The following is a 56,478-nucleotide window of genomic DNA, read 5'->3' on the forward strand; positions in this document are numbered from 1 at the left end:
CCCGACCCTCCTGGCCGACACCGGCGTGCCGGCGCCCCGGCCGGGCGCCCCCGGCGGCACCGCGACCCCGGGGCCGCGGCCCGGCTCCGCGGGCGGCAACGGGCCGATCATCAGCCCCGCGCTCGTCGCGGAGATCCGGGCGAAGTCCAGGGTGCGCTCCATCATCCAGCTCAAGCCGGGAGAGAGCGTCGAAGCCGTCGCGAGGGACATCGAGCAGGCCTCCGGGAGCAGCCGGGTCCTGGAGGCCGCGTCGTCACCGCACTTCTTCGTCGCCGAGGTGGACAGCGCGACGCTCGCGAGGCTCGAGAAGGACGACCGGGTCCAGGCCGTCTATAAGGACGAGCTGAGCATGCCCGCCCTCGACACCAGCACCGCCGTCATCCACTCGGACCGGGCGAACCAGGCGGGCTGGACCGGCAAGGGCACGACGGTCGCCATTCTGGACACGGGGATCGACCGGGACCATCCATTCCTCACCGGCCGGATCGTGGACGAGGCGTGCTTCTCCTCCTCCGACGCCCGAGACGGCACCGTCTCGCTCTGCCCGAACAACGAGCCCGCTCAGACCGGCCCCGGCTCGGCCGACGCCGAGACGGCCCAGTGCATCGTCGAGGGGGTGAACGCCTGCTCCCACGGCACGCACGTGGCCGGCATCGCCGCCGGCCGGATGACCACGGGCGCGCCCGCCAACGGCGTCGCCCCCGAGGCGGGCATCCTGCCGATCCAGGTCTTCAGCCGCGTGAACAACCCGGCGACCTGCGTCGTCGGCCGCACTCCCCCACCGTGCTTCCTCAGCTACATGTCCGACCAGAAGCTGGCGCTCGAGTACGTCGCGCGGGTGGTCAGGGCCCACAACGTCGCCGCGGTGAACATGAGCCTCGGCGGCGGCGGCCCGTTCAGCCAGGCGTGTGACGCGGACGCGACCGGCGCCGCGGTCAAGCCCGAGTTCGACACGCTGGTGAGCCTGGGCGTGGCGCCCGTGGTGGCGGCGGGCAACAACGGCTTCACGAACGGCGTCGCCGCCCCCGCCTGTGTCTCCAGCGCCGTCGCGGTGGGCGCCACCGACGACCACGACCACCTGGCCGGCTTCACCAACCGGGGGCCGCTCCTGGACCTGTTCGCGCCGGGCGTGGGCATCACGTCCTCGGTGCCCGACGACACGTACCGGGAGCAGAGCGGCACGTCGATGGCCGCGCCGCACGTGGCGGGCATGTTCGCGCTGATGAAGCAGGCGTACCCGGACTTCACGGTGGCGCAGAGCCTGGAGCGGCTGAAGGGGACGGGCGCGGCGATCCAGTACTCCGCCGCGGGTACCTCCGTGACCACGGCCAGGATCGACGCGGAGCAAGCGACCGCGGCCGCCCACGCGTGATGCTCTGACATCAGTTGTCCTCTTAACTACACTTCTGCAACAAACGCCCCCGATCCCCCCGGAGGAACAGTTGAGACTCTCGTCTCTGCTGGCCGGCGCCATCGCGTTAGCCGCCACCTCGGCCGCGCTGGTCGCCACACCCGCCCTCGCCGACCCCGAATCCAAGATCGACCCCGCGATCACCGCCACTGGGGAGCACCGCGCCATCGTCCGCGTGCGGCAGTCGGCCCAGGTGCGGTCCGCGCAGGCCAGCGCGGAGGAGGTCAAGCGGGACAAGAGGAACGTCTACGCGGAGCCACCTGCCGAGGTGGCCGGCAAGCTGGACTTCTTCGTCTACCGGGGCAGCCGCGCGGAGCTCGAGAAGATCGCCGAGCAGTCGGACGTCGTCTCCATCCGCAAGGACAGGGTCAACGAGCCCTCGCTGGTGGAGAGCATCCCGCTGATCGGCGCGGACCGGGCCCACCGGCAGGGCTTCACGGGCAAGGGCACGGCCGTCGCGATCCTGGACTCCGGCATCGACAACGACCACCCGGCCTTCGGCGACCGCATAGTCGCCCAGGCCTGCTTCTCGGCCGCCGACCCGGAAGACAACTCCACGCCGCTGTGCCCGAACGGCAGCCAGTTCCAGATCGGCGACGGCGCGGCCAACGCCGAGACGGCCGCGTGCATGACGGGCGCCCCGCAGCCGCAGTACGGCCTGTGCTACCACGGCACGCACGTCGCGGGCATCACGGCCGGCCAGGCCACCGCCGACTTCCCGGCCAACGGCGTGGCGCCCAAGGCCAAGATCGTCCCGGTGCAGGTGTTCAGCCGCTTCGACAACTCCCCGTACTGCGCCGGCCGCCCGGTCTGCATCCTGGCGTACGACTCGTCCGTCCTGACCGGCATGGCGTACGCGGACCTGCTGGCCGACCAGTACGACATCGCCTCCGTGAACCTGAGCCTGGGCGGCGGCCAGTACACCGAGGCCTGCGACGAGGGCGACGGGGCCGACTTCAAGGCCGAGGTCGACAAGCTCCTCGCCAAGGGCACCGCCACGGTGGTCGCGTCGGGCAACAATGGCTGGGACGCGGCGGTGTCGTGGCCCGCGTGCGTCTCGAACACGGTCGCCGTGGGCGCCACGGACAAGCAGGACGCGGTGGCCGCGTTCTCGAACCGGGGGGCGCTGCTGGACGTGTTCGCGCCCGGGGTGACGATCAAGGCAGCGATCGCGGGGAACACGTACGCGACGCTGAACGGCACGTCGATGGCCACTCCGCACGTGACGGGCGCCCTGGCCCTGCTCCGCCAGAAGCAGCGCCACGCGGGGGTGGACCAGCTGGTCGACCTGTTGAAGCGCACGGGCAAGCCGATCACGTACACGAGCGCGGGTGCGGAGGTCACGACCCCGCGCATCAACGTGTACGCGGCCTTGCACAGCCGCTAGGTCCGAAACGGGGCAACGGGCAGGTGACCCGCCCGTTGCCCACTTTCCCTAGATCACTTCCCGGAGCACGTCGTCGACCGGAGTGGCGCTCACGCCGAGGATCTTCTCGGTCTCGGAGAAGTCGATGACGAACGGGTGACCGGGCTTGGCGAGTACTTCGTGCATTTCCGCCCAGAACGGCTCGGTGAACGCGAGCAGGGTCAGGTCGCGTTCCGTCATCTCCTCCATCCGCGGCTCCGGCGCCCCCGCGAGCCGCGCGAGCCGCCCGGCCAGTTCCCGGACCGACAGGGTCGAGGTGGGTGCGTGCCAGGCCCGGCCGTACGCCTGCTCGTTGCGGCTCGCGGCCACCAGCGTGCGTGCGGCGTCGCCGATCGCCGAGTAGCTGTGCGGCACGTCGAGCTCCTGAGGCACCAGGGCGAGCCTGCCTTCCAGCACGGGCCCCTGAACCATGAGGCTGAACACCGAGAAAGCGCCGGCGCCGTAGAACTGGGCGGCCCGCACCTCGGTGACCTTCACTCCTGAGGTGGCGGCCTCCTCCCATGCCAGCGCCCTGACTCGCCCCTTGCGCCCGGTCGCGGCCAGCGGGAAGCCGGGCGTGATCGGCCCGTCCACCGGCCCGTAGGCGTACAGGTTGCCGAGCATCACGTAGGCGACACCCGTCCGCTTCACCGCGGTGAGCAGCGACGTCGTCAGGATCGGGAACTGCTCGGGCCAGGTGTGGTACGGCGGCGCGGCGGTGGTGAACAGCGTGTCCGCGCCCTCAGTGAGCTCGGTGAGCCGATCGGCGTCGGTCGCGTCCGCGGCGACCTTCTCGACGAGCGGGTGGTCGGGCCCGCCACCGGTGCGGCTGATCATCCGTACCCGCTCGCCGTCCTCGGCCAGCAGCAGAGCGGTCTTCGACGCGGTGGCCCCGCGACCCACGATCACATTAAATTTCATGATTACAACGGTGCCGACCTGCGACCTCGTAGCATAGTGGCCAGAATGCCAACTATCCGGAGGATCTGGCCATGCACCGCGTCACCGCCGTCATCGTGCCCCCCGTGCTGAGCTTCGACGTCTCGATCCCGCTCATGGTGTTCAACAACGGCGCCCACTACGACGTCCGCGTCTGTACGGCACGGCCCGGCCCGGTGCCGACCGTTGGGGGCCCCGATGTGATGGTGACGGACGGCCTGGAGGCGGTGGAGGGCGCCGGCACGGTGATCGCTGTCGGCAGCGGCGGCGAGCAGGCTCCAGCGGAGGTCCTCGACGCCTTGAGGAAGGCCGCGGCCGGCGGGGCACGGATCGCCTCACTGTGTACGGGCGCGTTCGTGCTGGCCCAGGCCGGCCTGCTCGACGGGCGCCGCGCGACCACCCACTGGGGGCTGGCCGGCGACCTCGCCGCCCGCTTCCCGTCGATCGATGTGCGACCTGATGTCCTGTTCATCGAAGACAGCGGCATCTTCACCTCGGCGGGCGCCGCGGCCGCCATCGACCTGTGCCTGCATCTGATCAGGCTCGACTACGGGGCGGCGGTGGCCAACGCGGCGGCGCGGCTCGCGGTCGTCTCTCCCGTACGGCCGGGCGGCCAGGCCCAGTTCATCGAGACCCCGCTGCCTCCTGAGCGCGGCACCTCGCTCGCCCCCACCCGGGCCTGGGCGCTCGAGCGCCTCGACCGCCCGCTCACCCTGGCCGACCTGGCCGGTCACGCCAAGGTGAGCGTGCGGACGCTGACCAGGCGCTTCCACGCGGAGACCGGACTGAGCCCGCTCCAGTGGCTGCTGCACCGGCGCGTCGACCGGGCCAGGGAGCTGCTGGAGACCACCGAGCTGCCCATGGATCAGGTCGCCGCGAAGAGCGGTCTGGGCAGCGCTGACTCCCTACGCAAGCACCTGGCCGGTCGCGTCGGGCTCACTCCCACGGCCTACCGTGCGAGCTTCACCCGGGTGGGGTGATCAGCCGTTCAGAGCCCCCGCCACCTGCCGATCCGGCTTGCGGTGAGCGCGTGGTGAGCGGGCGGTGAGCCCTCCGGAGGAGGCTCTGCGTCATGAAGAACATCAACGTCCTGATCTCCGGCGCCTCCGTCGCAGGCCCCACGCTCGCCTACTGGCTCCGCCGCCACGGCTTCAACCCCACGGTCGTGGAGCGCGCCCCCGCACTCCGCGACGGCGGCTACGCCGTCGACTTCCGCGGCGAGGCGCACCTGTCGATCCTGCGCCGCATGGGCATCCTGCCCGACCTCGAGCGCGCCCGCACCGGCATGGGCTCCATGTCGTACGTCAACAGCGCGGGCAAGCCACAGTCCAAGATGCCCGCCGACCTCTTCGCCGGAGACATCGAGATCCTCCGGGGCGACCTGGGACGCATCCTGTACAACGCCACCAAGGACCACACCGAGTACATCTTCGGGGACTCCATCACCTCGCTCACCGAGGACGAGCACGGCGTGACCGTCACCTTCGAACGCACCCCGCCCCGCAGGTTCGACCTGGTGATCGGCGCCGACGGGCTGCACTCCAACACCCGCCGCCTGACGTTCGGGCCGGAGGAGCAGTTCGTCAAGCACCTCGGCCTCTACTGCGCGATCTTCACCACGCCCAACCACCTCGGGCTCGACCACACCGGGCACGCCTACCGCACCGCGAACAAGCTGGTCGCGTGGTACAGCTCCCGCCACAACACCGAGGCCAAGGCCGTCTTCTACTTCGCCTCGCCGGCGCTGGACCTCGACCGCCGCGACGTGGCCCGGCAGCAGGCCGTTCTCGCCGAGAGCTTCACCGGCAACGGCTGGCAGAGCGACCGCCTGCTGCACGAAATGCGGCACGCGCCCGACTTCTACTTCGATTCGGTCGGCCAGGTCCACATGGACGCCTGGACGCGAGGCCGGGTCGCCCTGATCGGCGACGCCGCCTACTGCCCCTCCTCCCTGTCGGGCATGGGCTCGGGGCTCGCCCTGGTCGGCGCGTACGTCCTGGCGGGAGAGCTGGCCGCGGCGCACGGCGACCACCGCGTCGCGTTCGCCCGCTACGAGGAGGAGATGCGTGCGTACGCGACCGGCTGCCAGAAGATGGGCGACGGCGTCGCCAGCCTCATGGTCCCGGGAAGCCGCTTCATGGCCGGGCTGCTCAACCAGTACTACAAGCTCATGCCTTACCTGCCCGGGAAGAACATGGCCTCCAAGATCGCCCGCAAGACCGCCGAGAACGTCACGCTACGCGACTACAGCGACCTCGCCAGGCGATAGCGGCCGCCGGCGCCGTACCCCTTCCACATGCGCGGCGCGGCTCCGAATTGTGTCGCTTAGGGTGGCTTCTATGGACGCAGGCAAGGCGATCTTCGAAACCGTCGACAAGCTTCGCCAGCGGCGCACGGCCCCGCTGGTGCTGGAGCTCGATCTCACAGAGGGCCTCACCGAGGGCCCGCCGACGGACCCGCTCGCCGCGGTGCTGTCCATGCGCAAGACGCGCCTGTCCGACGTCCTGTCCGGGCTCAAGCGGGCCAGGCAGGACTCCAGGGTCAAGGCGCTGGTGGTCAGGATCGGGAGCAACCCGCTGGGCCTGGCCATGGTGCAGGAGCTGCGCCAGGCTGTGATCCACTTCAGGGCCGCGGGCAAGCTGACCGTCGCGTTCGCCGAGACGTTCGGGGAGTTCGGCGGCGGCACGGTGCCGTACTACCTGGCCACCGCGTTCGAACGCGTCTACCTGCAGCCGAGCGGCGACGTCGGGCTGACCGGGGTGGCGCTGGAGCAGCGCTTCGTGAAGGGCGCGCTGACCAAGCTGGGAGTGGGGTACGAGGCCGGCCAGCGGCACGAGTACAAGACCGCCGTCAACACCTTCACCCAGGACCACATGACCGAACCCCACCGCGAGTCCATGAGCCGCATCGTGGAGTCGGTCACCGAGAGCCTCATCACGGGCATCGCCGACGGGCGCAGGCTCGACCCGGGCAAGGTCCGCGAGTTGATCGACCGCGGCCCGTTCACCGCCGCCGAGGCGGAGGAGGCCGGGCTGGTCGACCGGCTGGCGTACAGGGACGAGGTGTACGACGAGGTCAAGCAGGCGGCGGGTGATGAGGCACACCTCCTGTACGTGTCCCGCTACGCCAGGAGCGCGGCCGTGAAGAAGCTGCCGCACCCGATGTCGGACGGGATCGCGCTCATCCACGGCAGCGGCATGATCAGGACCGGCCGCAGCGGGCGCAGCCCGCTCGGCGGCGGCGGGGCGATGGGCTCCGACACGATCAGCGCCGCGTTCCGCGCGGCCAGGCGGGACGAGCACGTCAAGGCCGTCGTGTTCCGGGTGGACAGTCCCGGCGGCTCGTACGTGGCCTCCGACACGGTGTGGCGGGAGGTGATCCTGACCCGCAAGGTCAAGCCGGTGATCGTCTCCATGGGTGACCTGGCGGCGTCCGGCGGCTACTTCATCGCGATGGCCGCCGACGTGATCGTGGCTCAGCCCGGCACGCTGACGGGCTCGATCGGCGTGTACGGCGGCAAGCCGGTCGTTGCCGAAATGCTCGAAAAAATCGGGATAAATTCGGAAATGGTCGCTGCGGGGACCAACGCCGGCATGTTCTCCACCTCCCGCGGCTTCTCCCCCGATCAGTGGGAACGCGTGAACGCCTGGCTCGACCGGATCTACGACGACTTCGTGGGCAAGGTGGCCGCGAGCCGCGACCTCACCAAGGAGCGCGCGCACGAGCTGGCCCGCGGCCGCGTGTGGACCGGTGCCGACGCGCACGCCAGCGGGCTCGTGGACGAGCTGGGCGGCCTGGAGGACGCGCTGGCCCTGGCCAGGAAGCGTGCCGGCCTCGCCGACGACGCCCCCGTCCGCACCTACCCCCGGCTCAACCCGCTCGAGCGGCTGCGCGGGCCCGAGTCCAGCGAGGACAAGTCCGCCGCCCTGGCCCGGATCCGCCTCGACGCATGGGGACCGCTCGCCCGCCTCTCCGCCGAACTCGGCCTCCCGGCCGCGGGGCCCCTCCTCCTGCCTGACTGGTACGTGATCCGCTGAGCCCCGGCTGGGGAAGGACGCGCGACGTCAGGCGAAGAAGGTTTTCGCGCGTTCCAGCGCGTCGGTGTCCAGCAGGATGTCGTCTGGTCGGTTCGCGTAGCCGACCAGGGCGCCGCCCCACGTCCCGCCGAAATACTCGCCGGACCGCCGCAACGTCCCCACCAGCGGATCCGCCACCGACCGATCCTCTTCGCTGATCACGGTGACCGCCCACGTGGTCTTGTCCGCCATCCGGCGCCTGAAGTCGTATCCGGGCACCCGCAGCCACCCCGACCAGTAATCGAGGTAGAGCTTGGTGGTGGCGGACACGCTGTACCAGTAGAGCGGCGACACGATCACCAGGTCGGTGGCGGCCAGCGTGGCCTCGATGAGCAGCTTCTCCGCACCCGTAGGAGCCGGATAGACCCCGTCACCACCCGTATGGCGGATGTCCCGGAAGGGCGGGAGCGGGTGGTCGTCCAGGTGGATCCAGCGTTGCGTGACGCCCGGCGGGAGCTGGGCGGCCGCGTGGCGGGCCAGGGTCTCGGTGTTGCCGTCGCGCCGGGCGCTGCCCAGGACGAAGAGGAAACTACGCATCACGTTCCTGACGCACGGTAGCGGCCGCGGAGCCGTACCAGAGGTTGGAGGGAGGGGCTGACGTAGGGGACGGCGAGGACGGCGGCGATGAAGAGCGTGTGGTCCCCGGCCGGGACCACCTTGGTGGTCTCGGCCTCCAGGGCGGCCACCCCGCCCTCCACCACCAGCGCGTCCGTGTGCTCGCCCCGGTGGTGCGGGGTGCCGGCCAGCAGCAGGCGAGCACTGGGCCGGCCGGCTGTGGCGAAGCGGCTGGCGATGGCCGCCTGGCCGGACGAAAGGAGCGAGGCCGCCCAGCGGTCCTGGCGGAGCAGGACCTCGTTGAGGTAACCCTGGCTGGCCAGGCTCACCAGCACGAGCGGGGGCTCCAGCGAGACCGACATGAGAGCCGACACCGTGGTGCCCAGGTCGTCGCGCCCATCGCGTACGGTCACCACCGCCACCCCGGCCGCCAGCTGCGCCATCGCCTCCGTGAACTCACTCACGGAAACAGTCTGGGGGAAGTCACGACCAGAACCTCCGGGGACTCACAGCGCAACCGGAAAGTGAGGGCCCCCGGACGACGGGGACCCTCACCAGTGTCAGGCGAGGCCGTTGGAGGTCAGCCATTCCTTGGCCACCGTGGCGGGCTCGTCCTTGTTGACGGAGATCTTCTGCATCATGTCCAGCAGAGACTGCGTCGTCAGCTTCGCCGAGATGGCGTTCAGCGTGGTCTTGATCGTGTCGTTCGCGCCCGCCTTGTAGATCAGCGGCGTCACGTTCTGGGCGGGGAAGATGTTCTTGGGGTCCTGCAGCGGCACGAGGTTGTTCGCCGTCATCTTGGGGTCGGTGGTGAACACGTTGCCGATCTGGATCGTGCCGTCCTTGATCGCGTCAGCGGTGGTCGGGCCCGTGGGCTTCCACTCCTTGAACTCGACCCCGTAGACCTCCTTGAACCGCGCCTCCCACCGCTTCTTGAACTCGGGCGGGCCGCCGACGGTGAAGGTCTTGGAGACCTTGGCCAGGTCCTCCATGGTGTTCAGCGACTGCTTGGTCTGGGTGTCCTTGCTGATCGACAGGCTGTCCTTGTCCTCGGCCGGTGAGGAGTCGAGGATCTCCAGCTCGGCTGGCAGCTTCTCCTTCAGCGCGGCGTTGACCTCGTCGGTGGTCGCGGCCGTGTTCTTCAGGTCGACGAAGGCCAGCAGGTTGCCGTTGTACTCGGGCACGATCGTCAGGCCACCACTCTTGACCTGGTCGTACACGGCCTCGCGGCTGCCGATGCGCGGCTTCTCCTCCACCTGCACACCCTTGGCCTCGAGCGCCTGGGAGTAGATGGACCCGAGCAGCACGCTCTCGTCGAAGTCGAAGGACCCAATGACAGCCTTGCCCCCGCCCCCGCTCGAAGCCGAACCGCTGGGGGCCGCGCTCGAGGTGTCGAGCGGATTGCCTCCAGTGCTACCGCCGCCACCACTACAGGCGGCCAGCCCGAGCATCGCTGACATGAGCACCGCAGCGATGCCGTACTTGCGTCCCATTTCGATTTTCCCTTCTAAGCGGGAGGTAATAGGGGAGACTACCGAATCTTCAGACGTCGGCTCACCCCTGGGGATACCGTCACTCTCTGGGCGAGGGTGAAGAGTACCTGCACGACTAGGGCGAACAGCACAATCAGTACTGAACCCCCGACGACGCTCGCGTAATCCTTCGTCGCGAAACCGTCGATCACGAACCTTCCGAGGCCGCCGAGCCCGGTGTACGCGGCGACGGTGGTGGTGGCCACGACCTGGATCGCCGACAGCCGGCAGCCCAGCAGGATCAGTGGCAGCGCGACCGGCACGAGCACCCGTCCGAGCACCTGCCCGCCGCGCAGGCCCATCCCGTACGCGGCGTCACGCAGCTCGGGATCGACCCCCTTGATGCCCTCGAACGTGTTCACCAGGATCGGCGGCACCGACAGCAGCACCAGCGGGATGATCACCGGCCAGATCGAGGCCGTGCCCAGCAGCAGCACGAACATCACCAGCAGTCCGAGCGTGGGCAGCGCCCTGGCCAGGTTCGCGGTGACGACGACGATCACCTCGCCGCGGCCCGTGTGGCCGATCAGCAGCCCCAGCGGCACCGCGATCAGCACGGCCAGCGCCAGCGCCAGCGCCGAGAACTCCAGATGCTCCAGCAGGCGCATGGGGATGCCGGAAGGACCTGACCAGTTCTCGCCGCTCCCGAAGAAGTCGGCCAGCCAGCCGAAGAACGCTGTCAGCCAGCTCACGAACCCGTCCCCCTTCGTGCCCGTACCCATGGAGTGAGCAGCCGCTGCGCCAGCACCAGCAGCCCGTCGGCGATCAGCGCCAGCGCCACGATCAGCACGATCCCGACGATCACCGGCGGCATGAACGGGTTCTGGTACGCCCGCGTGAACAGCCCGCCGAGCCCTCCTTGCCCGATCAGCGCACCCACGCTGACCAGGCTGATGCTGGAGACCGCCACCACCCGCAGCCCCGCCAGCACCACCGGGACGGCGATCGGGAGCTCCACCGCGATCAGCCTGCGCAACGGCGTGAACCCCATCGCGACGGCCGACTGCCGCACATGATCGGGCACCGAGCCCAGCCCGTCCACGACGGCCGGGATCAGCACGGCCATGCCGTAGAAGGTCAGCGGGATGATCACGGTGGTCTGCGACAGCCCGGTCACCGAGATCAGCAGCATGAAGACGGGGAGCGAGGGAAGCGCGTAGACGACGTTCATGAAGCCGGAGATGGGCTGGTAGAGCCAGCGCCAGCGCACGCAGGCGAGCCCGAGCGGCAGCGCGATGACCAGCGCGACCAGGATCGGCACGAGAGACATGGTCAGGTGGTCGATGAGCAGGTTCTTGATGCTGTCGACCCGGCCGGTGTCCCAGTTGCGCCCGATCCACTCCCAGATGGAGGGGGGACCGTCAGCCATCTGCCGCCTCCGCGAGCGCCTCGTCGAGCGTCTCCCTCGTGGCCACCCCGACGACCTTGCCCTGCTCGTCCACGGCCACGGCGCAGCCGGACGGCGACAACAGCGCCGCGTCGAGCGCCGTTCGCATGGAGTCGCGCCCGCGCACGAACGTCCCGTACGGCTCCAGCTCGTCGGGCCGCGACGCGGACACCCACCCGGTCGGCCGGCCGTCCGGGTCCACGACCAGCCGCCACGGCTCGTCCGTGGCGGCGGTCAGATCGGTACGCAACCGCAACCCCTCGGTGGAGATGAACTGCAGCCGCCTGATCCCCCTGTCATGCCCGAGGAACTCCCGCACGAAGTCGTCGGCCGGGTCGGACAGCAGCGTCTTGGGGTCGGCGATCTGCGCCAGCCTGCCGCCCACCCGCAGCACCGCCACGCGGTCGCCCAGCTTGATGGCCTCGTCGATGTCGTGGGTGACGAACACGATGGTCTTGTTCAGCTCCGACTGCAGCCTGAGCAGCTCGTCCTGCAGGCTCGTGCGCACGATCGGGTCGACCGCGCTGAACGGCTCGTCCATGAGCAGCACGGGCGGGTCCGCGGCCAACGCCCTGGCCACGCCCACGCGCTGCTGCTGACCGCCCGAGAGCTGGAACGGGTAGCGCCCGGCGAACGCGGGGTCGAGGCCGACGCGTTCGAGCAGCTCCATGGCCCTGTCGCGGGCCTTCTTCTTGTCCCAGCCGAGCAGGTAGGGGACGGTGGCGATGTTGTCGACGATCTTCCGGTGCGGGAACAGTCCGGCCTGCTGGATGACGTACCCGATGCCGCGCCGCAGCGTCGGCGGGTCGATGCCCTGCACCGGCGTGCCGTCGAGGAGGATCTGACCCTCCGAGGCGTCGATCATACGATTGATCATCCGGAGGGAGGTCGTTTTCCCGCAGCCCGAGGGGCCCACGAGCACGGTGATCTCACCCGTGGGCGCCTCAAGGTCGAGGCGGTCCACGGCGACCGTTCCGTCCGGATAGCGTTTGGTGACAGCGTCGAATGTGATCACGCGCGAACTCTCGCTTCAGGCTTCTGGGGCAGGGGTCGCAGCCCCCTGCCACGACCGCCGCATGATCTCTTGAGAGCACAGACTACGGCCGTCTGAACCGCCCTGTCCTCCCCAGTACCTCCTGAAGCGTTTCAGTTGACCTGGATATTTACCCCAAATCCGTATCTGGTAGTGCGCCGGACCATGGTGTGTTGGCATGATTACCTCCACGAACTTCTGACGCATATCTCCACAAAGCCCTGACGCGCACCTCTCACCTCCCTCACCCTCAGCGTCCACAAAGCAAGAGGATCCGGCCCGTGTCTCAGCCGCTCACCGATCAGCGTCAACGCGCCGAGTTGATCGCAGAGCTCTACGACCGCCATGCCGCCGGGCTGTTCGCGTACTGCGCCGACCAGCTCGGCGACCTCGGCTCCGCGTCCGACGTCCTGGTATCCCTGTTCTCCAGCGTCGCCGCGTTCCCTTCCCCCGCGGAGCCGCCCCGCGCCGCTCTCTACGCGTTCGCCCGCCGCGAGATCCACCGGCGGGACATCGTCTACGCGCCGCCCGCCGTCGACCCGCTGATCGACCCTGCCACCGCGCTCGTCGAGCGCACCCTGCGCGAACTGCGCCCGCACCAGCGCGAGGTGCTGGTGCTGTGCGCGGTCGCCGGGCTGAGCAAGGCGGAGCTGGCGTGGGTGCTCGACGTCGCGCCGGACACCGCCGAGGAGCTGGCGGTGGGCGCCGGCCACCGCTTCAGGCAGGCCTTGGGGTCGGCGCTGGCCTCGACGGGGGTCCGCATCCCCAAGCCGGTGGCCGACGTGTACGGCGCGCTGGGGGTCGCCCCGCTCCGCGACGTCCTCGGCCGCCTCCCCTGGCCCCAGGCGCCGGGTGCGCTCCGCATCCACTTCGTCGGCTCCCGTACGGCCGCCCCCGGACCGCTGTTCGTGAAGCCCCGCTGGCCCAGCCCCCCGATCTGGCCCCAGCCCTTGGCCGACGCGGACCCGGCGACCAGCACGGTCATCTTCCCGGCGGAGCTGCTGACGCCCCCTTCGTCGTCACGCGTGCCCGACCACGACGCCACCACGGCCCCGATGCCCAAGCTCCGCGACCCGCTGGACTCGGCCCAGCCTCGCAGGGATCCGCTGGCCTCCACCGAGTACTTTCCCCTCAGGGATCCCCTGGCAGCCCTGGACGGCGCGCGACCCTTCGTAGGAAGGACCTCTGTGCCGTCCGACGAGCGCCCGTTCTTCCTGGCCCCCGAGCACACGGGCGGCCTGGAACCTTTCGCCACAGGCGACGTGATCTTACCCAGAGACACCCAGGAGCCCTTCGCGACCGGCGACGTGTTCCTCCCCCCGAAGCCGTCGGCGGCGGACGGCGACATCCTCGCCCCCAGAGACGTCCTGGTACACAAGGGCCCGGCTCGCCCCTTCCCGCAACCGTCGGCGGCTGACGAGCCGGCCCGCGAGGCGGCTCCGCTGTTCCGCCCCCGCTCGAAGTCCTCCAGACGCACCAAGCCCACCGCCTCGGCCGGACCCGCCGAGCCGACCGCCTTGACCAGGCCCGCCGAGCCGATCTACCGGCTCCCCGAGCCAGAGGAGGCCCCTTCGAGCGCCCCTGCCGCGCAGGAGGCCCCTCGATCAAGCACTCTCGCCCCGCCCAAGAAGGCGCCTTCGACGGCCCCCGCTCCTCCTGCTCCAGAACCCTCTCTCCTGGCTCCGCGCCCCGTACGCGCCCGGCCCGCATCCAAGAAGCGCCCGGAGTACCGGGCCCGGCCCGAGAAGGTACGGCGCCGCAAGGACCGGCATTTCGACTGGGCCTGGGAGGCCGTCGGGTTCCTGATCTGCGTGGCGATCGCGATGATCGTCTTCTTCTCGGTGCCTATGTTCGTACATCCGTGAGGGACGTCGTTCAGCCCGGTGGCGGGGGACTCGCCACCGGTTCCTCTGGCGGGGAGAGGCACGGCAGGCCGGCCGAGCGGTAGAGCACGACGATCAGTGCCGCGACGGCCGCGAACCAGGCAATGAGCACGACAGGGCCCAGATCGGCGTAGCCGTAGCCGACCAGCATGCCGAGCGTTTCCAGGATGACCACCGCCCAGCGCAACACGTCGAGAAGCGCGGCTCTGGAGACCTCTCCGCGGGGATGGATCTGTCTGATGACGGTGTCGACAGACACCCAGACGGTGATCAAGACGCCGACTGTGTTGACGATGCCGATCACCTGAGTAATGGAGGAGATCCCCTCCCCAGGGCTCGCTCCGGACGCGGCCGTGGCGACGAACGAGATGCCGACCATGGCGATGGCAAGGGATTTGGCTCTGCCCAAGGGGTCGTCGGCGGATCGCTGCAGCTGAAACAGCCCGGACGCGCACAATACCCATCCGACGGGGTCGAACAGCAGGTCGAAGCCGTTGAAACGGAGGGCGCCGAAGACGACGACGAAACCGGTGGCGATCTTCGTGACGGGCAGCATATGCCACTACCTTCCGGGCTTGTCATTGACCACGGATGAGCCGGCCGTCAGGGCCGGTCCGAGCTCACCGCTTCATTGCAGACCTTGCTGGCGAGAGCTCGCTGCCAGGCGACCTGGAGACTTCCTCCGGATCCTGTCATTCGCCATGAGTCCCACGTCACCTCCGCCGACCCTGAGCCCATCCAGGTTTCATAGGTGAAGCGGACTGGCTGGGGTTCGCGTGGCACTGCCGCGCAGTCGGTGATGACAATGCGCCTCGCCAGGGTCTCCTGGCCACCACTTTCCACAGTGACCGCGGCTTGTTCTTCCTGCGCCTCGTCAGCGGGTAGCAAGCGGAGGCCCGGAATTTCGGCGGAGATACCGGTGAGAGTGAAGGAGGCCATGCCTTCGTTTTCAACTTCGATATACACGCTGGTGGACAGGACACCATTCTCGTCAACGTCGGCGTGAGGTAAGAAACTATCAAGACTCCACCGGATATGCGGGGTCGTAGCTGACAACCACCACAAAGCCACTGCAATAGCAACAATCAACACCAAACCGGACATCGTCACACCGCGTAATCGCGCCCACTGTGCGCGCCATGTGACGACGCCGAATTGCTGCCATATGTCATCCGAATTCACGATATAGAACCATATAGGCTACCCCTTCGTGACAACACCTCCGATGATCTCCTGGGCAGCCGCCGCGCTCACCCTGCTGGTAGCAGCCGCGCCGGTCACTGGGGAGCGGCTCAACAGGTTTGCCGCACTGATGGGTCTTTCCGTCACAGCGGCCAACGCCCGGCAGATCATCGATTACTTCGCCGGCCTTCGCCGTTGGCGGCTCATCGCCCTCGTCCTCGCCGTTCCCTTGACTTGCTCACCAATGATCCGTTCTATTTGGCGCTGGGCTGGTGTGCCGCTTCCGCCTTCCGCGATGTACGACTGCCGGCCCGCATGCTTCACGTTCACGACGACGCGAAGATCTATCAGCGGGCATGGTTGCTCGGTTCGGCGGGCGCCATGGTGGCCAGCGGCTACCTGCTGACGAACCAGGGTGCCACGCCGGCGCGTCTGACCCATTCCGTCATCGTGATCGTCGTGGCGGCAGCCGTACCGCTTGCCGCCCGGAAACTGAGCGCCAGGCCGATGCCCGAGGCATCGGATGACATGACCCGGGCCGAACTGGCCATTGGCCGATGGTCAATGCGGAACCTTTATCTTGGCGGCACCGCAATCGTGTTGTCGGGCACGCTGCTCATCCCCGGACAACCGCCACGGCGCGAACTGCCCGAATACTCAACGCCCAAGTCATTTCCAGAGCAAACGGCCGAGTTCACGGAGGTGAACGAATACAAGGGGCCCACCTGTCCTTGGGTCGACGAGATGGACGACCCCTGCCGGTCGTGGCTCGTGAACGGGCAGCCATTCCCGCAGGCCGCGCCGTACGTCATCGGGAAAGGCGGAGCACCCCGGCCGGCGCCGTTTGTGCGCAGCCCCGACAAGAAAGCCGCCGTCTATCTGGACAGGCGCAGTCGCCGCATGGTGTATCAGGACGCCCAAGGCATCCACCCCCTCACCGAGAGCCTGGCTGACGCCGCGGTGCCCACGGCCACGTTCGAGGGCCAGAACAGGTACATCGCCCTGGCCAAGGACGACGCGCAGATCACCGACACCAAGACCTGGACCACTGTGCCGATCCCCGGCGCTCAACAGGTCCACGACCTGAACAGCAGCGGGATCGTGGTCACGACGGCATCTCAGGTACTCGTGCTCGACCATCGGGGAAAGAAGCGAATGAGCCTCCCCTTCAAGAGAGCCGCCAAGGATGCCCCAGAGGACACGTACAACCTCAGGACGGACGGAAGTCGCCTCGTGGTCATCAGGAGCCAGGAGACTGTCGAAACCTTCGACACAGGGACCGGGAAGCGTCTGGCAATCGTCGTTCCCACGTTTCCCGGCGACGACTTCCTCGACATCGGTCTCGGGTGGTCGAAGGAGGGCGCCTTTCTGGTCCGCAGCTACCTGAGCGACCGCGTCTACAACCTCGACCTGGCGACGGGCAAGCTCTGGAGACGCAAGAGGTGAATCGATGTCTAGGTGTCCAAGCTCGTCATCGATCCCGAAGCCGACGAACAGATCGCCGCGCAGTTCCCAAGCTGAACAGCGCGGGTTCGATTCCCGTCACCCGCTCTCAGAACGAGGAGCCAGGTCAGGGGTTGATTTCCTATCTGGCTTTGTTTGCGGCAAGGGACCGCCTTCGATCTTCCCCAGGCTGATCATCGTCCACATCGAGGGGCCACTCACTCACGGGCCGATGTCGCCGCCGGCCAGGCTCCCGATGGTACGGTGGCCGTGATCGGTGCGGTTCCCAAGCTGACAGCGCGGTCGATTCCCGTCACCGCTCGACACCTTCCAGTTAGCCGATCTTCGATGTCAGCCCCAAGTGAGGGAGACCGGCATGGCAACCCCTTCCTGGTACGAATCACTTCCCGAAGTCATGAGCGAAGCAGAGTATCGAGCGTTGCCAGAGGACGTCGCCGGGAGCATCGAGGTAGTCCACGGGCACGTGATCAAATGCGAGTCACCCGCTATGCAGCACAACCGCATAGCCCGTCGTCTCGCCGGCTCACTGGAAGCCGCTCGTCCGATCAGCGGGCCGTGTCTGAGCGTTGAGACCGACATCGACGTGGTGCTCTGGCGGGTTCCCAAGTTCACCTTCCGACGTCCGGATGTGGTGGTCTACAGGTGTTTGGACGACCCTGGCCAGAAGCCGGATGCGTCCCAGACCCTGGCCGTCGTCGAGGTCTCCTCCCCTGGGACCGTCCGCGAAGACCTCACCGATAAACGCACACAGTATGCCGCCGCCGGCATCCCGCTCTACCTGCTCATCCTGCTCGACGAGAAGTACGAGATCCTCGAGGTGAAGGAGTTCCACCTCGATGCCGTAGCCTCCGAATACAGGCTCCATCGGGTTCACCAGGCAGACCTCGAGCTGGAACTCCCTATCAGGGTGACTATCCCGTTTCTCGTACTGACCGCTCCCTGAGACTTTGCCCCGTGTGCCCATTTGCTCGGTGACCAGCGGGGGCTCATGGCCACTCGGCTCTTGATCACCTTGCAGAGGTCCTCGAACCGCAGGCTGGCAGGTCACGGCCGCCCGAACATTGCCATGCCCGCACCCGCGACATGAGGTCCTTGAGGCCCGCTTCAGACTCGGCAGCCGATGTCCAGGTTTCAACGGGCTAGGTGTTCTTCCTGAGTCTCCCTCGGGCCTGGGTCATTACATCGGGATGAGGATCCTCAGCGAGAACCTGCAGGACGGCTTCCGGTGTGGTGGGCCATGCGGCCAGCCACCACCGTACGTTGACCGAGCGATCACGGGTCAGGCGTTGCAGTTCGTCATGAGGGAGCTTCCCTGATTGCACTGCGGCCGTGCGCACGGCTGCTGACCTGTCGATTGCCAGAAGGCGGTGTCGATCTATCGTGGTGAGCGGGTTCTGAGTCGCGCCGGCGCGGACCTTGGGATCGGCGTCAGTTATCAGAGTGGCGAGGATGGCTGGGTCATCGGTGTGCGCTGCCAGGCCCGCGCGGACATTTGGGGAGCGGTCCCTGGCGAGTGCCGCGCTCGTCTCCTCATCCAGTCCTCGGCTCTCGGCGAGCAACCGGCGCAGATCCTCGTCCGTGGACCGGCAGATGGCACGGTGAACCTCGACATCGGCGGCGGGATGGTCCGGCAGGGACCATCGGACCGACCCGTAAGGATCTTCCACCAAGGCGACCAGAACATCGGGTGGACAGGCGGGATTCTCAACAAGGATCTGACGGGTCTTCAGATCCGGGTCCCCGGCGAGTGCGCGCAACAATCCGTCCGGCGCGTCGCTCCGAGCCGCCAGGGCACGCCTGACCGTGCGGGAGGAGTCTGCGGCCATGGCTTCGAGAATCTCTGGGGGCGTGGTGGGATCGCCAGCCACGGCCAGCCTTCCTCGAAGTGAGCAGCATCATCGCAGCCGTCACCGACAGCGAGAGCGCCAGAAGGTGGCAGGGGAAGAACGGCACAGCCCAGATCGGAAAGTTGTCAGCCCTTCCTGCGAAGATCGCCGCGAGTTCGTGTGCTTCCCGGCCCACCTGCCCGTTGGTTACTCGGCTGAGAGAATGAGGCCGCTCGTCGGTACGCCTGTTCCTGCCGTGACCAGGACGTTCCGCACGTCCGTGAGCTGGTTGGCCGCCGTTCCCCTGACCTGACGTACCGCCTCCGCTATGCCGTTCATGCCGTGAATGTAGGCCTCTCCCAGCTGGCCTCCATGCGGGTTGACCGGCAGCCTGCCGTCCAGCTCTATGCTCCCGCCCCTGAGGAACTCCGGGGCCTCCCCTCGGCCGCAGAAGCCCAGCTCCTCGAGTTGGGCCAGGACGAACGGGGTGAAGTGGTCATACAGGATGGCCGTTTGGATGTCTTTGGGGGATAGGCCGGACATATTCCATAGTTGGCGGCCCACGAGCGACATTTCGGGGAGGCCTGTCATGTCGTCTCGGTAGTAGCTGGTCATCATCATCTGGCCCATGCCCGAGCCCTGGGCGGCCGCCGTGATCAGGGCGGGTGATCTGCGGAGGTCGCGGGCTCGTTCTGCCGACGTGACGACCAGGGCCACCGCGCCGTCGCTCTCCTGGCAGCAGTCGAGCAGGTGCAGCGGCTCAACGATCCATCTGGACGCCTGGTGCTCCTCCAGCGTGATGGGGCGCTGGTAGAACCAGGCGGCCGGGTTGGTGGCCGCGTGCCGGCGCATGGCCACCGCCACCCGGCCGAAGTCCTCCGAGGTGGCGTGGTACGCATACATGTAGCGGCGCGCGAACATCGCCACCCACGCCGCCGGCGTCATCAGGCCGAACGGCACGTGCCAGCTCATCTCCAAGCCCTGGGAGGTGGGCTCGCCGGTCAGGCGGCTGTTGGGCTGGCCGAAGCGGCGGCCCGAACGTTCGTTGAAGGCGCGGTAGCACACGACCGTACGCGCCATTCCCGTGGCCACGGCCATGGCCGCGTGTGCCACGGTGCCGCAGGCCGCGCCGCCGCCGTACTCGACCCGCGAGAAGAACGTCAGGTCCCCGATCCCCGTCTCCCTCGCTACGGCGATCTCCTGGTTGGAGTCCTGGGTGTAGGTCACCATGCCGTCCACGTCGCCAGGTGACAGGCCCGCGTCGTCCAGGGCCGACAGCACGGCCTCCGCGGCGAGCCGCAGCTCGGAGCGGCCCGACTGCTTGCTGAACTCCGTGGCGCCGATGCCGGCTATGGCAGTACGGCCGCTCAGCAATTTCCCTCCTCGACCAGGGTGACGGTTCCCGTGGCGTGATCACCCAGGCTCACCTTGCCTCGCACCTCAACCGTGAGCCGGCCGTCCTCGCGTGACACGACCGTCCCGTTGAAGCACAGGCGGTCCCCCGCGTACGCCGGTACGCCCAGCTTGACCGCGATGCGCTCGATGACGGCCTCCGGGCCCGCCCAGTCGGTGACGTACCGCTCGACCAGGCCCATGGTGGTCAGGATGTTGAGGAAGATGTCCTTCGAGCCCTGGGCGCGGGCTACCTCGACGTCGTGGTGGACCGGCGTGAAGTCCATGGTGGCCAGGGCCGTGGAGACGACCACGGTGGGGGTGAGGTCGATGGCCAGCTCCGGCAGCGTCGCTCCGATCTCCATCACGCCTCCCCTGGCATCCACATCGGCAGGACGAGCTGCTCGTCCATCCGCCGGTACGTCACGCGCAACGGCATGCCGACCGAAACCTCCTCGATCGGGCAGTCCACGACGTTTCCGACGATCCGTACGCCTTCCGGCAGCTCCACCACGCCCACCACGAACGGCGTCTGCCTGCCCGGCACCGGGGGGTGATGGTGGACGACGTAGCTGTAGAGGGTTCCCTGGCCGCTCGCGACCGCATAGGCGAGGTTGGCCGAGCGGCAGTGTGGGCACAGAGGGCCGGGCGGGTGGCGGAGCTCGCCGCAGTCGGCGCAGGTCTGGATGCGGAGCTCGCCCTGCTTCACGCCTTCCCAGAAGAACGCGGTGTCCTGGTTGATCGCGGGTTGGAGCGGGTACGCGGCCGCCTGTTCCTTTTCCGGAGGGCGGCTCTCACCGGCGCGTGGGCGAAATTTCAGGACCCGGAAGAGCATTTCGGCGACCGGCTCGTCGTCCTCGCTGTACCAGGTGACCTTCCAGGTGGCGAAGAACCCCACGCCCAGAGCCGTTTTCTTGGGCCCGGCCAGTTCCGTGAACCGGGTGGCCGGGGTCAGCCGCTCGCCGATCCGCGCGTGCCGGTGATAGGTCTGCTCGCAGTTCGTCGCCACCACGCCCGTGTAACCGCTCGCGTCCAGCGTGGCCATCATGTCGTCCACCGGCGAACGGTCCTTGGCCGACCGCCGCACGCCCGGCATCGTCCACACCTGCGCCATCGCGGGCGGAGCGACCCCTTTCTCCAGGTACGCAGGGTTCTCGTCCCCCATGGCGTCCAGCCAGTGCCTGATCATGGGGGCGTTCACGGGGTCGCGCGCCGGGGTCCCGCGTACCTCCCCCAGCGCCGCCTGCTTGTCCGCCAGCTCGTGCAGCTCCTCATCGTTCATGGGAAGAGTCATCGCGGCGGCCTCGGCAGGCTCAGGCCGAGCATGGCGATCAGCTCCCGCTGCACCTCGTTCACCCCGCCGCCGAACGTCAGCACCACCGCCCCCTTCACCCCGTGGTCCATGCGTTCGAGCAGCTCGGCCGTCTCCGGGTCGGACGGGTCTCCATACCTGGACAGGATGTCGCCGACGAGCCTGCCGACCTCCTGCATGCGTTCCGAGCCGTAGATCTTGGTGGCCGAGGCGTCGGGGGCGCCCAGCCAGCCGAGGTCCATGTTCGCGGCGACCTGCCAGTTCAGCAGCTCGTTGGTGCGGAAGGCCGCCCACACCCTGGCCAGCGCCCGCCGTACGTCCGGGTTCGCCTCCTGCCCCGTGCGGCGGGCCCAGGCGAGGAAACGGTCATAGGTCTGGCCGAGGTTCCCGGCCGGGCCGAGGGTGACGCGTTCGTGGTTGAGCTGGTTGACGATCAGGTCCCAGCCCCGGTCCACCTCGCCGACCACCATGTTCACGGGGACGCGTACGTCGCTGTAGTAGGTGGCGTTCGTGTGGTGGCGGCCGTCCATGGTGACGATCGGCGTCCACGAGAAGCCGGGGTCGTCCGTGGAGGCGATCATCATGGTGATGCCCTTGTGCTTCTTGGCCTCGGGGTTCGTGCGGGCGGCCAGCCAGATGTACTGGGCGTAGTGCGCGCCGCTGGTGAAGACCTTCTGGCCGTTGACGACGTAGTGGTCGCCGTCGAGCACCGCCGAGGTGCGCAGGGAGGCCAGGTCGGTGCCGGCCTCGGGCTCGCTGTAGCCGATGGCGAAGTGGCACTCGCCCGCGAGGATGCGCGGCAGGAAGAGGTCCTTCTGCTCCTGCGTGCCGTACTGCATGAGCGTCGGCCCCACGGTCTGCACCGTGATGATCGGGTACGGGACGCCCGCCCGGGCTATCTCGTTGGCGAAGATCTGCTGCTCGAGGGGGCCGTAGCCGCCTCCCCCGTACTCCTTGGGCCAGCCGAGGCCCAGCTTGCCGTCGCGGCCGAGGCGGCGGCAGTGCTCCATGTACGCCTCGCCGAACGGGTCCTCCGCGATCTTCCTGCGGTCATCGGCGGTGAGGCACTCCTGGAAGTACTCGCGGAGCTCGTCTCGGAGGGCGCGCTGGGCGGGGGTCAGGTCGATCAGCATCAGACGAGCGCTCCGATCAGGTCGAGCTGGGCGTCGGCGCCGCCGAGCAGGTGGGACAGGTGCTTGGCCTGGGCGAAGTAGCGGTGCAGCGGATACGTCACGTCCAGTCCCAGGCCGCCGTGCAGGTGCTGGCAGGTGTAGAGGGCCTTGACCGCCTCGCCGACGTGGTACGCGGCCAGCGCCAGGTCCTGGTCGGCCGGCAGACCCTCCCCAAGGCGCCACACCGCCGACCACATGGCCACGTCGAGGGCTCGCGCCGCGATGTAGACGTCGGCGATCTGCATGGTCACGGCCTGGAACTCGGCCAGCGCCCGGCCGAACTGCTTCCTCGTCCTGATGTAGCCGGTGGTCAGCTCCAGGGCGCCGGCCAGCACACCACTGGCCTGCGCGGCCACGGCCGCCATGAACAGCCGCCTGGCTCCGGTGACCGCATCTGGGCCCGCGACCCGCTCGGCCGGGGTGCCGTCCAGCACGACCGTGGCGGCGGGCTCGCCGGTGGACGTGTACTCGGGGGTGGTCGGAGGCGCCTCGACCAGGAACAAGCCCTCGTCGGCGGCGACCAGCACCGGGGCCTCGGGATAGGGCACCGAGACCTTGCGGCCCGTCAGAGCCCAGCCGCCGTCAACGGGCCTGGCGGTCGTCAGGGGCGGGTCGGCCGGCGCCCTCCCGGGCTCGCGAAGCGCGACGGTGGCCCCGGCCTGGCTGCTCAAGCGGCGCTGCTGGACAAGGGTGCCGTAGTGGGCCAGGGTCAGCGTGCTCACCAGCGTGGGCAGCGCGGGCACCGGGGCCGCGCGCGCACCCACCTCCCGCAGCACCACGGCCATCTCAACCGGCCCGAGCCCGGCTCCGCCCGCCTCCTCCGGCACGCACACGCTCATGAGCCCGGCCTGCCATAACCGCTCGCCGTCCTCTTTGGCCAGCACCTCGGCCGCCAGCTTCCGCAGGTCCTGCTGGGTCTCGTCCAGGTTGAAGTCCATTCACGCCTCCAAGAGATGTTGCCTGCCGTGCCGTACGAACTCCTCCTCGATGCCCTTGACGTCCGCGTCGGTCAGCGGGCGGAGCCCGGAACCTGTGCGCCACCAGACCGGGTCAGCGGTGCGCCAGCCCTCGCGGGCGAGGACCCGTTTGAGGACCTTGTGCGAGGGCGTCTGGGGAAGATCATCAGAAAGGCGGATATATCGGGGTAAAGACTTGGCGCCCAGATCGCGGCGCGAAGCGAGGAACGCCGTGAACGCGTCCGGGTCGAAGCCGCCCTCCAGCACGAGCGCCGCCATGACCTGGTCGCCGGCCGCCGGATCGGGCACCGGGTAGACGGCCGCCTCGACCACCCCGGCGAACTCCCTCAGCGCCGCCTCGATGGGCGCCACTGCCAGGTTCTCGCCGTCCACGCGCAGGCGTTCGGTGCCGCGCCCGGCGAAGAACACGTAGCCGTCCCCGTCCGCATACGCCAGGTCACCCGACCAGAACGCGCCGTCCTTGATGCGCTCGGCGTCCGCCTCCGGGTCGTTGTAGTAGCCCTCGAACAACCCCAGCCCGGCGACGTTGACCAGCTCGCCGACGGCCTCCTCCGCGTTGAGCAGGCGGCCGTTCTCGACGCGGCCCGGCGGGCAGGGGCGCGCGGTCACGGGATTGAGGATCTTGACGCCCTCCGGCAGCCTCCCGAGGCATCCGGGCGGGCCGGACGGGTCGGGGCTGAGCGAGATGGCCGTCTCCGTGGACCCGAAGGCGTCGATCACCCGGCACCCGAACCGCTTCCCGAACCTCCTGGTCGCCAACGCGCTCCCCTCGTTCCCGAACGCGATCCGCAGCGGGTTGCCGGCGTCGTCCGCGCGTTCCGGGGTGGCCAGGACATAGGAGAGCGCTTTGCCCACATAGTGCAGGTACGTGCAGCCGTACCGCCTGATGTCCGGTAGCAGGCCGGACGCCGAGAACCGCCGCCGCAGCACCAGCGCCGCCCCTGACGCCACGGCCGGGGCGTAGGCGGCCATCAGCGCACCGGAGTGAAACAGCGGCATCGAGCAGTACACGACGTCGGAAGGCGTGAGCATCGCCGCCAGGCTCATCCCGGGCAGGGCGAGCTTGCGCTGTGTGATCCGCACGGCGCGGGGGCGGCCCGAGGTGCCGGAGGTGAAGATCAGCATCACGAGGTCCCCGGGCGCGTCCTGCGGTGTGGCAGGAGGCTCGAGCCCGACGGCGGACAGAGGCATCGCGTCCACCCCCAGCGCCGCGGACACCTGCCCGGCCGTCGTCACATAGGGGCTGTCGGCCAGGAGCAGGTCCACATCGGTGGCACGGGCGTCTCGGACCAGCTCGTCGACCGAGCGGGTCGGGTTCAGCGCGACGACCACGTGCCCGGACAGCGCCGCCCCGCCCACCAGGAACACCAGCTCCGGGACGTTCTCGCTGAGCACCCCGACATGCAACCGGGCGCCGCGCCCGGACAACCAGGCGCCGGAGGCACGGCAGGCGGCCACGTGCTCGCGCCACGACCACACCATGTCCTCGAACATCAGCCCAGGTCGATCGTCCCCGGCCCGTGCGAGGAGCAGGGCCGCCAGCGTGTCCGCGGTCATCTAGGGCCTCCACCAAGCGCTCGGTCAACCGAATCGCAAACTAGAACAGATTCTAATATCTGTCCAGTGTCCCGCTGTGTCGATAAGTCGGGACATATGCCTGTAACACCGTAGACATGGGGCTATACGGCCACTTTGTGACCCGCGAGTAACAAGCCGCGATATCAAGAAATCAGATAACGTGTTCTTATGCGTACCACGCACGCGTCAATCGCCGCGCCCTCCAGCGACACCGAGGGGACCATGGAGAGCCACCCCACGACGGGCGGGCACAGCGTCCGTACGCGCAGCCAGCACCAACGCCGCAAGCGCATCGTCCAGGCGGCGGCCGCCCTCGCCTCACGCGGCGGGGTCGAGGCCATGCAGATGCGCACCGTGGCCGAGCGCGCGGGCGTGGCGCTCGGCACGCTCTACCGCTACTTCCCGTCCAAGATGGACCTGGTGGTGGCGGTGGTGGGCGAGGAGATCGACCTCCTGGAAAGCAGCATCGAGCGCAGACCGCCCGGAGCCACCACCCCGGCGAGCCGCGCGGTGGACGTACTGATGAGAGCGACGCGCGGGCTGATGCGCGAGCCGGAGCTGGCCGACGCGCTCATCCGCTCGCTGATCATGGCGGAGGTGCAGACGCCGTTCGGCGAGCGCATGACGGGGCTGCTGCTGCGCGTCTCGGCCGACGGCCTGAGCCTCGAAGCCGCGAGCGAGGAGCAGCTCGACCTCGCGGGGTCGCTGGCCAGCGTGTGGGTGCAGGAGCTCCTCGAAATGCTCCGCGGCCGCCGCACCTACGATCAGATCCAGCGCCGCATCGAAACCGCCGCCGCCAGACTCTTCGCCGACATCTGACCATCATCTGTTACGGCTCCGCCCGGGCAGGCCACCCGCCGCACCTGGCTCGCGACCTTCCAGGAAACGGCCTCTGACCCTTCAGTGGCGTGCCGCCGTTACGGAGCGCACAGTGGGCCGCCTGGGTGGTGCCCGGTGAGCCGATCGCCTAGTTCGTCATGTGGAACGTGCGGCGATACGCGTGTGGTGAGACCCCCACCGCGGCCTGCAGGTGTTGCCTGAGGGAGACCGGCGTTCCGAAGCCGGCGCGGTCCGCGATGCGGTCCACCGGGAGGTCGCTGGTCTCCAGCAGATGTCTGGCCAGGGCGACGCGCTGCTGGGTCAGCCACTGGCCCGGGCTCATCCCCACCTCCTGCCGGAAATGCCGGGTGAACGTGCGTCTGCTCATCCCCGCGTGACCCGCCAGGTCGTCCAGCCGGAGCGGGGCACCCAGCCGTTCCATGGCCCAGGCCCTGGTGGGGGCGGTGCCGACGCTGGACGGCTCGGGCACCGGATGCTCGATGTACTGTGCCTGGCCGCCGTCCCGCCACGGCGGCACCACGCACGCCCTGGCGACCTGGTTGGCGACCCGGCTGCCGTGGTCTCGGCGGACGAGGTGGAGGAAGAGGTCCACCCCGGCTGACGCGCCCGCCGAGGTCAGCACGTCGCCGTCGTCCACGAAGAGCACGTCCGCGTCCACCCGCACCTCTGGGAACAGGGCCGCGAACCGCTTGGCGTGCCGCCAGTGCGTGGTCGCCGGGCGGCCGTCGAGCAGGCCCGCGGCCGCCAGCACGAATGTGCCGACGCAGATGGACACAACCCGGGCGCCGGGACGGATCCGGGCGAGCGCCCCGGCCAGTCCGGCAGGCAACGAGTCCTTGGCCGTGATCTCGGAGAACCACTCCGCGGCGGGCATCACCACTGTGTCGGCGCTCTCCAGCACGCTCGCGTCGTGCTCTACCGCGACCGAGTAGTCGGCGGCGGTGGCGACGGGCCTGCCGTCGGGCGTGCAGGTGACCACCTCGTAGAGCGGCTCGCCGCCAGCCCCATGTGCAACGCAGAAGATCCGGGACGGAACGCTCAACTCGAACGGGATGACCCCGTCAACGGCAAGGACGGCAACGCGATGCATGGCCCGATCTTTACACATCATGACCTTTGGGCCACTCGCGAGTTTGGTGCCTCTCTTAGCAGGCTGGATTCCATGAAGATGAAAGCGATCAGCCAGGACACCCTGGGCGGCCCGGAAGTGCTGAAGATGGTCGAGGTGGACAAGCCGGTGCCCGGCCCGACCGAGGTGCTGGTGCGGGTGGAGGCGGCGGGGCTGAACCCGACCGACTGGAAGACCCGCGAGAGGGGCGGCTTCCTGAAGGATGGGCCGCCGTTCGTACTCGGGTGGGACGTCTCGGGCGTAGTCGAGGAGTCCGGTGTCGGGCAGGCGCTCTACAAGCCGGGCGACGAGGTGTTCGGCATGCTGAAGTACCCGGACAAGCACGGCGCCTTCGCCGAGTACGTGACCGCGCCGTCCCGGCACTTCGTACGCAAGCCCGCCAACATCGATCACGTCCATGCGGCCGGGATCCCGCTCGCCGCACTGACCGCCTGGCAGGCGCTCGTGGACGTCGCCGGGCTGAAGGGTGGCCAGCGCGTGCTGATTCACGCTGCCGCAGGCGGGGTTGGGCACCTCGCGGTGCAGATCGCCAAGGCGCGCGGGGCGTATGTGATCGGGACGGCCAGCGCGGCCAAGCACGAGTTCCTGCGCGGTCTGGGTGCCGACGAACTGGTCGACTACCGGAACGAGGACTTCGCCGAGGTCGTGCGGGACGTGGACGTGGTGCTGGACACGATCGGCGGCGACTACGGCGCGCGCTCTCTGCGCACCATGCGCGAGGGCGGCACGATCATCTCGCTCGTGCTCAGCGTGCTCGACCCGAACGCCCAAGCGAAGGCAGCCGAGCTGGGCATCCGCTCGGAGGCCATGCTGGTGGAGCCGGACCAGGCCGCGATGCGCGCGATCGCGGCCCTGGTCGAGGCGGGCAGGCTGCGGGTGGAGATCGCCGCGACCCTTCCGCTGGCGGAGGCCGCCAAGGCCCACGAGCTCGGCGAGACGAACCGCACCACCGGCAAGATCGTCCTCACCGTCCCGCACTGACCCGCCGCACCGGAGCCGTTACGGCCCACCCCCCGGGCCGCGCGACTCGCAGGTGGGAGGTGAGGACCGGCCCGAGGCGGTCAGGTCCCAGGATCACGGCCCACGGGTGGCGGGTCAGAGGCCGACGGAGAGGGGGAGCTCCTCCTCGGCCTCCGAGTCCTCAGCCGGCTCAGGGCGTTCCGGCTTGAGCACCGTGAGCGCGATGGCGATGGACACCGCGACGAGGGCGGTCCCGATCAGGAACGCGAGCTGGTAGCCCCCGGTCAGCGCCTCCGCCTCGGGACGGCCCTCGGCGGCGAGGTGCCCGGTTCGCGTGGCCGACAGCGTGGCCAGCACGGCCAGCCCCATCGCCGCGCCCACCTGCGTGGTCGTGTTCACCAGGCCCGAGGCCAGCCCGGCGTCCTCCCGCGTGGCGCCCGACATGGCCAGCGCGGCCAGCGCCGGGAACGCGCCGCTGATCCCCACAGCGAGCAGCAGCGTCGCAGGCAGCACGTCCACCAGGTAGCTCCCGCCCACCGGGACCCGGGCGAACAGCGCCAGCCCGGCGGCGATCAGCACCAGCCCGCCCAGCAGGGTGGCTCTGGCGCCGAACCGGGTGACCAGCCGCTCGGAGTAACGCAGCGACAGCGCCCCCATCAGGACACTGTGCGGCAGGAACGCCAGGCCCGTGGTGAGCGAGTCGTACCCGAGCACCCGCTGCAGATACAGCGTCCCCAGGAAGAACATCCCGAACATGCCGGCCACGGTCAGCGACTGGATGGCGTTCGCGCCGGAGACGTTCGCGGAGCGGAAGATCCGCAGCGGGACCAGCGGGTCGCGGGCCTTGGCCTCGCGGAGCACGAACAGCAGGAGCAGCAGAACGGAGGCACCCCCGAGCGACAGCGTCTGCGCCGAGCCCCAGCCCAGCTCGGCGGCGGGCTTGACGATCGTGTAGACCCCCAGCATCAGGGCCGCGGTGATCAGTACGGCGCCCAGCAGGTCGGCGCCCCGGCCGAGGCCGGTACCCCGGTCCCTGGGGAGCAGCCGCACGGACGCCACCCCGGTGGCCAGCCCGATGGGGATGTTGATGAAGAAGATCCAGTGCCAGTTGATGCCCTGCGTCAGCACGCCGCCGGCCAGCAGCCCGATCGAGCCGCCCGCGGAGGCGACGAAGCTGTAGAAGCCGAGGGCCTTGGCGCGCTCGCGCGGCTCGGGGAACATGGTGACGATCACGCCGAGGATGACGGCCGAGGTCATCGCGCCGCCGACGCCCTGCACGAACCGCGCGGCGATCAGCACCTCCTGGCTGCCCGCCAGCCCGCACACCAGCGAGGCCAGCACGAACACCGCCAGCCCGGCCAGGAAGACGCCCCTGCGCGAGACCAGGTCGCCCACCCGGCCCGCCAGGAGCAGCAGGCCGCCGAAGGCGATCAGGTACGCGTTCACCACCCAGGCGAGGCTGGACTGGGTGAAGCCCAGGTCATTCTGGATGGCGGGCAGCGCCACGTTCACCACGGTGACATCTAGGACGATCATTAGCATTCCGGTGCACAGCACGGCCAGCGCCACCCAGCGCGAACGTTCCGAATTCATGGTCATTCCTTTGGTTCCGCAAATGGTTCGTCTTAATAGACGGGCCGTGAGCTTGAAAGTCATCGGTCTGTCGGTGGCGAGGTCTATACAGGGGGTATGACCGACAAGCCGACAAACGAGGAGTTCCTCCAGCAGGCTGATCCGATGCGGCGCGAGTTGCTGGCGCACTGCTACCGGATGATGGGCTCGGTGCACGACGCGGAGGACCTCGTCCAGGAGACATACCTGCGCGCGTGGCGGGCCTATGACGGCTTCGAGGGGCGTTCCTCGTTGCGCACGTGGCTCTACCGCATCGCCACCAGCGCCTGCCTGACCGCGCTCGACAGCCGGAGCAGGCGGCCGCTCCCCACCGGTCTCGGCGCCCCCAGCACCGAGCCGACCGCTCCCCTGGTGACGGACAACGAGGTGCCGTGGCTGGAGCCCGCGCCCGACGCACTGACGGGCACGGGCGGCGACGACCCCGCCTCGATCGTGACCTCGCGCGAGAGCATCAGGCTCGCGCTCATCGCCGCGCTGCAGCATCTGCCGCCCCGGCAGCGCGCGGTGCTGGTCCTGCGCGACGTGCTCAAGTGGAAGGCCGCCGAGGTGGCCGAGGCGCTGGAGACGTCCACCGCGGCCGTCAACAGCATCCTCCAGCGGGCCCGCGCCCAGCTCAACGAGGTGCAGCCGAGCATCGACGACCCGGTCGAGCCGCTGTCGGCCGAGCAGCGGGCCCAGCTCGAGCGTTACGTGGCGGCGTTCGAGAACTACGACGTCGACAGCCTGGTGCATCTGTTCACCAAGGACGCGATCTGGGAGATGCCGCCCTTCGTCGGCTGGTACCAGGGGCCGGAGACGATCGCGGAGCTCACCAGGACGCAGTGTCCCGCCGAGCGCGCCGGCGATCTCAAGCTGGTGCCGACCGCCGCCAACGGGCAGCCGGCCTTCGCCGTGTACTTCCGCGAGGACGGCGTCTACCGGCAGTTCGCCATCATGGTGCTGACGTTCTCCGGGGAGCGGATCAGCCACGTCGGCATGTTCTTCGAGGAGAACCTGTTCAAGACGTTCGGGCTGCCGGTGGCGCTGGAGGGTTCCGCGACAAAGTAGAACGCGTTACAGTCTCGCCAGAGCATCGTTCTGGAGGCGACTGTGGGCACACCTGTGATCGTCGAGGCCGTTCGCACTCCCATCGGCAAGCGGGCAGGCTGGCTGGCCGGGTTCAAGCCGCAACAGGTCCTGGCCATCGCGATGAACGGGCTCGTCCAGCGCTCGGGCATCGATCCGGCGGCCGTGGGCCAGGTGTTCGCCGGGTGCGTGACGCAGGCGGGCGAGCAGGGCGGGCACGTCGGGCGCTACTCGTGGCTGTATGCCGGGCTGCCGTACGCGACCGGGGTGACGACCGTGGACGCGCAGTGCGGGTCGTCGCAGCAGGCCGTGCACCTCGCGGCGGCGATGGTGAGTTCGGGCGTGATCGAGGCGGGCATCGGATGCGGCGTCGAGGTGATGAGCCGGGCGCCGCTGGGCAGCAACGTGGCGCCCGCCAGGGCCAAGCCGGACGACTGGAGCATCGACCTGCCCGACCAGTTCACCGCCGCCGAGCGGATCGCGCGGCGGCGCGGGCTGACGCGGGAGCGGCTCGACTGGTTCGGGGCGCGCTCGCAGCGGCTGGCGGCCAAGGCGTGGGCCGACGGGCGGTTCGAGCGGGAGATCGTACCCGTCGGGGACGTACGCAGAGACCAGGGATTACGCGAGACCACAGCCGAGACCCTGGCCAAGCTCAAGCCCGTCGCCGACGGCGGGCTGCACACCGCGGGCACCTCGTCGCAGATCTCCGACGGCGCCGCGGCCGTGCTGGTGATGAGCGAGGAGGCGGCCGCGAGGCACGGGCTGCGGCCCAGGGCGCGGATCCTGGCGCAGGCGCTCGTGGGCGCGGAGCCGCACTACCACCTGGACGGGCCGGTGGAGGCGACGGCCAAGGCGCTCACGGCGGCCGGGATGACGATCGGCGACATCGACAGGTTCGAAGTGAACGAGGCTTTCGCATCGGTCGTGCTGTCGTGGGCTAGCGTGCACGAGCCGGACTTCGACCGCGTCAACGTCAACGGAGGCGCCATCGCGCTCGGGCATCCGGTCGGCGCCACCGGCGCGCGACTGATCACCACGGCGCTGCACGAACTGGAGCGGTCGGATTCGGCCACCGCCCTGGTCACGATGTGCGCCGGCGGTGCGCTGGCCACGGCCACCGTCCTGGAGCGGATCGGCTGACACGAATGACCACCCGATCGGGGAGCGCATGAAGAGCAGACGCAGGCCGTACTCCGAGCAGCGGCCGCAGGACCTCGGCGGCGGGGTGTGGAACGTGCCGGTGCCCATCCCGGGCAACCCGCTCGGCTACACACTCGTCTACGCCGTCGAGTCGCCCAAGGGGCCGGTGCTGGTCGACGCCGGGTGGAACCATCCGGACGCCTGGGAGGCGCTCAGCGGCGGGCTCGCGGCGCTCGGGCTCGACGTGAGCACGGTGAGCGGGGTGGTCGTCACTCATTTCCATCCCGACCACGCCGGGCTGGCGGGGCAGGTCAAAGAGCGGTCCGGGGCGTGGATCGCGATGCACGAGAACGACGCGGCGCTGGTCAGGCTCATGCACGAGTATCCGGCCGACGAGCACGAGAGCTTCCAGTCCGACATGCTGAGGCGGGCGGGGGCCGACCCGGGCGAGGTGCGTCAGGCGGTGAGCCGCCCGACGCCGCCCGCCCTGCCCGACCGCGAGCTGCGTGACGGCGACCTGGTGGACCTGCCGGGGCGCAAGCTGCGGGCCGTCCACACGCCCGGGCACACCCCCGGCCACATCTGCCTGCACCTGGAGGACGCCGACCGGCTGTTCACCGGCGACCACGTCCTCCCCGACATCACTCCCCACGTCGGGATTTATCCCTATGACCGGGACGATGTCGATCCATTGGGCGACTTCCTGGACTCCTTGGACAGGGTCGGCGAGCTGGGGCCCCTCGACGCCCTCCCCGCACATGAGTGGATATTTCCGGATGTGGCCGCGCGGGCCGCCGAGATCCGCCACCATCACGAGGAGAAGCTCGAACGGCTGCGCGCCCTCCTGGCCCAGCGGCCGGAACCGCAGACCATCTGGGAGGTCGCCGCGATGATGACGTGGAACAGGCCATGGGACGACCTGTCCCCCATGCTGAGAGGCATGGCGGCGGGCGAGGCCGCGGCGCACCTGCGCGCCCTCGAGGCCCGGGGACAGGTTCACCGGGTCCCCGGTGTCGATCTGGTCCGCTTCCAGGCTCTAGACTCCTAGACATCCGATGTCTAGGGAGAGAAGCGTGGCGGTCACCGACGCGGCCATCGACAAGATCAAGCAGATGATCGTCTCTGGCGAGCTGACCCCAGGCGACAGGCTGCCCAAGGAGGCCGACCTCGCCGAGCGACTCGGCCTTTCACGCAACTCGCTGCGTGAGGCCGTGCGGGCCCTGTCCCTGATCAACGTGCTCGACGTGCGTCAGGGCGACGGCACCTACGTCACCAGCCTGGAGCCGCGCCTGCTGCTCGACACCATGTCGTTCGTGCTCGACCTGCACCGCGACGACACGGTGATCCAGTTCTTCGAGGTCAGGCGCATCCTGGAGCCGGCCGCCACGGCGATGGCGACCGAGCTCATGACCGACGAGGGGATCGAGGAGCTGCGTGTGATCCTCGAGTCCCTGCCCGCCGAGCCCACGGTCGAGGAGCTCGTGGCCAACGACCTGCGCTTCCACCAGCGGATCGCACAGGGGTCGGGCAACAGCGTGCTGGCCTCGTTCATCGAGAGCCTGTCAGGTCCGACCACTCGGGCCAGGATCTGGCGCGGGCTCACGCAGGAGGGCGCGATGGAGAAGACGCGGGAGCAGCACACCGCGATCTACGAGGCCATCGCCGCCCGTCAGGCCGATGTCGCACGTTCCTGGGCGACCGTCCACGTGGCGGGCGTGGAGTCGTGGCTGCGCACGGCGCTCGAGTTGGACTGAGGGTCACCACGGGTACGTGCCGTCGTACGAGGCGCTGCGGCTGCTCAAGGTCATCGGGACGCAGGACCTCGAGCCCCGCTCACGAGGCCTTCACGACGTTGAACGAGATCGGCGGGAGCACCACGTTCAGCCGGTCGCCGTCGATCGTCGCGCCCTGGACCGCGCGGGGCTCGACGCGGCGCGGGTCGCGCTCGGTGTTACGCGCGGCCGGGTCGTCGCCGGCGACCGTGACGTGTGAGATCCCCGAGCGTCGCGGCAGCCCGCGCAGGTCGATGGCCACCGGCAGCGGGGTCCCGCCGCGGTTCACCGCGAAGACCGAGAGCTCGCCCTCGTCCAGGGTGGCGGCGGCGGCCAGCACGGGCACCTCGCCGTAACGCTCGGTCGGCATGGCCGGCGCCGTGGCCTGCACCCGCAGCACCCGTCCTCGGGCGTTGGCGGCGGTGAGCGCGAACGGGTGGAAGATCGTCTGCCGCCACGCGGGGCCGCCCGGCTCGGTGCGGATGGGGGCGATCACGTTGGCGAGCTGGGCCTGGCAGGCGATGCCGACGCGGTCGGCGTGGTTGAGCAGGGTGATGAGCAGGCTGCCGACGACCGCGGCGCCGGCCACGTCGTACTCCTCCTCGATGATGCGCGGCGCGTGCGCCCAGTCGAGGCTGTCCTCGCCGCCGAACAGGCTCTGCGACCAGACGTTCCACTCGTCGAAGGAGATCTTGAGCCGCTTGCGGCTGCCGAGCTTGGCCCCCACGTGGTCGGCCGTGGCTATGACGCCCTGGATGTGCTGCTCCATCTCCACCGCCGAGGCCAGGTAACTGGCCCGGTCGCCGGCCACCGCGTCGTAGTAGGCGTGCGCGGAGATGTAGTCCACCTGGTCGTAGCAGTGCTCCAGCACCGTCGCCTCCCACGAGCCGAACGTGGGCATCCGCATGTTGGAGCTGCCGCAGGCCACCAGTTCGATGCTCGGGTCCACCCGGCGCATGGCCTTGGCCGTCTCGAACGCGAGCCTGCCGTACTCGACTGCGGTCTTCCCGCCGATCTGCCAGGGTCCGTCCATCTCGTTGCCCAGGCACCACACCTTGATGCCGTACGGCTCGCGTACGCCATGCTTGATGCGCAGGTCGGACCAGCGGGTGCCGCCCGGGTAGTTGGCATATTCGAGCAGGTCCCGGGCCTCGCGCACACCTCTGGTGCCCAGGTTGACCGCCATCACCGGCTCGGCCCCCACCTCACCCAGCCAGGTCATGAACTCGCCCAGCCCGAACGCGTTCGTCTCGATCTGCCGCCACGCCAGGTCCAGCCTCGTGGGCCGCTCCGGTGCCGGCCCGACGCCGTCCTCCCATTCGTAGTTGGACACGAAGTTGCCACCCGGATAGCGGACGGCCGTCACGCCCATTTCCCGCGCCAGCTCGATCACGTCACGCCGCAGGCCGTCGCCGTCGGCGGTCTCGTGCCCGGGCTCGAACACGCCCGTGTACACGCACCGCCCCATGTGCTCGACGAACGATCCGAACAGCCGCCGTTCCACCGGCCCGACCTCGAACGCCGGGTCCAGCGTGAGCTTGGCGGATTCCATGGACAATCCTCCCTCGTAGACTTGCCCCATCTATACATCGTTGTATTCAACGTTGTAAAGAAGCGCATACACTTTCTGTCCATGGACAAAGCTCGCGTCGGCCTCAAGGACGTGGCCCACCTGGCCGGCGTCTCGGTGAAGACCGTTTCCAACGTGGTGAACGGCTACGTTCACGTCACGCCGGCCACCAGAAGCCGGGTCGAGGCGGCCATCAAGGAGCTCAACTACCGGCCCAACCTGTCGGCCAGGAATCTGCGGCAGGGCCGCACCGGGATCATCGCCCTGGCCGTGCCCGAGCTGGACACGCCGTACTTCGCGGAGCTGGCCAGGTTCGTGGTGGCGGCGGCGGAGGAGCAGGGGCTGACGGTGCTGATCGACCATACGGGCGCCTCGCGCGAGCGCGAGCAGCTGGTCGCCGAGGGCTTCCGCGCCCGCCTGATCGACGGCCTGATCCTCAGCCCGCTGGCGCTGACGCCCGAGGACCTGGCCGCCCGCATGGATGACACGCCGATGGTGCTCCTGGGCGAACGGGTCTACGAAGGTCCGGCCGACCACATCGTGGTGGACAACGTGGCGGCGGCCAAGGAGGCGACCCTGCACCTGGCCTCGCTCGGCCGCCGCCGCATCGCCGCCATCGGGGCCAAGGACGACGAGGCGGCGGAGACGTCCCGGCTGCGGCTCGAAGGTTACCGCCGGGCGCTGAAGGAGGCGGGGCTGCCGCAGGACGACCGGCTGGTGGTCCCGGTCGAGGCGTACCACCGGGCAGACGGGGCCCGCGCGATGGCCGAGCTGCTCGACTCCGGCGCGGCGCCCGACGCGGTCTTCTGCTTCAACGACCTGCTCGCACTGGGCGCACTTCGGACCCTGCTCGAGCGCGGTCTCGCGGTGCCTGGTGACGTGGCGCTGGCGGGCTTCGACGACATCGAGGACGGCCGGTACGGCACCCCGACCCTGACCACGATCTCCCCCGACAAGCAGACGATCGCCGCCAAGGCGGTGGACCTGCTGGCCGAGCGCATCACCGGCACGTCCAGAGAAGCACGCGAGTTCCGGGTGCCGTACCGGCTGATGATCCGGGAGAGCACGGGCGGGTAGTACCTCTGTCGTGTCCGACAAACTGGAGCGATACCGGAGTAAACGCGACGCCAGCCGAACCCCTGAGCCCATCCCCCCGTCGCCGCCCTCCACAGGGAAGGGCAACGCGTTCGTCATCCAGGAGCACCACGCGCGCTCCCTCCACTGGGACCTGCGCCTGGAGCGCGACGGCGTCCTCGCCTCCTGGGCCGTCCCCAAGGGCCTGCCGACCGACCCCGGCACGAACCACCTGGCCGTGCAGACCGAGGACCACCCGATGGAGTACCTCGCGTTCCACGGCGAGATCCCCAAGGGCGAGTACGGTGGCGGCACGATGACCATCTGGGACACCGGCACGTACGAGACCGAGAAGTGGTCGGATCGCGAGGTCAAGTTCGTCCTGCAGGGGAAGCGCACCTCCGGGCGTTTCGTGCTTTTCCGGACGCGGGGGAAGAACTGGATGATCCACCGCATGGACGCCCTGGCCCGCGACCCGTTCCCGCAGGTCGAGCCCATGCTCCCGACGGAACGCGCCAAGCCGCCGAAAGACGTCTCGGCCTACGCCTTCGAGTTCGCGTGGGGCGGCCGGCGCCTGCTTGTGCCCATCGAGGGCGGGCGCACCACGGCCGCGCGGGAACATCCGTGGCTTCGGGAGCTGGCGAGGTCGTTCGGCAGCCGAACCGCGATACTCGACGGGGAGCTGGCCACGCTGGGGGGCGCCGAGATCCTGGTGTTCTACGACCTGCTGTACGACGGCGGCCATTCGCTGGTCGACCAGCCTTACACGGTGCGGCGGGCGGCGCTGGAGGCGCTGGAGCCGGCGGGCGCCCACTGGCAGACCGCCCCGTCGTGGCCGGGCGAGGCCGGCCCTGTGCGCCAGGCCGCCCGCGAGCAGGGCCTGCCCGGGATCGTGGCCAAGCGCCTCGACTCCCCGTACGAGCCGGGGCCGTCGAAGTCCTGGCTGTTCATCCCCTCCTGACGCCCGCCTCAACCGGACCGGGCGCGCGGTGGGTCGTGATCCCGCCCCGGGACGCGCCGTTCACGCAGCGGATGGCCGCTCCTCCTCCGCGCGTCCCACGAGTGACGGCCACACCCACCACCGTGACGCCCGCGATGGGACAACGAGCTACTCCACCAGGCAGACGCACGCCGGTAAGACAGCGGGCCACCCCACCCGACACACCCACACCGATGAGACAGCGGGCCGCCCCCACCTCCGGAACAGCTGCGGCGTCTGACGGCTCCACCGCAGCCATGCCTCATGAGGGACGGCCCTACCGTCCGGCGGTCGTCGAGTCCTCCGGCCTCAGCCGGCTCCTTCCGGCAGCAGGCCCTCGGACTTCAACTCCTCCCACAGCGCGTCCGGCACCGGGCGGGACCACAGGGCGGCGTTCGCGGTGACCTCCTCGGGCGAGCGGGCGCCCAGGACGACCGAGGCGACGGCCGGGTGGCGCAGGGGGAAGGCCATGGCCGCCTGGGGCAGCGTGACGCCGTGGCGCTCGCAGACCTCCGCGATCCTCGTCGCCCTCTCCAGCATCGGTGCGGGGGCGGGCTGGTAGTTGTACGTGCCCGACGGCCGCGCTGTGGCAAGGATGCCGCTGTTGAAGACGCCCGCCGCCAGCACCCTGACCCCGCGCCGCGCGCACTCCTCCAGGAGCGGCAGGCCGGACTGGTCGAGCAGGGTGTAGCGGCCCGCGAGCATGACGACGTCGATGGAAGTCTCCTGGACGAAGCGCAGCGGCGCCTGCCACTGGTTCATCCCGACGCCGATAGCCTTCACCACGCCCTGCGCCCGCAGCTCGGCCAGCGCCGGGTACGCCTCCTCGAGCGCCTGCTCCAGGTGGTCGTCGGGGTCGTGGATGAGCGCGATGTCGACGGACGGGAGCCCGAGGCGGGCCAGGGACTCCTCCAGGGACCTGCGCACGCCGTCGCCGGAGAAGTCCCACGCCCGTTGGAGCTCGGCGGACACGTCGAAGCCCTCGTCGTCGCGGCCGCTCTGCGATGACGCGGGCACCAACAGGCGGCCGACCTTCGTCGAGAGGACGTAGCCCGAACGGCCTTTGAGAGCGGCGCCGAGGCGGCGCTCCGAGAGGCCGAGGCCGTAGTGGGGCGCGGTGTCGAACAGGCGCACCCCGCTGTCCCACGCCGCGTCGATCGTGGCGCGCGCCTGCTCCTCCGGCACCTCCTGGAAGAGATTGCCGATCGGAGCCCCGCCGAAGCCATGACGCGACAACTCGATCCCGCCACCGTCCCGCCCGGCCCCGGTCACGCCGACCGCGCCGCCATCCAAGCCAGCCTCAGCCCCGCCGACCGCGCCGATGCGAGGCTCCTCGATCCCGCTCAATCTTGTGCCTTTCCGCCCGCGATCCGGCTGATCATCAGTGCGATGAGGATGATCCCGCCGTAGATCACCGGCTGCCAGAAGCCCGAGACGCCGATGAGTGTCAGAATGTTCTGGACCAGGCCGATCACCAGCACGCCGGTGAGCGCGCCCAGGATCGTGCCCTTGCCGCCGTCCATGCTCACGCCGCCGATCACCGCCGCCGCGAACACCATGAAGATCCACCCGACACCCTGGTTGTTGCCGATCGCACCGAGGCGGCCGGTCTCCAGGATCCCGGCCAGTGCCGCCAGCGTTCCGCCCAGGATGAACACCCCGTACAGCACCCGGTCCACCCGGATGCCGGCGGCGCGGGCAGCGTCGGCGTTGCCGCCGATCGCGTAGAGCGCGCGGCCGAGCCTCAGGTAGCCCAGGCCGAAGATCCCCGCCGCGAACAGCACGCCGGCGATCCAGACGGCGGCGGGCAGGCCGAGCCACACGGCGCTGCCCAGGTAGAGGATGGAGTCGGGCAGCTGGAAGAGCGTCTTGCCCTCCGTCGGCCCCTGCAGGAAGCCGTGCACGATGATCAGCATCGCCAGCGTGACGATGAACGCCGACAGCTGGAACCTGATGATCAGGAAGCCGTTGAACGCCCCGATGGCCGCGCCGACCAGCAGGGCCAGCGGGATCACCAGCGCGCCCGGCAGCCCGATGCCGAACCCGCCCGCCGACACCGGGATCACCAGCATCACCGCGATGGCCGGCGCGGTGCCGACCGTCGACTCCAGCGAGAGGTCGAACTTGCCGGCGATGAGGATCATCGCCTCCGCCAGCACGAGGAGCGAGATCGCCGCCTGTTGCTGGAGCACGTTCGTGAGGTTGCCCGCCGTCAGGAAGGTCGGGTCGAGGAACGCGCCCACGACGAGCAGGATCACGATCACCGGCACCAGCGTCAGGTCACGGAACCTGGCGAGCCTGAACCGAGGGGCCGGCGCAGTCAAAGTGGTCAATCTTCTATGCCTTCCATCACGGCCACGAGCTCGTGGTCCGTCCAGCCACGCGGCACGTCCTTGACGACCCTGCCGTGGAACATCACCAGCACTCTGTCGCAAATGCGCAGGTCGTCGAGCTCGTCGGAGACCACCACAGCCCCGGCTCCCTGCTCGACCGCATCCTCGACGGCGCCGAGCAGGGCCTGTTTGGCCTTGACGTCGACGCCGGCGGTGGGGTTGATCACAACCAGCACGTTCGGGTCGTCCACGAGCGCCCGCGCGAACACCACCTTCTGGGCGTTGCCTCCGGACAGGTCGCCGACCGGCTGGTCAGGCCCTTCTGTCTTGATGTCGAGGTTTTTGATCAGCTCGTCGGCCTTGGCCCGGCGGCGGGCCGGCGACACGATCCCGTACCGGCCCAGCTTGCGGGCGATCGGGAACGTGGCGTTCTCCCCCACCGAGAGCAGCGGGACGAAGCCCTCGTGGTGGCGGTCCTCAGGCACGAACCCGAGGCCCGCCTTCATGGCGGCGGGCACGTCGCCCGGCTTGACCAGAGTGCCGTTGACCGTGACCGTGCCGGAGTCGGCCTTGCGCAGCCCGACCAGGGTTTCGGCCAGGCCGACCTTGCCGCTGCTCGCGGATCCGGCCAGGCCGACGACCTCGCCCGATTTAACGGAAATATCAACATCTGCGTAGCGGCCGCCCAGCGTGAGGCCCTCGCCCGACAGCACCACCGTGTCGACGGGCGTGTGCACGCGGGACTCGTACGCCACCGTGGCCTCCCCCGTCATCGCGGCGACCAGTTCGTCGTGCGGGAGGTCCGCGACGGGCCTGGTCACGATGTGCCGCGCGTCACGGAAGACCGTGACGCTCTGGCAGATCTCGTAGACCTCGTCGAGGTGGTGGGAGATGTACATCATCGTGACGCCCTGCTCGCGCAGCGAGCGCATGCGGGCGAACAGCCGCTCGATGGCCGGCCCATCGAGCCTGGCGGTCGGCTCGTCGAGGATGATGAACCTGGCGCCGAACGACAGCGCGCGGGCGATCTCCACGAGCTGGCGCTGCTCGACGGTCAGGTCGCCGGCCAGCGCCTGCGCGTCGACATCCACCTCGTACGTGTCCAGCAGCTCGCGAGCCCTGGTCCGCAGCGCCCGCCAGTTGATCTTAGTGCCCTTGGCCGCCTGGCGGTTGAGGAACAGGTTCTCTGCGACCGTGAGCGCCGGGATGATCGTGGACTTCTGATAGACGCAGGCGACACGCTGCCGCCAGGCGTCACGGTCGGCGAGGGCGGGCGCCGCCTCTCCCGAGAACAGCACCTCGCCTTCATCGGCCGACTGGAGCCCGGTGAGAATCGACACCAGGGTGGACTTCCCCGCGCCGTTCCTGCCGACGAGCGCATGGGTCTCGCCCTCGGCGATCGCGATCCCCGCGCCGTTGAGCGCGACGGTCGGCCCGAAGCGCTTGACGACGTTTCGGGCTTCAACGTGATTTTTCATCACTTGACCTGATTACCCCAAAGGCTCTTGTCGTCCACGTTGTCCTTCGTCACGAGCGGCGCGGGAAGCTGGTCCTCCAGGCCGTTCGGGAGCTGGATGATGTTGCTGTCGTGGTCGGTCGGGCCGGGCTTGAACGTCTTACCCTCCAACGCGGCCTTGGCGTAGAAGAGCGCGTACTTGGCATACAGGTCGGCCGGCTGCGACACCGTGGCGTCGATGTCGCCCTTGCGGATCGCCTCGAACTCCTGCGGGATGCCGTCGTTCGACACCACGAAGATGTGCTTGGGGTCGCTCGGCGGGACGAGCAGCCCCTTCTGCTTCAGCACCTGCAGCGTCGGGGCCAGGTGGACGCCGCCGGCGTGCATGTAGATGCCCTTGATGTCAGGGTTCTGCTCCAGGCGGGTCTGCAGCATCGACGCCGCCTTGCTGCCCTCCCACTCGGTCGGCTCGCTGAAGACCGTGATGCCGGGGAACTTGGTCTTCATGCACTCCAGGAACGCCTCCGACCTGTCACGGCCGTTGATCGAGCTGAGCGCGCCCTGGAGTTGCACAACCTTGCCCTTGCCGCCCAGCTTCTCGCCGAGAAACTCGCAGGCCTTCGTTCCGTACGCGCGGTTGTCGGCGCGTACGACCATGTAAACCTTGCCCTTGTCCGGACGGGTGTCGACGGTCACGACAGGGATCTTCTTGTTCTCCAGTTGCTGGAGCGTGTTGGCGATGGCGCCGGTGTCCTGCGGGGCCATGACGATCGCCTTGGCACCCTGTCCGATCAGCGCCTGCACGTTGTTGACCAGCTTGGCCACGTCGTTCTGCGAGTTCGTGGGTGGCATGAGGTCCACCTTGAGCTCGCTGGCCATTTGCGGGACATACTTGATGTAGGAGTTCCAGAAGTCGGAGTCGGCCCGCGGGTGGTCGATGCCGATCTTCCCGCCGCCGCTTCCGCCTCCTCCTCCCGTCGTTGTGCCTGAGCCACACGCGGTGACGACCGCCAAGAGGGCCGCTGCCGCGACCGCCGATCCGAACTTCATTGGGGGGTGACCTTCCTTAGTTGGAGGCTTTGAGCCGGAGCCCCTGCATTCCGCCGTCGACCGCGAGCGCGGTCCCGGTGGTCGCACCGGCTTCGGGGCTGGCGAGGTAGGCGATCGCCGCGGCGACCTCCTCCGCGCTCACCAGGCGGCCCATTGGCTGCCTGGCGTTGAGTGCGGCACGCTCCGCGTCGGGGTCGTCGGCAGAGTCGAGCAGCCTGCCGACCCACGGAGTGTCCGCTGTGCCCGGGTTTACGCAGTTGACCCGGATGCCTTCGCGTATGTGGTCCGCGGCCATCGCGAGCGTCAGCGACAACACCGCGCCCTTGGTCGCGCTGTAGAGCGCCCGCTGCGGCAGCCCCGCGGTAGCCGCGATCGAGCAGGTGTTGACGATCGAGGCATGCCCGGACTTCCTGAGGTACGGCAGCGCCGCCCGCGCGACCCGGACCATGCCGAGCACGTTGACGTTGAACACCTTCTCCCACTCGCTGTCCGGGTTGTCCTCGATGGTGCCCTGCGCGCCGATACCCGCGTTGTTGACGAGCACGTCGATGCCGCCGAGGCGGTCGGCGGCCTCCGCGACCGCCGCACGTACCCCCGCGTCGTCCGTCACGTCGACCTTGATCCCGATGAACGGCTCGCCGGGCGGGTTGATGTCGAGGCAGGCGACCTGCATGCCGCGTTCGGCGAGCAGGGTCGCGGCGGCCAGGCCGATCCCCGAGCCGCCGCCGGTGACGATCGCTTTCAGACTCACGCGTCCCTCCAGACCTCGCCGCCGGGGAACGTGTGGGCGGCGATCGACACTGCATGCATCTCCGCGCTGAAGCCGGGCGTGGACGGTGCCACGTACCTGCCGTTGCGGATGACGACCGGGTCCACGAAGTGCTCGTGGAGGTGGTCGACGTACTCGATCACGCGGTTGTCCATGGAGCCGGTGACCGTCACGTAGTCGAACATCGACAGGTGCTGCACCAGCTCACACAGCCCGACACCGCCCGCGTGCGGGCACACCGGCACGCCGAACTTGGCCGCGAGCAGCAGGATCGCCAGGTTCTCGTTGACGCCGCCGACTCTGGCCGAGTCGATCTGCAGGTAGGAGATGGCGTTGGCCTGCAGGAGCTGCTTGAACACGATGCGGTTCTGGACGTGTTCGCCGGTGGCCACCGGGATGGGCTCGATGCCCCTGGCGATGGCGGCGTGGCCGAGCACGTCGTCGGGGCTGGTCGGCTCCTCGACCCAGTGGGGGTTGAACTCGCGCAGCGCATTGATCCACTCGATGCCCGAGCCGACGTCCCAGCGCTGGTTGGCGTCTATCGCGATCGGGAAGTCAGGGCCGCAGACCTCGCGGGCCACCCTGAAGCGGCGCCGGTCGTCGTCGAGATCGGCGCCGACCTTGAGCTTGATCTGCGTGAAGCCCTGGTCGAGCGCCTCCTTGCACAGCCTGCGCAGCTTTTCGTCGTCGTAGCCCAGCCACCCGGGGGAGGTCGTGTAAGCGGGGTAGCCGTCCTCGATTAGCCGACTTATCCGCTCTTCCTTACCCTCCTCCGCATTTCTCAGGATCTGAAGGGCTTCGTCGCGCGTGAGGGCATCGCTCAGGTAGCGGAAGTCGATGAGATCGACGATCTCCTCAGGGGACATCTCGGACAGCAGCCGCCACAACGGCTTGCCCGCCCGCTTGGCCTTGAGATCCCACAGGGCGTTGACCACGGCGGAGATCGCCATGTGCATGACGCCCTTCTCCGGGCCGAGCCAGCGCAGCTGCGAGTCGTTGACCATCTCTTTGTAGAGCCCGCCGAGGTCTTCGACGTCCCTGCCGATGACGTACGGCTGAAGCGCGCTGATGGCGGCGGTCTGGATGTCGTTGCCGCGCCCGATCGTGAACGCGAACCCGTGCCCCTCGAACCCGTCATCGGTCTTGAGCACGACATAGGCCGCGGAGTAGTCGGGATCGGGATTCATCGCGTCCGAGCCGTCGAGCTCCCGCGAGGTCGGGAAACGCACGTCGTGCGTCTCCATCCCGACGATCCGGTACGCGTCTGGGGTCGTCATGCCTGCCCCACCGTCTGGCGCTGCCGCCCGAGCCCTTGGATCTCCAGCTCCATCACGTCACCCGCACGCAGGTACGGCTGCCCCGGCATGCCCATCGCCACGCCGGCGGGCGTGCCGGTATTGATCACATCGCCTGGCTCCAGGACCATGAACTGGCTCAGGTAGCGCACGATCTCGGCCACATCGAAGATCATGTTCTTCGTGTCGCCGTCCTGGCGCGTCTCGCCGTTCACCCAGAGGCGCAGGGCCAGGCTCTGCGGGTCGGCCACCTCGTCCGCGGTCACCAGCCAGGGGCCGAGCGGGTTGAACGTCTCGCACGACTTGCCCTTGTCCCACTGGCCGCCGCGTTCGAGCTGGAACTCACGCTCGGAGACGTCGTTGGAGATCGCGTACCCGGCGATCACGCCGAGCGCCTCCTCCCGGCTGCTCAGGTAGCGGGCCTCCTCGCCGATGATGATCGCCAGCTCCACCTCCCAGTCGGTCTTCACGCTGCCCCGCGGGACGAGCACCTCGTCGTACGGGCCGATCATGGTGTTGGAGGCCTTCATGAACACGACCGGCTCGGCCGGCACGTCCTGACCAGACTCGGCGGCATGGTCGCTGTAGTTCAGGCCAATACAAACGATCTTGCCGGGACGCGCAATGGGGGCGCCGATCCGCAGCCCCTCGGCTTCGACGACGGGCAGAGCACCGCGCTCGAGCGCGTCCCGGACGCGCGCCACTCCCCCGGAAGCGAGGAAAGCCCCATCGATCTCGGGCTCTCCGATGTCGCGCAGGTTACCGGCGTCATCCATGACCACCGGGCGCTCCTGGCCGACAGGTCCTACTCGCAGCAGCTTCACACCGCATCCTTCACATATACATCGGATGTCTCGTTTCATGATGCTCGTGCGACCAGCCGGAGCATGTCAAGGGCGCCGAGAGGGATACATCCGATCCGTGACCTCGAAAGACACCCCTGAGAGACGGTCGGCGTCTGTGAATCGACTTAACCGCTCCGATGGCTACGTTCACATACACGAATGTACGCCCCCCAAAACATCGGAGGTAAAACCCACCTCAAGGCCTGTCGCCGAGGCGGTCACGCGCAGGTCACGGCTGCGATCAGTACACCTACCCGCAATCGAAAGCGATTCGCCGAAGCAGGCACACCACCACAGCCACACAGGGGATGTCAGTCACCACTGGGACCACAAGAACCTGTCGCCGCCGGGACCCCCTTGCCCCCGCCCCATGGGGCCATCGCGCAACTACATTCCTCCTTGACGACCGTACAGGGACGTAATAGAACACGTTTCAGTAGGGTATTTAACCAAGCGCTTGATCAAGAGGGTGAATCGGGTGCACATCGACCTCGTCGACAGGGACATTTACGCGACAACCGGACCACCACACGAGCAGCTAGCCTGGCTCCGCGCGAACTCCCCCGTCCACTGGCACGAGGGCGCGCCAGGCTTCTGGGCCGTCACCCGATATGAGGACGTGGTCCACGTATCGCGGCACTCCGACCGGTTCTCCTCGTACAGGAAGCTCGCCCTGTTCGAAGAGCTGGCCCAGGAGCAGATCGATCTCCAGCGGCACATGATGCTCAACCAGGACCCGCCCGAGCACACGAGACGGCGTTCCCTGGTAAATCGGGGTTTCACCCCGCGCCAGATCAACGCGCTTGAACAACACATCCGCGACATCTGCGACGACCTCCTCGACAAATGCACCGGCGAGATCGACTTCGTCACCGAAGTCGCCGCGCCGCTCCCGCTGTACGTGATCTGCGAACTGCTCGGCGCGCCCGTGTCCGACCGCGACAAGCTCTTCACCTGGTCCAACCGCATGATCGGCAGCCAAGACCCCGACTACGCCCCTTCCCCCGAGGAGGGCGGGGCCGCCGCCATGGAGGTCTACGCCTACGCCAACCAGCTCGCGGAACAGCGCAGGTCCAACCCCAGGAACGACATCGTCACCAAGCTCCTCCAACCCGACGAGAACGGCGAGACGCTCGACGAGAACGAGTTCGACCTCTTCGTCCTACTTCTGGTGGTCGCGGGCAACGAGACCACCCGCAACGCGGCATCCGGCGGCATGCTCACCCTCTTCGAGCACCCGGACCAGTGGGACCGCCTGGTTGCCGACCCCACCCTCGCCAAGACCGCCGCCGACGAGATCGTCCGCTGGGTCTCCCCGGTCAACCTCTTCCGCCGCACCTCCACCACCGACCAGGTGCTGGGCGGACAGGAGATCAAGGCCGACGACAAGGTCGTCGTCTTCTACGCCTCCGCCAACCGCGACACCACGGTCTTCCCTGACTCCGAGGTCTTCGACATCACCCGCGACCCGAACCCGCACATCGGCTTCGGAGGCGGCGGCGCCCACTTCTGCCTCGGCAACCATCTGGCCAAGCTCGAACTCCGGATCCTCTTCGAACAACTGGCCCGCCGCCGCCCCCACCTCCACCAAACGGGCCCGGCCCGCCGGTTGCGCTCGAACTTCATCAACGGCATCAAGGAACTCCCCGTCACGGTCGGCTGACCCGCCCTCGATCGCCCCCCTCCGACCGACACCCACCGCGTCGCACCACACCCACCGAGACGGTGCGTCGCGCTCCCTGCGGTGCGATGCGGCCGTCCGGTGCGACGTGCCCGCCGAGGCGGCATGACGCGCCCACCCGCGCAGTGCACCGAGCCCCGCTCGTCGCGGGGGGGGCGCCCGCTCAGTGCGATGCGGCTCGCCCGCTCGCGCCATGTAACGCACTTCTCGTGCGGTGCACACGCCTCCCGGGGCGATGCGGCCTGCCGGCTCGTGCCATGTGACGCACTTCTCGTGCGGTGCACACGCCTCCCGGGGCGATGCGGCCTGCCCGCTCGTCACGGGTGGCGCCACGACACCGCCCCGGCGTGGGCGTCGCCCCCGGTCATGCGGCGCCCGTGGCGTGGCCGGCTGGGTAATCGGAAGCGGGAGCGGCGGCGGGCGGCGCGGATGCGGCGGAGGATGCGATTCGTGCGTTCCGGTCCGGGCTGCCAGCCGCGCTCGATCAGGGCGTTGGCCACGTGGTGGAGGAGGTCGGCGATCTGGCCGGGGATCACGTCCCCCCGGACGGCGATCACGCGCCAGCCCCGCCGCCGGACCTCCTCGCGGCGGTCGGCGTCACGTTGCTGGTCGGCGGCCGCGGTGTGGTGCTCCCGGCCGTCGTACTCGACCGCGATCTTGAACTCCTCCCAGCCCAGATCGAGGTACGCGAACCGGTCTTCGTCCAGCTCGACCCTGATCTGGGTGCTGGGCCTGGGAAGGCCGGCCTCGACGAGGATGACCCTGAGCCAGCTCTCTCTGGGAGAGGCGGCGCCCCGGTCGGCCAGAGCGAGTGTGTCACGCAGCCGCCAGGAGTTGAACGGGCGGTGCCACAGCGCTTCGAGATCCACACCCTTGCGGGCGAACTGGTCGAGGATCGCCACCGCCTCCATGCGCGGCAACCAGCGAGCGCAGTCGAGGGCTGTGCGCTCCATAGTGGTGAGGCGCACGCCCTTGTGCGTGGTGATGTCCTCGGGCGCAAGGGGCGCCGTGTAGGTGACGCAGCCGGGGAGCGCCAGATGGCTGGGGGCGGTCAGCTCTATGGGCCAGTCGGGCTCTGCGGCCGGCAGGACGTTCAGGCCCCAGATGTGTGCGGCCGTCTGGCGGCAGGCGACGACCTGCGGGACCGCTCGGGTGGCTCGACCGGCGCGCTCGATCGGGGAGGGACGGGAGAAGGGGTAAGGGGCCGGAGCGAGCGGTGCTTTCGGAGGTGGTGCTACGCGGGCGCCGACCGGCTCTCCCTCAGAGGCGTCGGGGCCGATGGCCTGGAGGGCGAGGGGCGCGGCAGCGGGGAGGCTGGGTGCGGGGTGGGGCTGGGGCATGGCGCCAAGGGTGCTACGGCGGGCCGGCGTGCTGGGCGGCCGAATGGGATTCTGTGGATGATGGCCGGTTATCCACAGGGCGTGGGGCGACCATCCGTGCTCTGAGACAGCGGGAGGTGTGCGTGGAGGTGCTAAGGGTGCAGCGAGAGACCCTTCAGAACCTTGTCCACGCCGTTCTTCGGCCCATGGACCGCCACCCCCACCAGCGCCAGCTCATCGGCCTCCACCGCCCGCACGGCCGCCCGATTGTCCGCGTCGTGCCCCGTCTTGAACATCTCCTCGATGTAGACGGACACGTCCATCCCGCGCCCCAGCGCCTTCTCCCGGACGCCCCGTAGTTCCGCCACATCAGCCGTATAGACGAGCACAGGCTGCCGGAGCATCGGCAGGTACGAATTGCCCGACCCGTCCTCGTACGGCTCCCCCATGACCCCCGGCACCCCGCCCGCCACCGCGCTGGACAGGAAGGCGGTGACGTTGAGCTTCTGCCATGCGGCCAGATCCGCGCGGACCACAATGCCGATCTTGGTGTCGAAACGCATGGCCACGAGTCTCCACGCTTCGCCCCGGTCGCGTCTTGAACGCTCGTGCGGAACAGGAACAGCTAGGCCATGAAGACCGGCTGCCAGTCGGGCACCTCGTGGTAGCGCCGCAGCTCCGCGACGCCCGCCAGGATCCCGCCCCACGCCGCGTACGGAGGCCGCTCCCCGTCGAACCCGCTCTGCACCAACGTCAGCCGCGTCTTCCCCTCCGACCCCTCCAGCTCCCATGTCCCGACGCCGGTGCCGCCCCAGTCCAGGGAGAACTTACGGCCGGGCTCGAGCTCGAGCACCTTGGCCGGGCTCGGGTCGTTCGCCAGGCCGCCCATCGCGAAGCGACCGCCCACGTACGGCTCGATCTCGATCGGGAACCCGAACCACCGCGTCACCGCCTCCGAGTCGATCAGCGAGTCGAACACCTGCGACGGCGAGGCGTCGATCGTGACCTCGGCACGCAGGTCCGGAGAGGTGTAGTCGGACTTGGGCGTGAGTTCGCGCCCCTCGAAGTGCTCGGCCAGGTTGGCGAGGGCCTGGCACCAGTACGTCTGCAGCACCCCTCGGATGCTCTTGCCGGTGATGACGTCCTGGAAGTCGAAGTGCGTCTGCGACAGCGACACGATGGTCGCGTCCCCGTCCTCCTCCAGCCGGAACTCGGTGGTCGTCTCCTCGCCGTCCAGCAGCCACGCGAACCGCACCGTACGCTCGTCGGCGTACAGCGGCCGCTGGTGCGGCACGTCCCCTTCAGGCGTGGTACGCCCCCAGAACCCGAACCGGCCGGGCAGCTCCACCTCGGCGTGCTCCGCGAGCCAGATCCGCAGCACGGCCGGGTCGGTGAGCGCGTGGCGCACCTCCTTGAGAGGCGCCTGAATGCGGGCACGAAGAATCATGGGCTCGGTCATGGTCACTTGCTCCTCTGACGACTCTGGTGACTTTCGCGACTTCAGGGTTGGTTAGCGTCGGTCCCCGGCCGATCCGCGGGGCTGCCGGTGGTCGCAGGCTGGTCGGGGGCCTTGGGATAGCAGGCGACGGCGAGCTTGAACGCGTCCCCTTCCGCCCCGCCATACCGCGTGAACAGGTCCTGCAGCATCGACTGCAGATCGTTCAGGAACTCCTGACGCTTCTCGGGCCGCACGTGGATCTCGCCGGACAGCCCGACCGACGGCAGCTCGGGCGCGCTCCTGTCGAGTGCTGCGATGTCCGCCTGGACCTCCTCCATGAGGTCCAGCAGATAGCCGAGGCTCAGCTCGTCGCGGGCCTTGCGCAGCCCGATCCGGCCCACCAGACGAGGCGACAGCCAGTACGAACGCGCGCCGGCCTGGTAGATGCCCTCGTGGATCCCGCGCACCTTGCGCTCCGACACCAGGTCCACGAGGCCCGCCTCGACCAGCCGCTTGACGTGGTAGTAGACCCGCTGCGGCGTCTGGCCGAGCCGTTCGGCGACCTCTGAGCACGTACGCGGCTCGGCCAGCTGCCGCAGCACCTCCACGCGCTGCGGCTTGAGCAGTGCCTCGGCCTGCTCGATCTCTTCCAGGTACAGGACGTCTCTCATCGCAAAAACAATCCTTTACGTAAAAATTTGGTTTGTCAATAGAGGTGGCGACAATGGATGGATGGCACATGACTGGTCCCGATACTGGCGGTCGCCGGACCGGCCGCTGGAGGCCATGCATGCCCACTTCGAGCGGCACGTGTACCACCGGCACAGCCACGAGACGTACTCGTTCGGGGTCACCGAGACCGGCGCGCAGTCGTTCACCTGCCGCGGCTCGGCCCACACCAGCGCGGCAGGCATGGTCATGGCCTTCAACCCCGAGGACCCCCACGACGGCCACGCCACCAACGCGCTCGGCTTCACCTACAAGATCGTCCACATCGGCACCGATCTCGTCTCGAACGCCCTCACGGACGTGACGGGCCGCCATACGGGCCTGCCGCTCTTCGCCGCCCCCGTGGTCGACGACCCCGTCCTGGCGAGCGCGCTGCGCGAACTGCACGCGGCCCTCCTGAGCGGCGAGGCGACGGCGCTACGGCGCGACGAGCTGCTCACGAGGACGATCGCGGCGATCGTACGGCGAGCGGCGACGACCCCGATCCGCCCGGCCGCCCGGCCCGGCAGATCGGCCGGAGTCGCGCGGCAGGCCAGACAGCTACTCCACGACCGGCTCAGGGACGATCTCACGGCCGACGACCTGGCAAGGGCCACAGGCGCCAGCCGGTACGCGGTCTACCGCGCGTTCCGGTCCGAGTACGGGATGGCCCCGAGCGACTACCAGCGGCAGCTACGGCTCAGAGAGGCCCGCACCCTGATCGCCGGCGGCACGCCACTCGGCGAGGCGGCCATGGAGACGGGCTTCGCCGACCAGAGCCACCTGACCCGCTGGTTCACCCGCTACTTCGGCCTCACTCCGGGCACCTACCGCGAGGCGACCACGGGGGCGTAGACGGTCAGCGCGAACCACGGAGCCGGTGAACTTGCGCGCCGTTACGGCGGCGCGCCACTGACCGGTCAGCGGCCGTCTCCCTGGACAGACGTGAGCCGGCGACGGCGGTTGGCTGACCACGGCAACGCGTAAAGGATGGAAGCAGCCGGCGGCACGCTTCCTGGACAGACGCGAGCGAATAACGGCGATCAGGGCCAAGAGTCCTCGTCGGGATCGGCGCCGTCGGACAGGAGCCGCAGATCGGACTCGACCATCATCGCGACCAGCTCGTCGAACGACACACTGGTTTCCCAGCCCAGCTGCGCCCGCGCCTTCTTCGGGTCCGCGCACAGCAGGTCCACCTCGGCCGGACGGTGCAGCGTCTGGTCCGTCACCACGTACCGCTCCCAGTCCAGCCCCGCGGCCGAGAACGCCGCCTCCACCAGCTCCCTGACCGACTTCATCCGCCCTGTCCCGATCACGTAGTCCTCGGGATTGGCCGCCTGCAGCATCAGGTGCATGGCCTTCACATAGTCGCCGGCGAACCCCCAGTCCCGGCGCGCCTCCAGGTTCCCCAGCCGCAGCTCCGTGGCCAGCCCCAGCTTGATCCGCGCCACCCCCAGCGAGACCTTCCTGGTGACGAACTCGGCTCCCCGGCGCGGCGACTCGTGGTTGAACAGGATCCCGGACACGGCGAACATCCCGTACGACTCGCGGTAGTTCTGCGTGAGGAAGTGCCCGTACGCCTTGGCCACCCCGTACGGCGAGCGCGGGTGGAAGGCAGTGCGCTCGGTCTGCGGCGTCTCGCTGACCTGGCCGAACATCTCAGAGGAGGAAGCCTGATAAAAGCGGATCTGTCCGGACGAGCCCGAGCCTCGCGACACGCCCGAGCACACCCGGATCGCCTCCAGCATGCGCAACACGCCCATCCCGGTCACCTCCGCCGTGAGCTCGGCCTGCTCCCACGACATCGGCACGAACGAGATCGCCCCCAGGTTGTACACCTCGTCCGGCTGAACCCGTTCCACAGCCGAGATCAGGGACCCCTGGTCCAGCAGGTCTCCCCGCACCACCTGCACGTCGGAGAGCAGCTTGCGCATCCGGGAGACACGCGGGTTCGCCTGCCCCCGGGCCAGGCCCCACACCTCATATCCCTGCTCGAGCAGGTGCTCCGCTAGGTAGGAACCGTCCTGGCCGGTGATGCCGGTAATCAGAGCGCGCCTGGCCAAGGGTCCTCCAACTATCACGAACCGCGTCCTTTTGGGACGGGAATGTACAGGTAAGCGCGCCGACAGGGCATCGGGCCCACCTAGAACGTGTTCCACCGAACCACGCTCGGTTACAGCAACGTCGCAGTTCGCACGACGTGTGACAGCCAATGTGAACAATTCCAGCCGACCTACCGAATGGTAGCCTTCTCGGACTAAGGTCATCTTCACGGTACACGCCCGTCTCAGGGCCCAACCGGCGGAGAAAGGGGTGTCCGTGCAGGAGCCAACGCAGGGTGTCTCCGGGGAACGGCTGCGGATCGCGCTGCTGTCCTACCGCAGCAAGCCCACCTGTGGGGGCCAGGGCGTCTATCTCCGCCACGTAAGCCGCGAGCTGGTCGCGCTCGGCCACCACGTCGAGGTGTTCTCCGGACAGCCCTATCCCGAGCTGGACGAGGGCGTCATTCTGCGCGAGGTGCCCAGCCTCGACCTCTACCGCGACGAGGACCCGTTCAGAACTCCCAAGCTGCACGAATACCGCGACTGGATCGACTGGCTCGAAGTCGGGACGATGTGGACCGCCGGGTTCCCCGAGCCGCTGACGTTCACGCTGCGGGCCTACCGCGAGCTGAAGAAGCGCGTCGGCGACTTCGACGTCGTGCAGGACAACCAGACCCTCGGGTACGGCCTGCTCGGCATCCAGCGGATGTTCCCCGTGGTCGGCACCATCCACCACCCGATCAGCGTCGACCGGCGCATCGAGCTCGAGGCCGCCACGGGCGGGAAGAGGCTGAGCCTGCGCCGCTGGTACGGGTTCGTGAAGATGCAGTCACGCGTCGCGCCCCGGCTGAGCCCGATCCTGACCGTCAGCGAGTCGTCGCTGGCCGACATCCACCGCGACTTCAACGTCCCCCAGGCGAACATGCGCCTGATCCCCCTCGGCGTCGACACCCGCTACTTCCACCCGCGCCCGGACAAGCCCAGGCGCAAGGGCTCGATCGTGGCGGTGGCCAGCGCGGACTCGCCCATGAAGGGCGTCGCGACACTGCTGCGGGCGGTCGCGAAGCTGGCCACCGAGCGCGACGTGTACCTCACCGTCGTCAGCCGTCCCACCCCCGGCGGCCCGACCGAGCAGCTCGTCCAGGAGCTGTCACTGGAAGACCGGGTGCGTTTCGTGCACGGCATCTCCGACGACGAGCTGGGCGAGCTGATTGCCACCTCGGAGATCTCGGTCGTCCCCTCCCTCTATGAGGGCTTCTCGCTGCCCGCCGTCGAGCACATGGCCTGCGGCACGCCCCTGGTGGCCAGCCGTACGGGGGCACTGCCCGAGGTCGTCGGCGACGCGGCCATCCAGGTGGCCCCCGGCGACCCCGAGGAGCTGGCCACGGTGCTGCGCCGCCTGCACGACTCCCCTGAAGAGCGCGAACGGGTCGGCAAGGCCGGATACGAGCGTGTCATGGAGCGCTACACCTGGCACGTCGTGGCCAGGAGAACCGTCGAGGCGTACCACGAGGCCATCGAGAACCACAAAAAGAGAGGCAACCAGTGCTGACCGTGGACTTCGCCCGGCTTCCCGTCGGTCCCGGCGTGCGCGTGCTCGACCTGGGCTGCGGCGGCGGCAGGCACGCCTTCGAGGTGCTGCGCCGGGGGGCGGACGTGATCGCGTTCGACATGGACCAGTCAGAGCTGGACGGCGTGGCGGCCATGTTCGTGGCGATGGACAAAGCGGGCGAGGTGCCTCCGGGGGCCAGCGGGCAGATCGTCCAGGGCACGGCGCTGGACATGCCGTTCGAGGACGGCAGCTTCGACCGGGTCATCGCGGCCGAGGTGCTGGAGCACATCCCCGACGACATGGCGGCCATGCGCGAGATCTTCCGCGTGCTCAAGCCGGGCGGCACGGCGGCCGTGACCGTGCCGAGCTTCCTGCCCGAGCGCATCTGCTGGGCGCTGGACGAGGCATACCACACCGCTCCCGGCGGACATGTCCGGATCTATACGCTGGCCGAGCTGTCGGCGAAGCTGAAGGCCACCGGGTTCAAGATCGGCCCGCACCACCACGCCCACGGACTGCACGCGCCGTACTGGTGGATCAAGTGCGCCGTCGGCGTCAACAATGACGACCACCCGCTCGCCAAGGCGTACCACGAGCTGCTGGTCTGGGACATCATGAAGCGCCCCGCCGCGACCAGGATCGCCGAAGCCGTGCTCAACCCGATCATCGGCAAGAGCGTGGTCCTCTACGTCAGGAAGCCATGATCTCCCCCGCGGAGGTCGTGCGGACGGCCGAGAGCATCGCGGCGATACAACAGGACGACGGCGGCATGCCCTGGCCGGAGGGCCACATCGACGCGTGGAACCACGTCGAGTGCCTCATGGCCATGTCCGTCGCGGGCCTCAAGGAGCCCGTACGGCGCGGCTACGCCTGGCTGGCCCGCCACCAGCGCCCCGACGGCTCCTGGCCGATGAAGCTGGTCGACGGCGTGCCCACGGAGCTGGGCGGCGAGACCAATCACGCCGCCTACGTCGCCGCCGGGCTCTGGCACCACCACCTCGTCACCGGTGACCAGGCGTTCACCGAGGAGCACTGGCCCATGGTCAAGGCCGCGCTCGACTACGTGGCGGGGCTGCAGACCGAGCGGGGCGAGATCGTCTGGGAACGGGACGCGCACGGCAGGGCCTCGACGTACGCGCTGCTCACCGGCTGCTCGTCCATCCACCAGGGGCTGCGCTGCGGCGTGCTGCTGGCCGAGCACTTGCAAGACCCGCAACCCCACTGGGAGTTGGCCGCCGACCGGCTGGCCCACGTGTTGGCGGCCCATCCCGAGGCGTTCGCGGACAAGAGCCGCTTCTCCATGGACTGGTACTACCCGGTGCTCGGCGGCGCGGTGCGCGGGCGGCAGGCGTTCGAGCTGCTGGAACGGGAGTGGGCGACGTTCGTGGTGCCCGGGCTCGGGATCAGGTGCGTGTCCGACCAGCCGTGGGTGACGGGGGCGGAGACGTGCGAGCTGGTGCTGGCGCTCGACGCGCTGGGAGACCGGGGGCGGGCCGTCACGCTGTTCGGGGACGTGCAGCATCTGCGGCACGCGGACGGCTCGTACTGGACAGGGTGGCAGTTCGCGAACCGCAAGCACTTCCCTCACGAGCGATCCGGGTACACGGCCGCCGCGGCCGTCCTGGCGGCGGACGCGCTGCTGGAGCTGACGCCGGGCTCTGGGCTGTTCCGGGACATCGCCGGGACGTCGGTGTCCGATCCGGAGAGCTGCGGGTGCGCCGCCGGCACCGGGCTGGTACGTCTCGAGGACCTCTGACCTGGCCTGATCATCAGGCACAAGCGCTTTTGCGGGTTCTTTGCCCCCGAAATCCGGTGCGCCGCCGATGATCGGCGCAATGGGCTTACTAGCTTCGGAGTGACTCGTACGAGGCGTCTTCGGGGGAAGCGTGGGCGACGCGGGCACAACATTGTTCTTGGACCAGGTCAGGACCGAGCCGACATTGCCCAGAGCGGCGGGGCTGCGGCGGCTCCTGGCCAAGGATCCACAGGAGTCCGATCTGAGCCGGCGACGGTTCCGGACCAGAAGTGGAGCCTCCCGGTCGGCATTCAACGACGCCGAAAGATCGTACGTCTTCGGCTTCAACGCGGTGATGTCCCGGGAAGTTGAGAAGGTTGAGGAAATCTCGGCTGAGCAGCGGCCCTTCGGCTACGAAGGGGCGGCGGCGGCCTGCACCGTACTCGACCTGCTCACGCTGACGCGGGGCCGGCGCCTTCACGAGCTACTCACCGGCCCCGCCCAGCATCACCGCCACGCCGCCTACCTCGGAGCCGGTCGCGCGTACGCGCTGCTGCGGCTGCGGCCCGTACGGGGAGCTCGGCGGGCGCATCCGCTGCTGCGGTGGCTGGCGGTGGACGGGTTCGGCTTCGAATGGAGCCTGACCAGGGCCAATCGCATGGTGGGCGAGCGCACGATGCCCGACCTGCTCACCAGAGGGCACTGCGCGGTGTTCGACCAGGGGCTGGGGCGGCTGCTCTGGTACCACGACTGCGCCTCGCCCGGCGACGTCTCCGCCAGGATCGGCGGATACCCGCCGGGACGGCGGGCCGACCTGTGGAGCGGGGTCGGGTTCGCGGCCACGTACACCGGCGGGGCCGAGTCCGACGAGCTGTGGTGGCTGACCGAGCACGCCGGCGCCGACGGGTTCCGCGCCCATCTGGCGCAGGGGTGCGCGTTCGCCGTGGCCGCCAGGCTGCGGTCAGGGACG

General features: G+C 69.1%; 53 protein-coding genes (1 of these 53 only partly in view). 22 read left to right on the plus strand and 31 right to left on the minus strand.

From position 1 onward, the window contains the following. On the plus strand, window positions 1-1,372 hold a 1,372-nt coding region (locus AB0J09_RS05020), incomplete at its 5' end, for a S8 family serine peptidase (protein WP_360685278.1). 70 nt (window positions 1,373-1,442) lie between these two features. Continuing rightward, window positions 1,443-2,798, plus strand: a complete 1,356-nt coding sequence (locus AB0J09_RS05025) for a S8 family serine peptidase (RefSeq protein ID WP_360685281.1) — start codon at window positions 1,443-1,445, stop codon at window positions 2,796-2,798. Window positions 2,799-2,846: 48 nt separating this feature from the next. On the opposite strand, the gene AB0J09_RS05030 is transcribed toward AB0J09_RS05025, so the two are convergent. After that, window positions 2,847-3,737, minus strand: coding sequence for an NAD-dependent epimerase (locus AB0J09_RS05030; protein ID WP_360685284.1), 891 nt, complete (start codon window positions 3,735-3,737; stop codon window positions 2,847-2,849). 71 nt (window positions 3,738-3,808) lie between these two features. Between AB0J09_RS05030 and AB0J09_RS05035 the strand changes: the two genes are divergently transcribed. The 3 genes from AB0J09_RS05035 (at window position 3,809) to sppA (ending at window position 7,792) form a co-directional block, all read left to right on the plus strand. Beyond that, window positions 3,809-4,735, plus strand: a complete 927-nt coding sequence (locus AB0J09_RS05035) for a helix-turn-helix domain-containing protein (RefSeq protein WP_360685287.1) — start codon at window positions 3,809-3,811, stop codon at window positions 4,733-4,735. A 92-nt stretch (window positions 4,736-4,827) separates the two neighbouring features. After that, the gene (locus AB0J09_RS05040) at window positions 4,828-6,024 is read left to right on the plus strand and encodes an FAD-dependent monooxygenase (RefSeq protein WP_360685290.1); all 1,197 of its coding nucleotides are present in this window, start codon (window positions 4,828-4,830) and stop codon (window positions 6,022-6,024) included. A 70-nt stretch (window positions 6,025-6,094) separates the two neighbouring features. After that, on the plus strand, window positions 6,095-7,792 hold the full coding sequence (gene sppA, locus AB0J09_RS05045; protein ID WP_360685293.1) for a signal peptide peptidase SppA: 1,698 nt from the start codon (window positions 6,095-6,097) through the stop codon (window positions 7,790-7,792). 27 nt (window positions 7,793-7,819) lie between these two features. Here the strand turns inward: sppA and AB0J09_RS05050 are convergent, their stop codons facing one another. The 6 genes from AB0J09_RS05050 to AB0J09_RS05075 form a co-directional block, all read right to left on the minus strand. Beyond that, window positions 7,820-8,368: an NAD(P)H-dependent oxidoreductase gene (locus tag AB0J09_RS05050; protein ID WP_360685296.1), complete on the minus strand. Its 549-nt coding sequence runs from the start codon at window positions 8,366-8,368 to the stop codon at window positions 7,820-7,822. After that, entirely contained in the window at window positions 8,368-8,850 is a 483-nt protein-coding gene (locus AB0J09_RS05055) for a flavin reductase family protein (protein WP_360685299.1), read from the minus strand. The genes AB0J09_RS05050 and AB0J09_RS05055 overlap by 1 nt, the downstream gene beginning before the upstream one ends. Before the next feature lie 96 nt (window positions 8,851-8,946). Continuing rightward, window positions 8,947-9,879 (minus strand): ABC transporter substrate-binding protein, encoded by a 933-nt coding sequence (locus AB0J09_RS05060; protein WP_360685302.1) that lies wholly within the window; start codon window positions 9,877-9,879, stop codon window positions 8,947-8,949. A gap of 38 nt (window positions 9,880-9,917) precedes the next feature. Next, window positions 9,918-10,610: an ABC transporter permease gene (locus AB0J09_RS05065; protein ID WP_360685305.1), complete on the minus strand. Its 693-nt coding sequence runs from the start codon at window positions 10,608-10,610 to the stop codon at window positions 9,918-9,920. Next, entirely contained in the window at window positions 10,607-11,287 is a 681-nt protein-coding gene (locus AB0J09_RS05070; RefSeq protein WP_360685308.1) for an ABC transporter permease subunit, read from the minus strand. Before AB0J09_RS05070 ends, AB0J09_RS05065 begins: the two co-directional genes overlap by 4 nt. Further along, window positions 11,280-12,320 carry an ABC transporter ATP-binding protein gene (locus AB0J09_RS05075; RefSeq protein WP_360685311.1) on the minus strand — a complete coding sequence of 347 codons (1,041 nt, stop codon included), beginning with the start codon at window positions 12,318-12,320 and terminating at the stop codon, window positions 11,280-11,282. The genes AB0J09_RS05070 and AB0J09_RS05075 overlap by 8 nt, the downstream gene beginning before the upstream one ends. 299 nt (window positions 12,321-12,619) lie before the next feature. Here AB0J09_RS05075 and AB0J09_RS05080 point away from each other — a divergent pair, with 299 nt between their 5' ends. Beyond that, a complete protein-coding gene (locus AB0J09_RS05080; RefSeq protein ID WP_360685314.1) occupies window positions 12,620-14,203 on the plus strand; it encodes a hypothetical protein in 1,584 nt (527 codons plus the stop codon). Window positions 14,204-14,213: 10 nt separating this feature from the next. On the opposite strand, the gene AB0J09_RS05085 is transcribed toward AB0J09_RS05080, so the two are convergent. Both AB0J09_RS05085 and AB0J09_RS05090 read right to left on the minus strand, forming a co-directional pair. Then, entirely contained in the window at window positions 14,214-14,777 is a 564-nt protein-coding gene (locus tag AB0J09_RS05085) for a hypothetical protein (RefSeq protein WP_360685317.1), read from the minus strand. A 47-nt stretch (window positions 14,778-14,824) separates the two neighbouring features. After that, the gene (locus AB0J09_RS05090) at window positions 14,825-15,403 is read right to left on the minus strand and encodes a hypothetical protein (protein ID WP_360685320.1); all 579 of its coding nucleotides are present in this window, start codon (window positions 15,401-15,403) and stop codon (window positions 14,825-14,827) included. Window positions 15,404-15,637: 234 nt separating this feature from the next. Between AB0J09_RS05090 and AB0J09_RS05095 the strand changes: the two genes are divergently transcribed. Continuing rightward, window positions 15,638-16,849 carry a hypothetical protein gene (locus AB0J09_RS05095; RefSeq protein ID WP_360685322.1) on the plus strand — a complete coding sequence of 404 codons (1,212 nt, stop codon included), beginning with the start codon at window positions 15,638-15,640 and terminating at the stop codon, window positions 16,847-16,849. A gap of 373 nt (window positions 16,850-17,222) precedes the next feature. Continuing rightward, complete coding sequence (locus AB0J09_RS05100; protein WP_360685325.1) at window positions 17,223-17,810, plus strand: Uma2 family endonuclease; 588 nt, start codon at window positions 17,223-17,225, stop codon at window positions 17,808-17,810. Between the two features lie 196 nt (window positions 17,811-18,006). Here AB0J09_RS05100 and AB0J09_RS05105 read toward each other — a convergent pair whose 3' ends face one another. The 7 genes from AB0J09_RS05105 to AB0J09_RS05135 all read right to left on the minus strand — a co-directional run bounded on the left by AB0J09_RS05105 (window position 18,007) and on the right by AB0J09_RS05135 (window position 25,103). Continuing rightward, the gene (locus AB0J09_RS05105; RefSeq protein ID WP_360685461.1) at window positions 18,007-18,741 is read right to left on the minus strand and encodes a hypothetical protein; all 735 of its coding nucleotides are present in this window, start codon (window positions 18,739-18,741) and stop codon (window positions 18,007-18,009) included. A 159-nt stretch (window positions 18,742-18,900) separates the two neighbouring features. Next, on the minus strand, window positions 18,901-20,064 hold the full coding sequence (locus AB0J09_RS05110) for a lipid-transfer protein (protein ID WP_360685464.1): 1,164 nt from the start codon (window positions 20,062-20,064) through the stop codon (window positions 18,901-18,903). Beyond that, a complete protein-coding gene (locus AB0J09_RS05115) occupies window positions 20,061-20,450 on the minus strand; it encodes a MaoC family dehydratase (RefSeq protein ID WP_360685328.1) in 390 nt (129 codons plus the stop codon). Before AB0J09_RS05115 ends, AB0J09_RS05110 begins: the two co-directional genes overlap by 4 nt. Further along, on the minus strand, window positions 20,450-21,367 hold the full coding sequence (locus AB0J09_RS05120) for a bifunctional MaoC family dehydratase N-terminal/OB-fold nucleic acid binding domain-containing protein (protein ID WP_360685331.1): 918 nt from the start codon (window positions 21,365-21,367) through the stop codon (window positions 20,450-20,452). The genes AB0J09_RS05115 and AB0J09_RS05120 overlap by 1 nt, the downstream gene beginning before the upstream one ends. A gap of 8 nt (window positions 21,368-21,375) precedes the next feature. Next, on the minus strand, window positions 21,376-22,530 hold the full coding sequence (locus AB0J09_RS05125; protein WP_360685334.1) for an acyl-CoA dehydrogenase family protein: 1,155 nt from the start codon (window positions 22,528-22,530) through the stop codon (window positions 21,376-21,378). After that, window positions 22,530-23,507: an acyl-CoA dehydrogenase family protein gene (locus AB0J09_RS05130; RefSeq protein ID WP_360685337.1), complete on the minus strand. Its 978-nt coding sequence runs from the start codon at window positions 23,505-23,507 to the stop codon at window positions 22,530-22,532. The genes AB0J09_RS05125 and AB0J09_RS05130 overlap by 1 nt, the downstream gene beginning before the upstream one ends. Beyond that, a complete protein-coding gene (locus AB0J09_RS05135; RefSeq protein WP_360685341.1) occupies window positions 23,508-25,103 on the minus strand; it encodes an AMP-binding protein in 1,596 nt (531 codons plus the stop codon). 243 nt (window positions 25,104-25,346) lie between these two features. On the opposite strand from AB0J09_RS05135, the gene AB0J09_RS05140 reads away from it, so the two are divergent. Further along, window positions 25,347-25,943, plus strand: coding sequence for a TetR family transcriptional regulator (locus AB0J09_RS05140; protein WP_360685467.1), 597 nt, complete (start codon window positions 25,347-25,349; stop codon window positions 25,941-25,943). Between the two features lie 148 nt (window positions 25,944-26,091). Here AB0J09_RS05140 and AB0J09_RS05145 read toward each other — a convergent pair whose 3' ends face one another. Then, window positions 26,092-27,054 (minus strand): helix-turn-helix domain-containing protein, encoded by a 963-nt coding sequence (locus tag AB0J09_RS05145; RefSeq protein WP_360685344.1) that lies wholly within the window; start codon window positions 27,052-27,054, stop codon window positions 26,092-26,094. 78 nt (window positions 27,055-27,132) lie between these two features. Here AB0J09_RS05145 and AB0J09_RS05150 point away from each other — a divergent pair, with 78 nt between their 5' ends. Beyond that, complete coding sequence (locus tag AB0J09_RS05150) at window positions 27,133-28,074, plus strand: NADP-dependent oxidoreductase (protein ID WP_360685470.1); 942 nt, start codon at window positions 27,133-27,135, stop codon at window positions 28,072-28,074. A gap of 114 nt (window positions 28,075-28,188) precedes the next feature. Here the strand turns inward: AB0J09_RS05150 and AB0J09_RS05155 are convergent, their stop codons facing one another. After that, window positions 28,189-29,646, minus strand: a complete 1,458-nt coding sequence (locus AB0J09_RS05155; protein ID WP_360685347.1) for an MFS transporter — start codon at window positions 29,644-29,646, stop codon at window positions 28,189-28,191. A 96-nt stretch (window positions 29,647-29,742) separates the two neighbouring features. Here AB0J09_RS05155 and AB0J09_RS05160 point away from each other — a divergent pair, with 96 nt between their 5' ends. From AB0J09_RS05160 to AB0J09_RS05175, 4 genes are read left to right on the plus strand one after another with little or no spacing between them, the layout of a single operon-like run. Next, the gene (locus AB0J09_RS05160) at window positions 29,743-30,732 is read left to right on the plus strand and encodes a sigma-70 family RNA polymerase sigma factor (RefSeq protein ID WP_360685350.1); all 990 of its coding nucleotides are present in this window, start codon (window positions 29,743-29,745) and stop codon (window positions 30,730-30,732) included. A gap of 42 nt (window positions 30,733-30,774) precedes the next feature. Continuing rightward, window positions 30,775-31,890, plus strand: coding sequence for a steroid 3-ketoacyl-CoA thiolase (locus tag AB0J09_RS05165; protein WP_360685353.1), 1,116 nt, complete (start codon window positions 30,775-30,777; stop codon window positions 31,888-31,890). Between the two features lie 28 nt (window positions 31,891-31,918). Next, window positions 31,919-32,938 (plus strand): MBL fold metallo-hydrolase, encoded by a 1,020-nt coding sequence (locus tag AB0J09_RS05170; RefSeq protein WP_360685356.1) that lies wholly within the window; start codon window positions 31,919-31,921, stop codon window positions 32,936-32,938. A 25-nt stretch (window positions 32,939-32,963) separates the two neighbouring features. Then, window positions 32,964-33,644, plus strand: a complete 681-nt coding sequence (locus AB0J09_RS05175; RefSeq protein WP_360685359.1) for a FadR/GntR family transcriptional regulator — start codon at window positions 32,964-32,966, stop codon at window positions 33,642-33,644. A 79-nt stretch (window positions 33,645-33,723) separates the two neighbouring features. Here AB0J09_RS05175 and AB0J09_RS05180 read toward each other — a convergent pair whose 3' ends face one another. Further along, window positions 33,724-35,214 (minus strand): alpha-N-arabinofuranosidase, encoded by a 1,491-nt coding sequence (locus tag AB0J09_RS05180; protein ID WP_360685363.1) that lies wholly within the window; start codon window positions 35,212-35,214, stop codon window positions 33,724-33,726. An 81-nt stretch (window positions 35,215-35,295) separates the two neighbouring features. Here AB0J09_RS05180 and AB0J09_RS05185 point away from each other — a divergent pair, with 81 nt between their 5' ends. Together AB0J09_RS05185 and AB0J09_RS05190 are read left to right on the plus strand one after the other, a co-directional pair. Then, complete coding sequence (locus AB0J09_RS05185) at window positions 35,296-36,309, plus strand: LacI family DNA-binding transcriptional regulator (protein ID WP_360685366.1); 1,014 nt, start codon at window positions 35,296-35,298, stop codon at window positions 36,307-36,309. 10 nt (window positions 36,310-36,319) lie between these two features. Beyond that, window positions 36,320-37,267, plus strand: coding sequence for a DNA polymerase ligase N-terminal domain-containing protein (locus AB0J09_RS05190; RefSeq protein ID WP_360685369.1), 948 nt, complete (start codon window positions 36,320-36,322; stop codon window positions 37,265-37,267). A 327-nt stretch (window positions 37,268-37,594) separates the two neighbouring features. Here AB0J09_RS05190 and AB0J09_RS05195 read toward each other — a convergent pair whose 3' ends face one another. From AB0J09_RS05195 to AB0J09_RS05225, 7 genes are read right to left on the minus strand one after another with little or no spacing between them, the layout of a single operon-like run. Continuing rightward, window positions 37,595-38,632 carry an aldo/keto reductase gene (locus AB0J09_RS05195; protein WP_360685372.1) on the minus strand — a complete coding sequence of 346 codons (1,038 nt, stop codon included), beginning with the start codon at window positions 38,630-38,632 and terminating at the stop codon, window positions 37,595-37,597. Further along, window positions 38,629-39,618, minus strand: a complete 990-nt coding sequence (locus AB0J09_RS05200) for an ABC transporter permease (protein WP_360685375.1) — start codon at window positions 39,616-39,618, stop codon at window positions 38,629-38,631. The genes AB0J09_RS05195 and AB0J09_RS05200 overlap by 4 nt, the downstream gene beginning before the upstream one ends. After that, entirely contained in the window at window positions 39,615-41,096 is a 1,482-nt protein-coding gene (locus AB0J09_RS05205; protein ID WP_360685378.1) for a sugar ABC transporter ATP-binding protein, read from the minus strand. The genes AB0J09_RS05200 and AB0J09_RS05205 overlap by 4 nt, the downstream gene beginning before the upstream one ends. Further along, window positions 41,096-42,124: a sugar ABC transporter substrate-binding protein gene (locus tag AB0J09_RS05210; RefSeq protein WP_360685380.1), complete on the minus strand. Its 1,029-nt coding sequence runs from the start codon at window positions 42,122-42,124 to the stop codon at window positions 41,096-41,098. Before AB0J09_RS05210 ends, AB0J09_RS05205 begins: the two co-directional genes overlap by 1 nt. A 16-nt stretch (window positions 42,125-42,140) precedes the next feature. Continuing rightward, window positions 42,141-42,875, minus strand: a complete 735-nt coding sequence (locus tag AB0J09_RS05215; protein ID WP_360685383.1) for an SDR family oxidoreductase — start codon at window positions 42,873-42,875, stop codon at window positions 42,141-42,143. Continuing rightward, entirely contained in the window at window positions 42,872-44,170 is a 1,299-nt protein-coding gene (locus AB0J09_RS05220) for an L-fuconate dehydratase (protein WP_360685386.1), read from the minus strand. The genes AB0J09_RS05215 and AB0J09_RS05220 overlap by 4 nt, the downstream gene beginning before the upstream one ends. Continuing rightward, window positions 44,167-45,012: a fumarylacetoacetate hydrolase family protein gene (locus AB0J09_RS05225; RefSeq protein ID WP_360685389.1), complete on the minus strand. Its 846-nt coding sequence runs from the start codon at window positions 45,010-45,012 to the stop codon at window positions 44,167-44,169. Before AB0J09_RS05225 ends, AB0J09_RS05220 begins: the two co-directional genes overlap by 4 nt. Before the next feature lie 499 nt (window positions 45,013-45,511). On the opposite strand from AB0J09_RS05225, the gene AB0J09_RS05230 reads away from it, so the two are divergent. Beyond that, window positions 45,512-46,696: a cytochrome P450 gene (locus AB0J09_RS05230; protein WP_360685392.1), complete on the plus strand. Its 1,185-nt coding sequence runs from the start codon at window positions 45,512-45,514 to the stop codon at window positions 46,694-46,696. A 335-nt stretch (window positions 46,697-47,031) separates the two neighbouring features. Here the strand turns inward: AB0J09_RS05230 and AB0J09_RS05235 are convergent, their stop codons facing one another. The 4 genes from AB0J09_RS05235 to AB0J09_RS05250 form a co-directional block, all read right to left on the minus strand. Continuing rightward, on the minus strand, window positions 47,032-48,054 hold the full coding sequence (locus AB0J09_RS05235) for a DUF559 domain-containing protein (RefSeq protein ID WP_360685395.1): 1,023 nt from the start codon (window positions 48,052-48,054) through the stop codon (window positions 47,032-47,034). A gap of 131 nt (window positions 48,055-48,185) precedes the next feature. Next, the gene (locus AB0J09_RS05240) at window positions 48,186-48,596 is read right to left on the minus strand and encodes a DUF2000 domain-containing protein (RefSeq protein WP_360685398.1); all 411 of its coding nucleotides are present in this window, start codon (window positions 48,594-48,596) and stop codon (window positions 48,186-48,188) included. 62 nt (window positions 48,597-48,658) lie between these two features. Continuing rightward, window positions 48,659-49,492, minus strand: a complete 834-nt coding sequence (locus AB0J09_RS05245; RefSeq protein ID WP_360685401.1) for an SRPBCC domain-containing protein — start codon at window positions 49,490-49,492, stop codon at window positions 48,659-48,661. A gap of 41 nt (window positions 49,493-49,533) precedes the next feature. Further along, on the minus strand, window positions 49,534-50,142 hold the full coding sequence (locus AB0J09_RS05250) for a helix-turn-helix domain-containing protein (RefSeq protein WP_360685404.1): 609 nt from the start codon (window positions 50,140-50,142) through the stop codon (window positions 49,534-49,536). 61 nt (window positions 50,143-50,203) lie between these two features. Between AB0J09_RS05250 and AB0J09_RS05255 the strand changes: the two genes are divergently transcribed. Then, the gene (locus AB0J09_RS05255) at window positions 50,204-51,034 is read left to right on the plus strand and encodes an AraC family transcriptional regulator (RefSeq protein ID WP_360685407.1); all 831 of its coding nucleotides are present in this window, start codon (window positions 50,204-50,206) and stop codon (window positions 51,032-51,034) included. A 188-nt stretch (window positions 51,035-51,222) separates the two neighbouring features. On the opposite strand, the gene AB0J09_RS05260 is transcribed toward AB0J09_RS05255, so the two are convergent. Beyond that, entirely contained in the window at window positions 51,223-52,242 is a 1,020-nt protein-coding gene (locus AB0J09_RS05260) for a GDP-mannose 4,6-dehydratase (protein WP_360685410.1), read from the minus strand. A 256-nt stretch (window positions 52,243-52,498) separates the two neighbouring features. On the opposite strand from AB0J09_RS05260, the gene AB0J09_RS05265 reads away from it, so the two are divergent. From AB0J09_RS05265 to AB0J09_RS05280, 4 genes are all read left to right on the plus strand, one after another. After that, window positions 52,499-53,773 carry a glycosyltransferase family 4 protein gene (locus tag AB0J09_RS05265; RefSeq protein ID WP_360685413.1) on the plus strand — a complete coding sequence of 425 codons (1,275 nt, stop codon included), beginning with the start codon at window positions 52,499-52,501 and terminating at the stop codon, window positions 53,771-53,773. Continuing rightward, window positions 53,767-54,477 (plus strand): methyltransferase domain-containing protein, encoded by a 711-nt coding sequence (locus AB0J09_RS05270; protein ID WP_360685416.1) that lies wholly within the window; start codon window positions 53,767-53,769, stop codon window positions 54,475-54,477. Before AB0J09_RS05265 ends, AB0J09_RS05270 begins: the two co-directional genes overlap by 7 nt. Further along, complete coding sequence (locus AB0J09_RS05275) at window positions 54,474-55,529, plus strand: prenyltransferase (protein ID WP_360685419.1); 1,056 nt, start codon at window positions 54,474-54,476, stop codon at window positions 55,527-55,529. Before AB0J09_RS05270 ends, AB0J09_RS05275 begins: the two co-directional genes overlap by 4 nt. Before the next feature lie 157 nt (window positions 55,530-55,686). After that, window positions 55,687-56,478, plus strand: partial view of a DUF1702 family protein gene (locus AB0J09_RS05280; protein ID WP_360685422.1) — the 5' portion only. Its footprint extends 177 nt past the window's final position; only the first 792 of its 969 coding nucleotides appear in the window; the start codon lies at window positions 55,687-55,689; the stop codon falls past the right edge of the window.

Source organism: Nonomuraea sp. NPDC049784 (genome assembly GCF_040659615.1).
In the GTDB taxonomy this organism is placed as follows: Bacteria; Actinomycetota; Actinomycetes; order Streptosporangiales; family Streptosporangiaceae; genus Nonomuraea.

What these genes read in the sequence shown, in the direction of transcription:
- AB0J09_RS05030 (WP_360685284.1), bottom strand. Translation starts at nt 3,737, where the DNA reads ATGAAATTTAATGTGATCGTGGGTCGCGGGGCCACCGCGTCGAAGACC.
- AB0J09_RS05035 (WP_360685287.1), top strand. Translation starts at nt 3,809, where the DNA reads ATGCACCGCGTCACCGCCGTCATCGTGCCCCCCGTGCTGAGCTTCGAC.
- AB0J09_RS05040 (WP_360685290.1), top strand. Translation starts at nt 4,828, where the DNA reads ATGAAGAACATCAACGTCCTGATCTCCGGCGCCTCCGTCGCAGGCCCC.
- sppA (WP_360685293.1), top strand. Translation starts at nt 6,095, where the DNA reads ATGGACGCAGGCAAGGCGATCTTCGAAACCGTCGACAAGCTTCGCCAG.
- AB0J09_RS05050 (WP_360685296.1), bottom strand. Translation starts at nt 8,368, where the DNA reads ATGCGTAGTTTCCTCTTCGTCCTGGGCAGCGCCCGGCGCGACGGCAAC.
- AB0J09_RS05060 (WP_360685302.1), bottom strand. Translation starts at nt 9,879, where the DNA reads ATGGGACGCAAGTACGGCATCGCTGCGGTGCTCATGTCAGCGATGCTC.
- AB0J09_RS05070 (WP_360685308.1), bottom strand. Translation starts at nt 11,287, where the DNA reads ATGGCTGACGGTCCCCCCTCCATCTGGGAGTGGATCGGGCGCAACTGG.
- AB0J09_RS05085 (WP_360685317.1), bottom strand. Translation starts at nt 14,777, where the DNA reads ATGCTGCCCGTCACGAAGATCGCCACCGGTTTCGTCGTCGTCTTCGGC.
- AB0J09_RS05100 (WP_360685325.1), top strand. Translation starts at nt 17,223, where the DNA reads ATGGCAACCCCTTCCTGGTACGAATCACTTCCCGAAGTCATGAGCGAA.
- AB0J09_RS05115 (WP_360685328.1), bottom strand. Translation starts at nt 20,450, where the DNA reads ATGGAGATCGGAGCGACGCTGCCGGAGCTGGCCATCGACCTCACCCCC.
- AB0J09_RS05120 (WP_360685331.1), bottom strand. Translation starts at nt 21,367, where the DNA reads ATGAACGATGAGGAGCTGCACGAGCTGGCGGACAAGCAGGCGGCGCTG.
- AB0J09_RS05125 (WP_360685334.1), bottom strand. Translation starts at nt 22,530, where the DNA reads ATGCTGATCGACCTGACCCCCGCCCAGCGCGCCCTCCGAGACGAGCTC.
- AB0J09_RS05130 (WP_360685337.1), bottom strand. Translation starts at nt 23,507, where the DNA reads ATGGACTTCAACCTGGACGAGACCCAGCAGGACCTGCGGAAGCTGGCG.
- AB0J09_RS05135 (WP_360685341.1), bottom strand. Translation starts at nt 25,103, where the DNA reads ATGACCGCGGACACGCTGGCGGCCCTGCTCCTCGCACGGGCCGGGGAC.
- AB0J09_RS05140 (WP_360685467.1), top strand. Translation starts at nt 25,347, where the DNA reads ATGGAGAGCCACCCCACGACGGGCGGGCACAGCGTCCGTACGCGCAGC.
- AB0J09_RS05145 (WP_360685344.1), bottom strand. Translation starts at nt 27,054, where the DNA reads ATGCATCGCGTTGCCGTCCTTGCCGTTGACGGGGTCATCCCGTTCGAG.
- AB0J09_RS05150 (WP_360685470.1), top strand. Translation starts at nt 27,133, where the DNA reads ATGAAAGCGATCAGCCAGGACACCCTGGGCGGCCCGGAAGTGCTGAAG.
- AB0J09_RS05155 (WP_360685347.1), bottom strand. Translation starts at nt 29,646, where the DNA reads ATGAATTCGGAACGTTCGCGCTGGGTGGCGCTGGCCGTGCTGTGCACC.
- AB0J09_RS05160 (WP_360685350.1), top strand. Translation starts at nt 29,743, where the DNA reads ATGACCGACAAGCCGACAAACGAGGAGTTCCTCCAGCAGGCTGATCCG.
- AB0J09_RS05170 (WP_360685356.1), top strand. Translation starts at nt 31,919, where the DNA reads ATGAAGAGCAGACGCAGGCCGTACTCCGAGCAGCGGCCGCAGGACCTC.
- AB0J09_RS05180 (WP_360685363.1), bottom strand. Translation starts at nt 35,214, where the DNA reads ATGGAATCCGCCAAGCTCACGCTGGACCCGGCGTTCGAGGTCGGGCCG.
- AB0J09_RS05185 (WP_360685366.1), top strand. Translation starts at nt 35,296, where the DNA reads ATGGACAAAGCTCGCGTCGGCCTCAAGGACGTGGCCCACCTGGCCGGC.
- AB0J09_RS05205 (WP_360685378.1), bottom strand. Translation starts at nt 41,096, where the DNA reads ATGAAAAATCACGTTGAAGCCCGAAACGTCGTCAAGCGCTTCGGGCCG.
- AB0J09_RS05210 (WP_360685380.1), bottom strand. Translation starts at nt 42,124, where the DNA reads ATGAAGTTCGGATCGGCGGTCGCGGCAGCGGCCCTCTTGGCGGTCGTC.
- AB0J09_RS05220 (WP_360685386.1), bottom strand. Translation starts at nt 44,170, where the DNA reads ATGACGACCCCAGACGCGTACCGGATCGTCGGGATGGAGACGCACGAC.
- AB0J09_RS05235 (WP_360685395.1), bottom strand. Translation starts at nt 48,054, where the DNA reads ATGCCCCAGCCCCACCCCGCACCCAGCCTCCCCGCTGCCGCGCCCCTC.
- AB0J09_RS05240 (WP_360685398.1), bottom strand. Translation starts at nt 48,596, where the DNA reads ATGCGTTTCGACACCAAGATCGGCATTGTGGTCCGCGCGGATCTGGCC.
- AB0J09_RS05245 (WP_360685401.1), bottom strand. Translation starts at nt 49,492, where the DNA reads ATGACCGAGCCCATGATTCTTCGTGCCCGCATTCAGGCGCCTCTCAAG.
- AB0J09_RS05250 (WP_360685404.1), bottom strand. Translation starts at nt 50,142, where the DNA reads ATGAGAGACGTCCTGTACCTGGAAGAGATCGAGCAGGCCGAGGCACTG.
- AB0J09_RS05255 (WP_360685407.1), top strand. Translation starts at nt 50,204, where the DNA reads ATGGCACATGACTGGTCCCGATACTGGCGGTCGCCGGACCGGCCGCTG.
- AB0J09_RS05275 (WP_360685419.1), top strand. Translation starts at nt 54,474, where the DNA reads ATGATCTCCCCCGCGGAGGTCGTGCGGACGGCCGAGAGCATCGCGGCG.